The sequence below is a fragment of the Pseudomonas sp. 2FG genome (assembly GCF_005502935.1).
GTDB lineage: Bacteria > Pseudomonadota > Gammaproteobacteria > Pseudomonadales > Pseudomonadaceae > Aquipseudomonas.
This window is the reverse complement of record NZ_SCMP01000014.1, coordinates 1-57,671: the sequence shown is the minus strand read 5'-3', so window position 1 is coordinate 57,671 and position 57,671 is coordinate 1. Positions and strand designations below refer to the sequence as shown.

The 57,671-nt window shown below is 60.5% G+C and carries 44 protein-coding genes, 1 tRNA gene, 1 pseudogene and 1 riboswitch (1 of these 47 running past the window's edge); of the genes and pseudogenes, 14 read left to right on the top strand and 32 right to left on the bottom strand.

Going from position 1 to position 57,671, the window contains the following annotated elements; translation table 11 throughout:
- Together FFS13_RS14920 and FFS13_RS14915 are read right to left on the bottom strand one after the other, a co-directional pair.
- On the bottom strand, nt 1-960 hold the start of the coding sequence (locus FFS13_RS14920) for an NERD domain-containing protein/DEAD/DEAH box helicase (protein ID WP_137819873.1). The gene continues 1,536 nt to the left of window position 1, outside the view; 960 of the gene's 2,496 nt are visible here — the first part of the coding sequence; it begins with the start codon at nt 958-960; its stop codon lies off the left edge, out of view.
- A 101-nt stretch (nt 961-1,061) separates the two neighbouring features.
- A complete protein-coding gene (locus FFS13_RS14915; RefSeq protein WP_137819872.1) occupies nt 1,062-1,910 on the bottom strand; it encodes a DUF2726 domain-containing protein in 849 nt (282 codons plus the stop codon).
- Between the two features lie 424 nt (nt 1,911-2,334).
- Here FFS13_RS14915 and FFS13_RS14910 point away from each other — a divergent pair, with 424 nt between their 5' ends.
- Nucleotides 2,335-2,688 (top strand): hypothetical protein, encoded by a 354-nt coding sequence (locus tag FFS13_RS14910; protein ID WP_137819871.1) that lies wholly within the window; start codon nt 2,335-2,337, stop codon nt 2,686-2,688.
- Between the two features lie 91 nt (nt 2,689-2,779).
- On the opposite strand, the gene FFS13_RS14905 is transcribed toward FFS13_RS14910, so the two are convergent.
- Complete coding sequence (locus FFS13_RS14905; protein ID WP_137819870.1) at nt 2,780-3,244, bottom strand: hypothetical protein; 465 nt, start codon at nt 3,242-3,244, stop codon at nt 2,780-2,782.
- Nucleotides 3,245-3,534: 290 nt separating this feature from the next.
- On the bottom strand, nt 3,535-3,762 hold the full coding sequence (locus FFS13_RS14900) for a hypothetical protein (protein ID WP_137819869.1): 228 nt from the start codon (nt 3,760-3,762) through the stop codon (nt 3,535-3,537).
- 307 nt (nt 3,763-4,069) lie between these two features.
- Here FFS13_RS14900 and FFS13_RS14890 point away from each other — a divergent pair, with 307 nt between their 5' ends.
- The 4 genes from FFS13_RS14890 (at nt 4,070) to FFS13_RS14875 (ending at nt 12,885) form a co-directional block, all read left to right on the top strand.
- On the top strand, nt 4,070-6,562 hold the full coding sequence (locus tag FFS13_RS14890; protein ID WP_137819867.1) for a TerB N-terminal domain-containing protein: 2,493 nt from the start codon (nt 4,070-4,072) through the stop codon (nt 6,560-6,562).
- A complete protein-coding gene (locus tag FFS13_RS14885) occupies nt 6,559-7,854 on the top strand; it encodes an ATP-binding protein (protein ID WP_137819866.1) in 1,296 nt (431 codons plus the stop codon). Before FFS13_RS14890 ends, FFS13_RS14885 begins: the two co-directional genes overlap by 4 nt.
- A complete protein-coding gene (locus FFS13_RS14880) occupies nt 7,829-10,048 on the top strand; it encodes a DEAD/DEAH box helicase (RefSeq protein ID WP_137819865.1) in 2,220 nt (739 codons plus the stop codon). Before FFS13_RS14885 ends, FFS13_RS14880 begins: the two co-directional genes overlap by 26 nt.
- Nucleotides 10,049-10,185: 137 nt before the next feature.
- A complete protein-coding gene (locus FFS13_RS14875) occupies nt 10,186-12,885 on the top strand; it encodes an ATP-dependent RecD-like DNA helicase (protein WP_137819864.1) in 2,700 nt (899 codons plus the stop codon).
- Nucleotides 12,886-13,045: 160 nt separating this feature from the next.
- On the opposite strand, the gene FFS13_RS14870 is transcribed toward FFS13_RS14875, so the two are convergent.
- From FFS13_RS14870 to FFS13_RS14830, 9 genes are all read right to left on the bottom strand, one after another.
- The gene (locus FFS13_RS14870) at nt 13,046-13,474 is read right to left on the bottom strand and encodes a TetR family transcriptional regulator (RefSeq protein WP_137819863.1); all 429 of its coding nucleotides are present in this window, start codon (nt 13,472-13,474) and stop codon (nt 13,046-13,048) included.
- The gene (locus FFS13_RS14865) at nt 13,471-15,357 is read right to left on the bottom strand and encodes an integrase (protein WP_137819862.1); all 1,887 of its coding nucleotides are present in this window, start codon (nt 15,355-15,357) and stop codon (nt 13,471-13,473) included. The genes FFS13_RS14870 and FFS13_RS14865 overlap by 4 nt, the downstream gene beginning before the upstream one ends.
- Entirely contained in the window at nt 15,354-17,033 is a 1,680-nt protein-coding gene (locus FFS13_RS14860) for a hypothetical protein (RefSeq protein WP_137819861.1), read from the bottom strand. Before FFS13_RS14860 ends, FFS13_RS14865 begins: the two co-directional genes overlap by 4 nt.
- Nucleotides 17,033-18,181, bottom strand: a complete 1,149-nt coding sequence (locus FFS13_RS14855; protein ID WP_137819860.1) for a site-specific integrase — start codon at nt 18,179-18,181, stop codon at nt 17,033-17,035. Before FFS13_RS14855 ends, FFS13_RS14860 begins: the two co-directional genes overlap by 1 nt.
- Nucleotides 18,182-18,336: 155 nt before the next feature.
- Nucleotides 18,337-19,656 (bottom strand): DUF4350 domain-containing protein, encoded by a 1,320-nt coding sequence (locus FFS13_RS14850; protein ID WP_137819859.1) that lies wholly within the window; start codon nt 19,654-19,656, stop codon nt 18,337-18,339.
- A complete protein-coding gene (locus FFS13_RS14845; RefSeq protein ID WP_137819858.1) occupies nt 19,653-21,254 on the bottom strand; it encodes a DUF4129 domain-containing protein in 1,602 nt (533 codons plus the stop codon). The genes FFS13_RS14850 and FFS13_RS14845 overlap by 4 nt, the downstream gene beginning before the upstream one ends.
- Entirely contained in the window at nt 21,241-22,221 is a 981-nt protein-coding gene (locus FFS13_RS14840) for a stage II sporulation protein M (protein WP_137819857.1), read from the bottom strand. The genes FFS13_RS14845 and FFS13_RS14840 overlap by 14 nt, the downstream gene beginning before the upstream one ends.
- Entirely contained in the window at nt 22,218-22,949 is a 732-nt protein-coding gene (locus FFS13_RS14835; protein WP_137819856.1) for an RDD family protein, read from the bottom strand. The genes FFS13_RS14840 and FFS13_RS14835 overlap by 4 nt, the downstream gene beginning before the upstream one ends.
- Before the next feature lie 95 nt (nt 22,950-23,044).
- Nucleotides 23,045-23,812 carry a hypothetical protein gene (locus FFS13_RS14830; RefSeq protein ID WP_137819855.1) on the bottom strand — a complete coding sequence of 256 codons (768 nt, stop codon included), beginning with the start codon at nt 23,810-23,812 and terminating at the stop codon, nt 23,045-23,047.
- 199 nt (nt 23,813-24,011) lie between these two features.
- On the opposite strand from FFS13_RS14830, the gene sbcB reads away from it, so the two are divergent.
- Nucleotides 24,012-25,442 (top strand): exodeoxyribonuclease I, encoded by a 1,431-nt coding sequence (gene sbcB, locus FFS13_RS14825; RefSeq protein WP_137819854.1) that lies wholly within the window; start codon nt 24,012-24,014, stop codon nt 25,440-25,442.
- Between the two features lie 114 nt (nt 25,443-25,556).
- Here the strand turns inward: sbcB and mvaT are convergent, their stop codons facing one another.
- Entirely contained in the window at nt 25,557-25,931 is a 375-nt protein-coding gene (gene mvaT, locus FFS13_RS14820) for a histone-like nucleoid-structuring protein MvaT (RefSeq protein ID WP_137819853.1), read from the bottom strand.
- 404 nt (nt 25,932-26,335) lie between these two features.
- Between mvaT and purU the strand changes: the two genes are divergently transcribed.
- Together purU and FFS13_RS14810 are read left to right on the top strand one after the other, a co-directional pair.
- Nucleotides 26,336-27,187 (top strand): formyltetrahydrofolate deformylase, encoded by an 852-nt coding sequence (gene purU, locus FFS13_RS14815; protein ID WP_137819852.1) that lies wholly within the window; start codon nt 26,336-26,338, stop codon nt 27,185-27,187.
- Between the two features lie 93 nt (nt 27,188-27,280).
- A complete protein-coding gene (locus FFS13_RS14810) occupies nt 27,281-27,478 on the top strand; it encodes a hypothetical protein (protein WP_137819851.1) in 198 nt (65 codons plus the stop codon).
- Between the two features lie 82 nt (nt 27,479-27,560).
- Here FFS13_RS14810 and FFS13_RS20385 read toward each other — a convergent pair whose 3' ends face one another.
- Nucleotides 27,561-27,710, bottom strand: coding sequence for a leucine zipper domain-containing protein (locus tag FFS13_RS20385; RefSeq protein WP_171006497.1), 150 nt, complete (start codon nt 27,708-27,710; stop codon nt 27,561-27,563).
- A gap of 218 nt (nt 27,711-27,928) precedes the next feature.
- Here FFS13_RS20385 and FFS13_RS14800 point away from each other — a divergent pair, with 218 nt between their 5' ends.
- A complete protein-coding gene (locus FFS13_RS14800; RefSeq protein WP_137819849.1) occupies nt 27,929-29,410 on the top strand; it encodes a helicase HerA-like domain-containing protein in 1,482 nt (493 codons plus the stop codon).
- Between the two features lie 155 nt (nt 29,411-29,565).
- Here FFS13_RS14800 and FFS13_RS14795 read toward each other — a convergent pair whose 3' ends face one another.
- The 3 genes from FFS13_RS14795 to FFS13_RS14785 all read right to left on the bottom strand — a co-directional run bounded on the left by FFS13_RS14795 (nt 29,566) and on the right by FFS13_RS14785 (nt 31,720).
- On the bottom strand, nt 29,566-29,778 hold the full coding sequence (locus FFS13_RS14795; protein ID WP_137819848.1) for a hypothetical protein: 213 nt from the start codon (nt 29,776-29,778) through the stop codon (nt 29,566-29,568).
- 884 nt (nt 29,779-30,662) lie between these two features.
- Nucleotides 30,663-30,736, bottom strand: a tRNA-Gly gene (locus tag FFS13_RS14790).
- Between the two features lie 99 nt (nt 30,737-30,835).
- The gene (locus tag FFS13_RS14785) at nt 30,836-31,720 is read right to left on the bottom strand and encodes an alpha/beta fold hydrolase (protein ID WP_137819847.1); all 885 of its coding nucleotides are present in this window, start codon (nt 31,718-31,720) and stop codon (nt 30,836-30,838) included.
- Between the two features lie 631 nt (nt 31,721-32,351).
- Between FFS13_RS14785 and FFS13_RS14780 the strand changes: the two genes are divergently transcribed.
- A complete protein-coding gene (locus FFS13_RS14780; RefSeq protein WP_137819846.1) occupies nt 32,352-35,231 on the top strand; it encodes an HD domain-containing phosphohydrolase in 2,880 nt (959 codons plus the stop codon).
- A 7-nt stretch (nt 35,232-35,238) separates the two neighbouring features.
- Here the strand turns inward: FFS13_RS14780 and FFS13_RS14775 are convergent, their stop codons facing one another.
- The 11 genes from FFS13_RS14775 to FFS13_RS14720 form a co-directional block, all read right to left on the bottom strand.
- A complete protein-coding gene (locus FFS13_RS14775) occupies nt 35,239-35,931 on the bottom strand; it encodes a pseudouridine synthase (RefSeq protein WP_137819845.1) in 693 nt (230 codons plus the stop codon).
- Between the two features lie 31 nt (nt 35,932-35,962).
- Nucleotides 35,963-36,202, bottom strand: a complete 240-nt coding sequence (locus tag FFS13_RS14770; protein WP_137819844.1) for a cysteine-rich CWC family protein — start codon at nt 36,200-36,202, stop codon at nt 35,963-35,965.
- A 69-nt stretch (nt 36,203-36,271) separates the two neighbouring features.
- The gene (locus FFS13_RS14765) at nt 36,272-37,756 is read right to left on the bottom strand and encodes a sensor domain-containing diguanylate cyclase (protein ID WP_137819957.1); all 1,485 of its coding nucleotides are present in this window, start codon (nt 37,754-37,756) and stop codon (nt 36,272-36,274) included.
- A 128-nt stretch (nt 37,757-37,884) separates the two neighbouring features.
- Nucleotides 37,885-39,693 carry an allophanate hydrolase gene (gene atzF, locus FFS13_RS14760; RefSeq protein WP_137819843.1) on the bottom strand — a complete coding sequence of 603 codons (1,809 nt, stop codon included), beginning with the start codon at nt 39,691-39,693 and terminating at the stop codon, nt 37,885-37,887.
- A gap of 114 nt (nt 39,694-39,807) precedes the next feature.
- Nucleotides 39,808-43,452, bottom strand: a complete 3,645-nt coding sequence (gene uca, locus FFS13_RS14755; RefSeq protein WP_137819842.1) for an urea carboxylase — start codon at nt 43,450-43,452, stop codon at nt 39,808-39,810.
- Between the two features lie 254 nt (nt 43,453-43,706).
- Nucleotides 43,707-44,342 (bottom strand): urea amidolyase associated protein UAAP2, encoded by a 636-nt coding sequence (locus tag FFS13_RS14750; protein WP_137819841.1) that lies wholly within the window; start codon nt 44,340-44,342, stop codon nt 43,707-43,709.
- 11 nt (nt 44,343-44,353) lie between these two features.
- Nucleotides 44,354-45,082 carry an urea amidolyase associated protein UAAP1 gene (locus FFS13_RS14745; RefSeq protein ID WP_137819840.1) on the bottom strand — a complete coding sequence of 243 codons (729 nt, stop codon included), beginning with the start codon at nt 45,080-45,082 and terminating at the stop codon, nt 44,354-44,356.
- A gap of 2 nt (nt 45,083-45,084) precedes the next feature.
- Nucleotides 45,085-45,885 carry an ABC transporter ATP-binding protein gene (locus tag FFS13_RS14740; RefSeq protein WP_137819839.1) on the bottom strand — a complete coding sequence of 267 codons (801 nt, stop codon included), beginning with the start codon at nt 45,883-45,885 and terminating at the stop codon, nt 45,085-45,087.
- On the bottom strand, nt 45,882-46,697 hold the full coding sequence (locus tag FFS13_RS14735) for an ABC transporter permease (protein ID WP_137819838.1): 816 nt from the start codon (nt 46,695-46,697) through the stop codon (nt 45,882-45,884). Before FFS13_RS14735 ends, FFS13_RS14740 begins: the two co-directional genes overlap by 4 nt.
- A gap of 86 nt (nt 46,698-46,783) precedes the next feature.
- Nucleotides 46,784-47,866: a putative urea ABC transporter substrate-binding protein gene (locus FFS13_RS14730; protein WP_371922965.1), complete on the bottom strand. Its 1,083-nt coding sequence runs from the start codon at nt 47,864-47,866 to the stop codon at nt 46,784-46,786.
- 54 nt (nt 47,867-47,920) lie between these two features.
- Nucleotides 47,921-48,033: riboswitch (guanidine-I (ykkC/yxkD leader) on the bottom strand.
- A gap of 294 nt (nt 48,034-48,327) precedes the next feature.
- Entirely contained in the window at nt 48,328-48,654 is a 327-nt protein-coding gene (locus tag FFS13_RS14720; RefSeq protein WP_137819837.1) for a hypothetical protein, read from the bottom strand.
- A gap of 344 nt (nt 48,655-48,998) precedes the next feature.
- On the opposite strand from FFS13_RS14720, the gene FFS13_RS14715 reads away from it, so the two are divergent.
- Nucleotides 48,999-49,511, top strand: a complete 513-nt coding sequence (locus FFS13_RS14715; protein WP_137819836.1) for a hypothetical protein — start codon at nt 48,999-49,001, stop codon at nt 49,509-49,511.
- On the opposite strand, the gene FFS13_RS14710 is transcribed toward FFS13_RS14715, so the two are convergent.
- Nucleotides 49,508-50,419: a LysR family transcriptional regulator gene (locus FFS13_RS14710; RefSeq protein ID WP_137819835.1), complete on the bottom strand. Its 912-nt coding sequence runs from the start codon at nt 50,417-50,419 to the stop codon at nt 49,508-49,510. The genes FFS13_RS14715 and FFS13_RS14710 overlap by 4 nt on opposite strands.
- A gap of 99 nt (nt 50,420-50,518) precedes the next feature.
- On the opposite strand from FFS13_RS14710, the gene FFS13_RS14705 reads away from it, so the two are divergent.
- The 3 genes and pseudogenes from FFS13_RS14705 to lapD all read left to right on the top strand — a co-directional run bounded on the left by FFS13_RS14705 (nt 50,519) and on the right by lapD (nt 54,963).
- Nucleotides 50,519-52,306, top strand: coding sequence for an alkyl/aryl-sulfatase (locus FFS13_RS14705; protein ID WP_137819834.1), 1,788 nt, complete (start codon nt 50,519-50,521; stop codon nt 52,304-52,306).
- 400 nt (nt 52,307-52,706) lie between these two features.
- A pseudogene (locus FFS13_RS20160) lies at nt 52,707-53,002 on the top strand (hypothetical protein); the annotation flags it as partial.
- A 14-nt stretch (nt 53,003-53,016) separates the two neighbouring features.
- Entirely contained in the window at nt 53,017-54,963 is a 1,947-nt protein-coding gene (gene lapD, locus FFS13_RS14700; RefSeq protein WP_137819833.1) for a cyclic di-GMP receptor LapD, read from the top strand.
- Nucleotides 54,964-55,039: 76 nt separating this feature from the next.
- On the opposite strand, the gene FFS13_RS14695 is transcribed toward lapD, so the two are convergent.
- Together FFS13_RS14695 and FFS13_RS20270 are read right to left on the bottom strand one after the other, a co-directional pair.
- A complete protein-coding gene (locus FFS13_RS14695) occupies nt 55,040-55,378 on the bottom strand; it encodes a tryptophan synthase subunit beta (protein WP_137819832.1) in 339 nt (112 codons plus the stop codon).
- A 130-nt stretch (nt 55,379-55,508) separates the two neighbouring features.
- A partial coding sequence (locus FFS13_RS20270) for a VCBS domain-containing protein (protein ID WP_137819831.1) occupies nt 55,509-57,671 on the bottom strand: 2,163 nt, incomplete at its 5' end.

Genomic DNA, 57,671 nt, shown 5'->3' with positions numbered 1-57,671 from the left:
CTCTACACAATCAGTCTTATACCAGTCTTCGCCGATCGCTCCGCGTCTAGTAACGTCGGCGGCCTGACGACATAATCCATGCCAAGTCATCACTGTGCATGATTCATAACCATCAAGCTGGTTGCGAATATGCTCAGTAAGTCGAGCATTGAAAGAGAGCACGAGTACGTTCTTACCCTTCGATGCATATTTCCTCGCCACTTCGATTGCAATCAGGGTTTTACCAGTCCCCGGCCAGCCACTAATAAGAGAGTGCGTATTGTTCACCACGGAACGAACAACTGCGCTTTGCTCGCTGGTTAGCTGAAGCCACATCTTATTGTCGTAACGAATGCGACTCCCCCACCTAGGGTGGCCATCGATTTTGGGAGACAGGTAATCAATAAGCTCTTGGGTTTTAGAGGGGCCCAGATCTGGGTTTGAAAGCGCGCCCTTCCAATATTTCATTAGTTCTATGATTTTCTGCGCAACGTCTGGATATGCTTGAAAATCAATATACAGGGGTTGAGGTGGGTTGGCGGTGGTGTCGTACATGCCAGGCGAACAAGCAATCTCACCGAAATCAGAGTTAGGGAAGATGAATCCGTAGCCTATGTTCAGGCGTAGCGACGGTTTAGCACCGAGCCACTCAGAGAATCCATGTACGTTCTTCCTCGTCTGACTGACCGGATTTATCATGAAGCCTTCCCGGACATGAACGAATACAGCGTTCTCTACCCGATAAACCCCGCTCTTAACCTCAAGAGCAAGCACCCCATTCTCGGGGTGAATTATCAGAAAATCGATCTCTCCAGTCGGCTTCGCGCGTTTATCAAGCTTGTTCACGGCAGAACAAAGCCAGGGTAAGCTGTGAATTACTGTGTATTCGTCAGGCAGCTTGGATTTTAGGATTGAGTACAGTTGGCGCTCACCATAGCTTTCAGTGTGGTGTGGCCCATGCTCCGGAATCATCCTTGCCATCTACAGCGCTCGCTTTTTACCAAATCTTTGTGACATCTATACAGCCGCTATAACATATCGGAGATAGACCAGCCAAATTAAGCAACCGGGAACAGACCGGTTTAAAGCTGGCGCATCACTTCACGCACCAGTTTTTCAAACTCTTCGACCGACGAGGCCCTGGTATTCAAGGGCCGAATACGAATGAGCTTGGTGTTTGCTGCTTGGAAAATAGAGTCCTTTAGCCGGTCATTGGCCTGGGCCTTAGGCTCATCATGGAAGCTGCTATCCAGCTCAATGAAGTATCTAGGCTCATACCCACTGCCCACATCAAACACCACGCTGTCGATGATGGCTTGGAAGAAGTATGACCTAGCCTTTTCGGACAACTGATTTTTGATGGCCGGGTAATCCAATACACAGCTTAAGGCGACGTTAGGGTAGGGGTGATAGGTCGGAAAAACCCGACGTACCGCCTCATAGAAGTGTTCTTCCTGCTTAGACTTGAACAGGCGAATGATTTTTGCCTTGCCGACCTCCACTTCTGTCGCGCGAATTGTCATGTTCTCGCGCAGGCTGGCGGCAACCGCTTCTGGCTTTGTCTGCAAAAAAGACTGGATGATCTGCTTGGCTAGGGGGCGGTGTTGATACGACTGGGCGTAGTTGAGGAGTGCAGAGTGCTTGGTTTCCTGCATCAGCTTCAGGCGCTCATCCACAAAACGATCCACGAAGCCCTGGCTAAAGCCGTGCTGACCTAGTTCGATAATCAAGTTAGTGAACTCAAACTGCTTTGCGCGCTCAGCAGCCTGCAAAAGCTCTGCGAAGGTAAAGAATTCAGCCTCAAAGAACGTAGTGACCTGGGCCAAGAAGGGGTCTTGCGTCCTGGCCTTCTTGTTCTTGTAGATGATTTTACCAATCGCCTCCCAGTCTTTTTGGGCCAGCAGTGTGTACAGCTGCTCTCTGTCTTCCACGCCAGCGCTCCGCACTTAATCCTGATCGTGCGCCTAGGATAGGGCGAAGTGGATGCGCCGACAAACGCCGAGTTGAGGCATGGCAGCTCGTTTGGTTTCAGTGAAAAGCAAATGGGGAAAAATTTATTTTTCCTACTCGAAACGTCCGCTTCTGGCCGGAGGCGACCCTTGAGCATCTACGAAATCAGGGCCTATTCAGAGTATAAAAGGGAGAAAGCCCACGCGCACCAGGGTATCGAAAGCACTCAGATCTACACCCACGTGTGTACAACAGGACGTACCTGGCAGCCCAGGCTTCACGACGTTGATAAGGTTTGGATGCGCGCTTGGGCATTTCGAGCAATGCGAGCACTGGAGATAGTGCTGGGAGAGCAGAAAAAACTAACCCCCTGGTGCGCAGTACGAGAAAAATCTCGCCCGAGGCGTGGGGGTTATTCTTGGTGCAAAGACTAATGGTGAAGGGCTGTGCCGTCAACATTACGGCAGCGCCGGCCGTCTGTTCCAGCAGCCCAGATTCGAAATCTGGGCGGACGTATTCTCATCCCTGGTCGAAGTTTTCCAGCCGTTCATGAAGATCAATTTAACTCAATGTGCGCAAACCAAAGCCGGTGAGGATTTGCTCTACTCCATTTGTCATGGCACACAACTTCAAGCCGTGCAGCAGGAGCAAGATCCAGTGATGGCGCAGTACCAATGCCAGGACTGCTCCCATACGTTCTGGCGTGATGATGAGAACGAAGGCGTTGTGGTGACTTCAGTCGTGGTTCCCACTGAGTAGATCGCAGCAGCGCCTCCTATCGCTCAACACCGGCAGGCAAGCCCATGTACGGTTAATCACGTTTAAGTGATTAACCGTACACAACCGCTCGTCATGCGAGATGGGATTTCTCAGCAAGGGCGGCAAGAAGGCGCGCATCTTCAAGCGCATGGTGAGGTGGATCTCCACCGACATACTCGGTCTCAATATCGATACGGAGAAGCCCAGGCTGAGGCTGCACGCTTATCGGGAGACCAGCAGGGCCAATCAGCCACAGCAGCAGGGGCCAATCCCAATCAGGCGCATCGCTGATGATTTCCACCCGTCCGAGCTTCTGGAGAAAATCCAATAGGTCAATTCGTGCCTGCTCTGTCGTGCGGCCATAGGTCGCCAGGTTCAGCTGTGGCAACACGATCTCCCGCACGAAATCAGAGCAGTCGCCCTCTTCCCAAGCATCCATCAGCTCGACATAGAACTCCGGGCCATCAGGTACGACCAGGGCGAGGCTGATTAACTTGTAGGTATAGCGGTTGAGTGCCGTGAACTCGGTGTCGAGGTAGGTGCGGAGAGGCGTCATTCGAAGGTGCTCCAGCGACCTATGCACCGTGCATAGGTCGTCAATTCGTTGTTCGCAATATGGGCTCGGCCGGTTTCTATATGCCCGTTCCGCTGGCTTTAGCCGAAAGGGAGGTGGCGTGCGCCGGATTCGAGGTGACGCCTGACCACGTGCCCACTACCTTTGATCAGGAAGAATAACCCCCGCGCCTCGGGCCGGCCTGCCGGTACTGTGCGCCAGGGGGGTTAGTTTTTTCGCGGGGTATGATCTCGGAACCGCATAGTACGAAGTGAAGGGGTTCGCCGCATTTGTCATGTCGATCGACCCCGCCTCTCCTCTGGAGAGGCAACCTGTTTGTCGATGGCCGCCTCAGTCACTCCCCTGGCTATTTCCGCGAGTACGTCGACAATGCGGATCTGCTCGCGGGGATCATTCGGCGCGACTGATCTAGCGATGGCAGCTGGATTAGCCAGCATGATTTGGAGAGCATCAAGGTCATTTTCGTTTAGATCGAGACTCAAAGTAATTCGGCGCGTCATGGCTCTTCCTTGTCCAGGGGATTGTTCATTTGCCAGATGAGAATGCCGGTGGCCATTGCCTCTGCGAGCTCCTGAGTGTTCTCCGACCAACTATAAAATTCGACAGTGATCTCGACACACTCGCTAGCCTCCTGCGCGGCTTTTGCTAGAGCAGCGCGCTGCATAACTTGAATAAGGTTCAGCCGCCCTAGTGGCATCTAAGCCTCACAATGAGGCATTAAGGTTTACAGGGAAGCAGGGCCTATTCAGATGCAGTCGAATTGCCGATACTACCAAACGGCCAGCATTGGCTTTAGGGGGCGAGGCGATGGCAAGGAAGCGCAGACGCAACAGCAAGTCTGACGTATCTGGAGTGGTGATTCTTGGAGCCATAGTATTAGGGCTGCTCGCTTCCGTTCCCAAAGAGGTATGGGTTGTCCTGGTCGGGATAGCCATCGTCGGTGCAGGTGGGTGGTTGATCATCAAGGCCTGCAGCAAACTACCATTCGTACTTCCATCGCAGACCAAACGGCAGCCGCCTCGACAGGTCGATCGAGCGGGCGCCACCGATATACCATTGAATGCAGGCCTGACATTCTCGTTGGACGAGGTTTTCCCAGCAGGGGTGCCATCTTCCACGCCGGCTCAAGCATCGGCCTCGCTCCAGAAACATGTTTCTGCAAAGACTGAGAGTTCTGGGTTCTTTACCGTGACCCTAGGTGCCGTCGAGCGGCCCTCCCACCGAATTCCGAACGTGCCCGCGGATCTGACGGGGGCCAAAGTGCGCTGGCTTTCTGCTGGCGAGCCTATTGAAGTTGCCGGTGAGAAGATCCCTGGCGGCCTGATCTATGTCGGCGAAGATCGAAACCGCCGCTACGGCTCTTCGGAGCCCTCACTGATCAACCCGAAGCTGAAGATTGCGCGGGGTATCGTTGATATTGCTGAGCGTCATACTTCCTACTGGCCCAGCTACGAAAACATCTCCCCTGAAGCCCGCCGGGCATATCTGCAGTGGCTATCCAGTGGCCGAAAGGCTCCGCATGCAAACATTGGCTACGTATTCCTGTTCTTCTACGGCCTGGAGCGCAGGATATTCATTGATGCGAAGACGGATCGGGCTGCGGCCGCCGAGATCCCTGCCATCATTGCTGAGGTCGAAAGGCTGCTCTCGATCTACGATGAGAACCATTCGTTCAACACCTATGCCAGTCGCTTTGTAGACTTTCTCCGTCATAACAGAGTGCTTACCCGACGCTATCAAGAGGCACCGCCCGCAACGCTGCCTTACGGTTATGAAATGCCTATAGAGCTGCGCATTGGTTTGGGTCAGCTGGCGGCCGACAAGCAACCAATGCCGCCCGACTGGGCGTTGGCCTGGGTGTTGTCCGATCACAATATCGGGAAACGGACACCTGTAACCCGCTGTGAAGAGGCGTTCGCCCAGCTGTTCCGCATGCGCTATCAGGAACGTCATGGCGCGGGCATGGTGCTCCCCCAGAACAAGACCCGTCTGAGACTCCAATACAACACTGCTTCTGCGGGGCTGCCACCTCAGGAGCTGGATGGCCTGTCCGGCATTCCTGATGTCACCGCCACCAGCGCCGCCCGGAAGAAGCTGCAGCAGTTGGTTGACGAATGCACGTTGCAGTTAGAACCCTACAGTCGTTATCTCGGCCGCAATCCCGATACGTCTGATGCGCTAGAAGGGCTGCTGCAGCTGCCCGTGAGCCTCTGGCCGGCGACTGCTCGAAAAGCGCTCGATGAGCTGAAGCAACGAATCGGCGACGGCATGGTGGTCATGAGTTTTGGCGAACTGGCAGGGCGACTGCAGAGTGCGGGAGCCTTGTCGCGAGACAAGGTCCTGACACTCGCCCGGGCACTGGAGTCGTTGCACATCGGTATCGAGCCGGATGTGCTGGCAGGCAGCCGAACGCCCAAAGCTGAGGACAGCGTGGCGCTCTTTGCGACCCAGGCTGAAGATGGCGATCTCCGATCTTCGCCTGCATACAGCGCCGCCTCTGTCACGTTGGATCTCGCCTGTGCTGTGGCGGCTGCCGATGGCGACACGTCGCCGCAGGAAATTATGCTGCTATCCCAGCATGTCGACTCTTGGAGTCACCTGAGTGGTGCTCATCGGAAGCGTCTAAAGGCCCATCTGCGTCTGCAGCTTAACCAGCCGCCAACCCTGCAAAGCCTGAAGAAAAAATTGGAGCCCCTGGCCGAGCCGGCGAAGAGGGTTGTGGCGGCGTTTCTCGCTCACTTGGCGCAGGTCGACGGTGAGGTCAGCCCCGCAGAGGTGAAGCTGCTGGAGCGCGTCTACAAGACCCTGCAACTGGATCCGCAATCTCTATACAGCGACCTTCATGTGGCCGCCAGTGGTAGTCCCGTTGGCTCATCGCAGGCAACGCCTTCAATACCCGGAGCAACTCCGTCCAAGCCCGTTGGCGGATTTGTTCTGGACCAGGAGCGCATCGCTCAGTTACAGCGTGAAACGGAACAGGTATCTGCTCTGCTGGCTCAGGTCTTCGTTGACGAACAGCCTGCTGAGGCCGAGGAGACAGTTGTTGAAGAAACTGTCGAGGATACTTCCACTATCTGTGGACTGGACGCCGACCACTCAGCCTTCCTGCGCGTGCTCGTATCCCGTGTCGAGTGGGTGCGAGACGAGTTGGAGGCGGTTGCAAGCGATATGGAACTCATGCTCGACGGTGCATTGGAGCAGATCAACGACATGGCCTTCGAGCATTTCGATATGCCAATCACTGAAGGGGAAGACCCCTTAGAAATCAACCCTGAAATCATGGGAAAACTACCGCTATGAGCAGCATCAGAGCCAAGGACCGCGATGCGGTCATTCAGTCCCTGCGCGCCGGCGTAGTTCCTCGTGCAGGCCAACACTTGATCCAAGTGGGGCGCGTTGGTGAGCTTGAGGCGCTCATCCGTGACGTGGAGCGCCTTGCTGAAAGTGGTTCCGCGTTCCGGGTAGTGATTGGTGAGTATGGCGCGGGCAAGACGTTCTTCCTCAACCTGGTGCGTTCGATTGCGATGGAGCGCAAGCTCGTTACCATGCATGCGGACCTGAACCCGGATCGTCGCCTGCACGCCACTGGCGGCCAGGCTCGCTCTCTGTATGCCGAGCTGGCCAAGAATATGTCTACCCGGACTAAGCCTGACGGCGGCGCTTTGCAAGGAATTGTCGAGAAGTTCATTGCGCAGACCAAAACGGAGGCCAAGGCGGCCGGTAAAGACAGTGAGGCCGTGATTCGTGAGCATCTCGCCCAGTTGACGGAGATGGTCAGTGGCTACGATTTTGCGGATGTGATCGCGGCCTATTGCAAAGGCTTTGAAGAGGGCAACGAGCAGCTTAAGGCCGATGCTATCCGCTGGTTGCGTGGCGAGTTCACCACCAAGACAGACGCCCGTGCTGCACTGGGCGTGCGAACCATCGTCGACGATGCGTCGGTCTTCGATCAGCTCAAGCTGCTTGCACGATTCGTTCGGTTGGCAGGCTTCAGTGGGCTGATGGTCTGTCTCGACGAGTTGGTCAACCTGTACAAACTCTCAAACACCCAGGCTCGCAACGCTAACTATGAGCAGATCCTGCGCATCCTCAATGACTCCCTGCAGGGCTCCGCAGAGGGGCTGGGTTTTGTGCTGGGCGGCACCCCCGAGTTCCTCATGGATACTCGCCGTGGCCTCTACAGCTATCCAGCCCTGCAGTCGCGCCTGGCGGAAAATAACTTCGCCAAGTCGGGGTTGGTGGACCTTTCCGGGCCAGTCATCCGCCTCACCAGCTTGACGCCCGAGGACTTCTACGTGCTGTTACAGAAGCTGCGCCATGTTTACGCTGCAGGCGAGAGCGAGCGCTATCTGCTGCCCGACGAGGCATTGCCACTGTTTATGGCCCACTGCAACCAGCGTCTGGGTGAGGCCTACTTCCGTACCCCGCGGACGACTATCACCGCATTCATCAACCTGCTGGCGGTGCTGGAGCAGAATCCGGGCGCTGATTGGCGCACCCTCCTGGGTGCCGTAGAGATTGCACCGGACCGAGGTGGTGAGGCCGATACCCATATGGATACTGATGATGAGCTTGCCACCTTCCAGCTCTGAGTCGGTTGGGTTCGCACTCCTTGAACCGAGAATCCAGCGCTGGATATGGACCGAGGGCTGGACCTCCCTGCGGGACGCCCAGGAGCGTGCTATCCCTGCGCTCTTGGGAGCGGACCAGGATGTCATCATTGCGGCGGCTACAGCTGCAGGGAAAACCGAAGCCGCGTTCCTGCCCATCCTTACCAATCTCCTGCAGGACACGGAAAAACCAGGGGCGGTGCTTTACATCAGCCCGTTAAAGGCGCTCATCAATGACCAGTGGGATCGTTTGACGAGGCTTTGCGATGAGCTTGAACTTCCAGTTGTTGCCTGGCATGGGGATATCTCGGCGAGCCGAAAACATCGCTTTCTCAAGTCTCCGGAAGGCATTCTGCTGATCACACCGGAATCGCTCGAAGCTCTGTTCGTGAACAGGGGAACCAGCCTAGCTGGGTTGTTTGCCAACCTACGGTACCTGGTGGTGGATGAGCTCCATGCCTTTATCGGTAGTGAGCGAGGCAAGCAGTTGCAGTCACTCATGCATCGTGTGGAAACGGTAATTGATCGCCCCCTGCCCAGGGTTGGTCTTTCCGCCACGCTTGGCGACATGATGTTGGCTGCTGCTTTCTTGCGTCCCAGTGCCCCCCATCATGTGTCGGTGATTGAGTCCAAGGGTAGTGGTCAGATACTTAAGGTTCAGATCAGAGGATATGTGGAGTTCAAGCAGGCGCTCCCGATACAGCCTGAAGGTGAAGAGGTGTTTTTTCCGGACCACGCCATCGCAGACCATCTCTTTCAGGTGCTGCGCGGTAGTAATAACCTGGTCTTTCCGAACAGCAGAAGCCAAGTGGAATGGTTTGCCGACAATCTGCGGCACCGTTGCGAGCAGGATGGTGTGCCGAACGAGTTCTGGCCGCATCACGGCAGCTTGGCGAAGGACATTCGAGAGGAAACCGAGAAAGCGCTGAAGGCCGGTGACCAGCCTGCCACAGCAGTTTGCACTACGACGTTGGAGCTTGGGGTCGATATCGGCAGCATCAAGACGGTGGCGCAGATTGGACCGCCGCCATCGGTAGCCAGTTTACGCCAGCGCTTGGGCCGATCTGGGCGCCGTCCGGGAGAGGCGGCCATTCTTCGCAGTTACTGCAAGGAGCGTCGGCTGGACCATGACTCTCCACTGTCTGATCGACTCCGCCAGGGCTTGGTGCAAAGTATCGCCATGATCAGGTTGTTGATGCAGGGCTGGTTCGAGCCGCCCCGCGTTCAGGGCCTTCATTTATCGACACTGGTACAGCAGTGCCTCTCGGTGATAGCTCAGCGGGGAGGAGCAACAGCTGCAGAGCTATGGAGCACTTTGATACGAAGTGGTCCGTTCGCTGGAGTGGAGCAGGGTCGCTTCCTAAATTTGCTTCGCGCCCTCGGCGACCGCGACTTGATAACCCAAGAAGCATCAGGACTCCTACTGCCCGGCGTGGTGGGAGAACGCATGATCAACAACTACGACTTCTACAGTGCATTCGTAAGCAATGAAGAGTTCCGCCTGGTATGCGATGGCAAGCCTCTCGGAGCATTGCCGGTCTCCAGACCACTGACCGTCGACCAGCGCATTATTTTTGCTGGGCGCCGCTGGCGAGTTACGGACGTTGACACTGATGCCAAGGTCATCGCCGTGAGATCCGATCCTGGTGGCGCTCCTCCATCCTTCGACGGGCTTGGAGCACGTGTGCATGATCGGGTCCGGCAAGAGATGAAGGCCGTATTACTGGAGACAGATACCTATCCCTATCTTGATACTACGGCACAGGAGCTTTTGGCTCAGGCGCGCAGCACCTTTTCGGACCTTGGATTGGTACAGTCGAACATGGTCGAAAGCGGAGGCAAGACTTACCTGTTCACATGGCAAGGCGATTGGACGAACGATGCCTTGGCTATCTTGCTGACCTACACCGGAATAACCAGTGAAAACTGCGGGCTGGTCATTGAGGTCAAGGGGGATCGGACATCGCTTGAAAACAAGCTGCGCGAGATCGCCGGGTGGAATGGTATTGATGAGTCCTCTGTTCTGGCGGACATACAGAACATGGCTCAAGAAAAATGGGATTGGGTACTCCCGCCAGCGTTACTTATGCAGTCGTACGCCACGATGCAGCTGGACTTGGGTGGAGCAAAGGCATTGGCCATGGCTCTGATGATCCAACCAGCAGTGACGTCTTAGTATTTGGCCCCATTACGGTGGTGTCGGTCAGGATCGGACGGTCAGGCAGATGCGCCGAAAGTAGAAGTTTTGGCTGCAATGACTCAAGGCAAGCATCTTTGCTGTGAATTTTTTGATCAATAGGGACTGAAGAACCTATGGTTACAGTCACCAAGCAGATCCAAAACGCTGACGAGGCGATCTGCCGAAATATCGAATTGCTCGCTGATCAGCGGGCATTGCTCTCGCAGAACGTGCTCGCTCAGCTCCGGAATCTAGTCGAGGGCGTAGCAGTTCGTCTCCATACAGGCTCGCCCAACACTGAATTTAATTACGCCGTTGTTGAATTGGGGCTGGCCTTCGTCAGGAGCAATGGGAAGCTCAACTTCCTCGGCAGGTTCCACAAGCTGATCCAGCAAAGTGCCTCTCACTACACGCTTGATGGGGACGCCTCCGAGCGTTTGATGCTCAAGTACTACGAGTATCTCTGCCGCATCCGCAGCTTGCTTCAAGACCGCTGTGGGTTGGCCGTACTGACAAACCTTGAGGACTTTCCGGCCGATCTCGATCCGTCTCTTCGTGAGTACCACGAGAAGATCGCTGCACGGATTGATCTGGCCCGCTTATCCCCGTCGGGCAGCAGCCCTCGAGATCGATACTACATCCATAAAACTCGCCCGTTTTTCATCTTCGGTCGGATTTACTACGAGGCTACCCTCTATCGCGCCGTAAACAAGGTGAGCAAGTTCGACCGCATCATCGCCTTCACTGATATTGACATGACTGATAAGTACGCGGCCATGTTGACGCTTCGGCGGGATTCGATCGAGGTGCTCGACCAGACGATGCCGATCACGATCATCAGCGAGTGGGACGTTTCAATCCGCCCGTGTGAGCTCGACAATTTCGCGCGTCTTCTTGGTTTAGCCTCAAAAGTGCGAACCGTCTCGACGGAGTATCGCTACCTGATGCATCGGCTGACGGCTGGCTCAGGCAGTTTGCTTGACCTTATGGACATCTCCGACGGCAAATATGCGGCGGCAAGAGCAGAGGCTACGGCTGGCGGCGCGCAGGCGCTGATTTTCCCGGTACTGGATAAAGCACGCTTGATCGTCAGATCGAGCGCTCCGGGCCATAATGTCCTTCGGTATCTCATGCTTCGAATGCAGAACCAGATACTGAAGTCGCAGTACGACCGAGACGGTTGCCGCCTTCTTTCTGGGCTGAGGCTTCGGTATAGCTGCATACCCTTCGACACTATGCCGTTTTGTACCTCGTTGTCCTCCCACAATCCGCGGTACTGGGATCTAGTCGAAAGCCTTGATACGACTGGAAGAATTCATGAATTGCTCGCTCGACGCGTGAAGAACAACGTGGATCGTCACGGAAGCCTTTACACACCCGTGGCTGACCTTGAGACGTTCGGAGACGTTAGTGGGTTGATCTCCACCTACAACATGAGGCTCTACTACAAGCATACCGAGCGCCAACTCCTGCTCGACAGGGGGAGCGTCCTTGTCCGTGGGTATGAGAATGAGACTGTCTCTATCGTTGAGCTGCTGCAGAAATACTCATCGTCGAGAATCGAAGGCTTTACTCAGGCCGTTGAGCGCTGGCTTGATGAAACACCTGGTCGAGTCGACGACCCGATAAAAATGAACGCTCTCAAGCAGTTGTTCAGCCAATCGCGCGTCGCACTGATCTATGGTGCCGCCGGTACTGGAAAATCAACGATGGTTGATCATATCGCTCACTATTTCAACGATAAGGAAAAGCTGTTTCTTGCGCACACAAACCCAGCGATCGACAATCTAAAACGCAAAGTGACCGCACAGAAATCCGAATTCCGAACAATCAGCAGCCAAATTGGCAAGAGGGCCTCTGCCACTGAGTACGACCTTCTCGTTATCGACGAGTGCAGTACCGTCAGCAATGCAGATCTCATCAAGGTGCTGGAGAAAACCTCTTTCAAGCTGCTTGTATTGGTTGGCGATGTCTACCAAATCGAGTCGATTCAGTTCGGTAACTGGTTCGAAATCATTCGATCGTTTATTCCAAGCACGTCGGTGTTCGAGCTGACAACCCCCTTCAGGACTAAGAACAAATCGTTGTTAGGCTTCTGGAATAAGGTCCGCGCCATTGAAGATGACCTCGCCGAGGTCATGGCTCGCAATGGGTACTCCAGCGTGCTCGACAAGGCTCTATTCGAGCCTCAGGGGCAGGACGAGATCATCCTGTGCCTAAACTACGATGGCCTTTATGGAATCAACAACATCAACCGATTTCTGCAGGCCAGCAACCCTGGCGCTACAACCACTTGGCGCGTCTCCACCTACAAGATTGGAGACCCTGTACTCTTTCACGAGACCGAGCGGTTCCGGCCAGTGATCTACAACAATCTCAAAGGGCGCATCGTTGGCATCGAGAGTGTTCGTGGCCGGATCCAGTTCGACGTAGAGCTTGATCGACCGCTCAGCGAGTTCGACGTAGATAATGATGAGCTTGAATGGATAGAGGGCTCGACCGTGCGCTTCTCTGTCTACGACTCCAATACGAGCGACGAAGACGATGACTCCCTGAACACGACAGTACCATTTCAAGTTGCTTACGCTGTGTCGATACACAAGGCGCAGGGTCTCGAATACGACTCCGTTAAAATCGTCATTACCGATGCCAACGAAGATGACATTACACACAGCATCTTTTACACAGCAATAACCCGGGCACGCGAGCGTCTGCGGATATTTTGGACTCCCGAGACGCAGCAAAAAGTTCTAGAGCGGATCAACCACAGCGCGAACACAAAGGATGTCGCTATTCTTGCTGCCCGCCGTGGCCTTACACCGGTTCGCAGATGAGTTGCCGGCGCATCAACTAAATTAGGAACCGAAGTCTGAATCGCCCCTGCCTTGGTAGGCCCTCGATGCAGTCTACTAGTCAACTCGGATGCGATTCGTGGGCAGCATAAATGCAACTGACTGTTCAGATGAATGCAATTGCGCATCATGCGAAATCGACCTATCCATGCGGCTTCCTTGCAGCCAGATCGACCACCTTACGGTCGTTCATCTTAGCCTTGAGCACATGGTTCTCGTCCAATAGCACTTCGTTGATGGACGCGAGATTGGCGACCTGGGCACGTAACTCTTCGATCTCTTGACGGTATGCGGCGGACTTCTTGCGTTCTGCAATCAAGTCTTGGTGCTTCACATCACGCATTGCGCGACTGGAACGTCCCTGAATCTCTCGGATAGCCTCGGCAATGCTCGGGTAGTAGTTGTGGATCAGCGATGTCGATACGCCTGCCTCGCGGGCTACAGCTGCGATGCTAACCTTGGTTTCCCCAGTGTAGGCACGGCACTTCTGGATGCGGTAGAGGGCGAGCTTCAGATCCTTCTCACGATCTTCAGCCTGCTTGTAGTTGGTTGCCTTTTCCTTGGGCTTCATGCGATCAAAGTCTCCGGGGGCATGCCCAACTGGGCCAATACGTCGCGGCAGCGATTCAGATCGCGCTCAACGCGCTGACGGCCGCCCTCGCCAATATCCGGGCAATGCAGCAGCCCTTTCAGGTCATCGTAGAGTCGCTGGTAGATGGCCGCGTGGCCGCGCCCGATCACGGCATTGTTGCAGTTGCCGCAGCGGGTGCGCTCGAGGGTATTACCAACGCAACCGCCATCGTCCGCTGTACACCAGGCATGGCCGTTGCTGCGAATCGCGGTGCTCTCGGCAATGGACTTCAGCATCGAGGCGTGATCCTTGAAGATCAGCAGGTTCTGCGGCTCCCGCTGCCACTGCTTGATTGCTCGGCCATAGCCGCCTGCTAGGGGTTCGTTACCCAGCCAGTTCTCGACGACGCCGAGTTTTATATCTTCCAACTCCGCCTGAATATCGTCGTACAGCTCAAGTTCAAGGTGCTGCCCCCAACTGTCGTCCATGGCGTAGCCTAAGGTCATGTCCAGCGACCAGTGCGCGAAATGTTCCTTGAGATAACGCAGGTCGCCGAAGCGGCTATGCGCGGCGTAATTAGCAAACTTGCGGCGGAACTGGTGGCTGGCGAGATTCCAGCTCAGCCCGCAGTCCTTGAGAAATACTTTGAGACAGGAGCTCCAACTGTCATTCGAGAGGGTGCGCACCTGGTTGCCCCCTTTCGCATCTGCGCCGAGATAGAGCGCCTGGCGGTGCTTCTGTGCCTCGGCGATTTCCGGGTCATACGGGTTGATCCGGCGCCGCTGTACGATCTCGGCGGCGATCATGGCTTGATAAGGAGCACTCCAGCGCTCCATCAGGCGCAGTGCCCGTACTGCGGCTTCCGGGATCATCCAGTCATGTATCCCCGCATCAGTTTTGTCCGATCGTGAGCGTATCCAGTGGTAGACGGTTCCTTCATCGTCCTGGGTGCGGTGGAGCGCGCCCGACTGTAAGTTAGCTAGCTCGTGGTTACGACAACCGGAGGTGCTGGCCAAGACGATATAACAGGCTGTACGCAGGTCGATCAGCGCTTTGTTGAATACCCTCAGTCCGCCCTCCCAGTTACGGGCGTTCAGTAGGCGGTTTTTGGCAGAAACAGCACCCTCTCGACTCTTCCACCTATGCTCTGCCGCGAGGGCCTCCAGCTCATCGCGCAGGTCAAGCAGTTGATGGCCGCGTTCAACCTGCTGGGAGGCCCGCTCAAACATGATGCAAAACACGTCATCAGGGATCAGCGGCGTCTTGCCGCCCTGACCACTGCCGAGAAGCCCCGCCATCGCTTTAGCGGAAGTCTCGGGCCAAGGATGATGCACCATCCGGTCGTAGCTGTACTGGCTGAGTTCATGTAGACCTTCGACGGCTTTAAAACGGTGATAAAGCGCATCCTGTGATAAAGGTTTGCCCTTCGACTGGCTGGTCTGCCGATGCGCCTTGCAGACGCTCACATAGGTAGCGCATGCCATGAGTGACACCGCGCTGAGGTGATCAATCTTGAGATCCTCAAGGTGACGCAGGAACGGTCTTGCATCAGAGAAGCATTGGCGCAACGTGCCACCTTTAGGCGGGCCTGCACCGCGCCGCCCGCGCCGTAGGTAGCGGTAAAACATCGCTTTCATTACCGCTCGGAACGCCGGCGGTACTGTGTTGAAGTCCAACTGCTTATGGCTGGCCCGCCTGTTGCTGGTGCAGCCGTCGAGCTGCCAGGTATCGTCGCCGTAGCGGCTGAGAATGACCCACTGCCCGTCGACCTGAGTCGCGCTGATAATCAGAGCGTCGCGTTCTGACTCGGGGAGTCCAAGTGCGTCGCCCGGCTGGGCCGCTACCGGCTTCCAAGATAGGCCCGCCAGAGTGTTGTCGCTCATGCAAAAACCTCCAGGCTTTGAATCAGATCAACTGACCAGTACGGGTGTGGCAGGGCACGGGAGCGTTCACGAGCTGCCTGGACAGATGCGGCTTTGAAGGTGCCGCGACGCAACCCCTCGGCAACGATGTAGTTATCGATCAAGCGTGGGATGTGGGCGTAATCCCTTGCCCAGCGTCGCTTGTCCATGCGCGAGCGCTCGGCCAGCACGCGGAAGTAGAAGCTGAATAGTTTGTATAGATCCTCGGCGGTAACTGCGTAGTGCTTACAGCGCAGGCAGTTCATGAAGTTCATGCAGGTCGCGCCCTCGCGCTTCGGAGCGTATTGACCGTTCACTGGGTCGGCGCAGCGGCCCATGGGGGTTTCTCTGTAGGTCGCCCCGATGGTCCGGGTCAGCAATTCTTGCACCAGTACCTCGCCCATAAACTGCCAATTGCGACGAGCATCCTCCCCGGGAGCCAAATAATTTTGGTCGGCCACTCGCATGGTGTTACCGAGAGCTGCGGCGGTGGTTGCCAGATTGCCGTCGGTCAACTCGAAAATACGGTTGGCGAAGGTCTTACGCAGACGCGAGACGTTAATCCGCAATGGTTCCCCGTTGCTATCCGTCAGGCCATACTCAGCTATAAGACAGCTTGTCGCCCAGCTTAGCGTTGCTTTAGTTAGCGGGGTGACTTTTCCGGCATCCTTGCCGGTGCGACTTCGAAACAGCCACACTCGACCTTTGAGGTCTTCCGGGGCATCAGCATCCAGATGTTCGGTCAGAACCATCACGCGGCGAATTAGGCATTCCACGCTTGTTCTCACGCTCGGCGTGGACTCTAGAAGGCGCTCGGTGTCAGGTTTGGCGCGTAGTGCCACCTTGCTTGTGTTGTAGCCGCGTCGCTTCCACAGCACTAAGAAAACGTTGTTGTCTTTGGGGTGCGAACGCAGGCAGTTGCGGCCCATTTCTATAAGGGGCGTGGCATTGCGTCCGGTGTGCAACGCCACGACCAGTAAGGCGAAGACCAACAGGTCGGCAGTTACAGTCACGTCATCGGTCCAGATCGGCTTTAATGCCAGCCTGAGCGCCACTGCAAACGCCTCCCGCTCACGCTTGGACAGTGCTGTTTCGCCCTTTACCTTACGTTTGCTGTTGGGGAAGGGGTTATTGGGAAAGGTCGCCGCATCGCCGGACGTCAACAGGGGAGTCAGTTCACGTCGACCTAAGGCGAGCAGCACGGGCTTGGTCTTGGTGTAGAAGCTCTTCTGACCAGTGGTAGTCACACACAATCCGGTTAGATAGCCGAGATATCCGTCGATCAAATCCCGATTTATATCAGCTAACGTCAGCTCTCGATCAAAAGCTACTGCGCGAAGTACGCAGTAGTCGAGGAAATTGCGCAGCCCCGTCGTACAGTAGCTAACTACGGTGGTTACCGTAAGGCCGCCCTCTTGACCAGCGAGGAAACGTTCGATCTGGCGCTGGCAGGCATAGGTGATGGGGTCGATGCCAGCCTTGTACCAGCGGGCGAAGTCGAAGCTCCGGGCATTTGAGGTGTTCCGCTCAAATTCGACCGTGGTTTTTATCGGGGGGATGGCTTCGGGCAGAATAGTTATATTGCCTGTCGCGTCGTGGCTGTGCTCGACGTGCGGGATGCTGAGGTCGGTCTTGGTAAATACCTTGCGCTTGCCCATCAGGCCACCCCCGCCAGTGCGTTCAACTCGTCGTCGTAGGCCAGCACCGCCTCGTCGGCCATTTCGTTGACCAGATGCAGGTACACCATGGTCGTCTGAATCGAACTGTGGCCGAGTTGCCGCTGAACGAACACTAGAGGCTCTATTCCGCTCGCAGGGTTGCGCTGAAGGCTGACCAAGGTATGGGTGGCATAGGTATGCCGGAGCATATGTGTATGGACTTTGATACCCGCCCGCTTACCGGCCTCACTGATGATCCGGTTGAGACTCTTGCCGTCCTCGCCGTAGGGCTCCCCGAACTGGTTGAGAAGCATTGCCTGTTGTGAGGTTTTGCTCAGCGAGGCACGTTCGCCACGCACTTTCGTCACATAGCGATAGAGTTCAGCCATGAACTGGCGACTGACAAGAATCTCTCGAGGCTTGCTGCCCTTAGTCACCATTCCGCTACCGTCGTAGGGGGCGAGCCGAATGCGGAGGTTGCGCTCGGTTCGCATCGCCTTATTCGGGTCGATGACATAGGCCAGAGGGAAGGTGGCGAGTTCCTCGCGCCGCAGACCGGTATGTAGTGCCAAACGCATCATCATCCGATGATGGGGATTATCCGTTGCCGCAAGCAGCGCCTTGACCTCGGCCATGCTCAAGAACTTGGGCAGGACCTTGTGGCTACTCGGCATCACATCGTTTGCCATAGCCTTGCCGCCACTGGCATCGACATGTGCAAGGAAGCCTGTTTCGCGTCTCACGGTGCGTTCTTCATAGGCGAAGGGCAGGCGCTTCACCCACCCCTTCTTCAGCGCAAATTCGTAGAACTTGCAGATGTAATGCAGGCGCTGGCGAGTGGTGTTCGGTGCCAGTTTGCACGCCACTAGGCAGTAGTCCCGATAGCCCGCCACAAGGCTCTTGGCCTCGCCACGATCAACGTCGCGCCAGTCCAGTTCATGGGCCTGGATGAAGCTGAAGAAGTCGTACAGAGCGCGTCCTGTGCTGGGCCAGGATCGCTTAGAGCCAATTTTCCCGCGGAGCAGGTAGTGACGAAAAAACCAATTGGCCGGGATGCAACTCTCCATTGAATCCCAAAGCAGAATGGGGAACCTCGGATAGGGTTGCCCAGCGATTACCAAGTCCTCAGTAGCCCACACAAGCTCCATCTACCGTCCCCTGCACTGAACAGACATCCATCCCATTGTCTGCTCTGGCAGAGTTAGGGCCATTAGATCGACCCTCACGCACCATCTCAGGACTACGAGCTCGTCAGGGGCTAATTCTTAATAGAATGGATATCTAACTCTTGCAAGGTGCCAGATCATAGGGCATTCCTAAGGGTTTGCAGGTGGGCGACCTGGCGGGTGAAGTCGGCGGAGGAAAGGCGCTGCGGGGGCAGCGGGCGCATGGCTTGGCTGATGGCGCTGGTCGGCAGACGGGTCAGGCGCCCGAGAGTCTGCCACTGCGTCGCGACATCGAGGCGTTCGAAACCGGGGTGATGGCGGCGTGCCTGCCGCAGGATGTCGCGTTGCAGCGCGTGCAGCAGGCTGTGCTGGCCGCTGCAACGGCGGAGGAAATCGGCACTGCCGCGCAGGTGCTCTTGCAACTGCCGGCGTGCGCGGCTGGCCGGGGCTTGCAGCGGCCCTTGGCGTAGGCCGACCGCCCAGAGCGCCAGGGCGATGAGCAGTGCCAGCGCCACCAGCGCTTCGGGGAAGTTGCGCAGTAGCAGGCTGGCCAGGTCGTCGCGTTCGGCGCGGTAGAGCAAGGTGACGGCGCTGTCTTGGGTCAGATACCAGAGCAGCCAGGCGTTGTCGTAGTTGCCAATGTCGCGGTTCTGCCAGATCCAGTTGTCCGACAGTACGGTGATCAACCCGTCGCCGTGGTTGAGCTGCAGCATGTGGGTGGAGTCGCTGCTGTTGGCCCAGGCCTGGGCCTGGTTCTTGGCATCGTAGAGGTGGAAGTCGGTATCGAAGCCGATGTACGCCGGGGCGTTCTCGTTCTCCAGGTACAGCTTGGTCAGCTCCGGGTAGCGGTCTTTATCGGTGCTCTGTTCGTCTGTCGGGTTCGAGGCTTCTGCGTCAGCCTGCTGTCCAGTGCTGGCGGTGTCGGCCTCGCTAGCTGCTTCACTCGCGCTGTCTTGTTCGGTCGGTGCTTGGGCGCTGTCTGCGTCAGACTCGCCGTCTTCTGCATCTTCTGCATCTTCTGCATCTTCGTCGTCGAGGTCTTCGGTCAGGTACTGCTGGATCTGCAGGCGATCGAGCAACAGGTCGCCACTCTTACCCGCGTCCTTGTCCCACACGCGTTCGGCGACGAACAGCAGGTGACCGCCTTTGGCGGCCCACTCCAATACGCGTTCGACTTGCCGCGGAGTCATATGCTTACGCGCGCCGAGCAGCAACAGTGTTTGCCCCTGGCTCGGCAAGGCGGGCAGAACCTCCAGGCCGTCGGCCCGTTGCACGCTTAGGCCGCGGCTGCGGAGAAAGTGCTCGGCGGCCAGATAGGGATTGGCGGCGACTTCAGGCGCGGGGCCGTGTTCGAGGGTGGTTTGGTAGGGCGACAGGCGACTGAGCAGATAGATGCCCAGCAGACCCAGGGCGAGAAACAGGCCGGCGCCAAGGAAGAAGGAGGTGCGCCGGTTCATGCCTGGGCATCCTGCTGAAACAGCCGACGCCAACCTTCACAGAGACCGCGCTTGAGGTTTTCCGGCGGCAGTCGGTGGCCATAGGCGAGGTTCTGCCAGTGGCGCATCAGCACCTGGGTGAAGCGGCTCAGGTCGGCCTGCTCCAGGCTCTGCACCAGTTGCTGAACTTCGCCTTCGGTGTGCGAGCCCTTTAGCGGCAGACGGAAGTCGTGCAGCAGGCGGCTGAGTAGCGCGCGATAGAGCAAACCGAGCGCGGCGCGCGGCTGTTCGGCCCAGAGTCGTTCGACCTCGCCGGCGACATCCTCGGGCAGGCTTTCCGGCGCGATTTCCAGGCCAAACAGCATGGCCGGCATGGCCCGCTGGCGCCGCTGCGGCAGGGTAAAACGGCCGGAGAAGGCGCTCAGCCAGTCGCGGTAGCGCCACCCCAGCAGTACCAACAGGCTGATGAGCGCGCCCCAGAGCAACACCTCGAAGAACAGCGCGACCTTGTCCATGCTGCTCCAGAACCCGAGCAGGTCGAGGACATGCTTGAGCAGCTTGGCCAGGCCTTCGCCGTTAGCCTCGCTCGGCTGTTGCGCTTGGCTTTCTTCAGCAAAGCGCCAGCGCGTCACGGTTTCGCGATTCTCGAAGGGTGGCTGGTCGAGCAGCGCGCCGATGCTGGCCTGCGCGGCTGTGCTGGTCAGTGGCTGGTGTTGCAGGCGTTCGGCTTCCGGTCCCAACGGGTCTTCGCCGGGCAGCGGGCAACTACTGAGCGTGGACGGTGTAGTACTGGCCGGCGCGGCCCAGGCGGGGCTGGGCGAGTGCAGTAACAGCAGGCCGGCGCCGAGCAGCAGGGCGTAGGCCACACCCGTGAGGCGCTGGCGCAGGCGCCGGAAGGCCAGTTCGATATCCCAGGCTTCCAGGGCGGTGCGGCGATTCAGGTAGAGGGTGAAACCGCAGGCGACGTAGACCGGTTCCCAGATAACCAGGAGCAGCGCATAGAGCAGGTTGGACAGGTGCTCCAGCCATAGCCACTGGCCGGAGGCGGCGTCGATCAGGCTCTGCCAGCTCCAGTCCAGTTCGATCTGCTGCGGCAACAGCAGGTAGAACAATGTGATCAGGCCCAGCCACAGGGCGCTCTCCAGGTGCATGCCGACCAGGGTCAGCCAGGTTGCCGCACCGGCATCACGCTGGCCGAGGACGATCAGCCGCTGGTTGCGGGCTTGGCCAGAGAGGCCTTCGAGCTGGAGCACCGGCAAATCGAAGCTGCGGGTCAGGCTCAGGCGGCGCCAGGTCAGGCTGGCCAGCAGTTGCGGCCTGAGCAGGCGCGGCCAGGCTTTGAGGGCTTGCTTGAGCGTCGGCGTAGCGCCAAACAAGGCATGCGAGAGGATGTGCAGCGGCAGGCGTTCGTAGGCTGGTTTCAGCAGCCAGAACAAGAACAGGGCCCAGCTCGGGTAGTTCCATAGCAGCAGGCTGAGCAGCGCGAAGATCGGCAGGGTGACCAGCGCCCAACTGGCCATCAGCAGGCCGGCATGCCGGCGTGCCAGGAGCACGCCCAAGTCCAGGGCTTCCCAGGCGCTGCGTGGGCGGATCACCACGCTGGCGTCAGTCAGGCGCATGGGCAGTCCGTCCAACGCCGACAAAATAGACCAGTACCAGCAGCCACAGGCCGGCACCGACCAGGTATTTGATCTGCGGCGTGGTGTAGGTCATGGATGACCAGTACGCTTCGATAAAGGCGGCGATCAGCAGGAACAGTATCACCCCGGCGACCAGCTGAACGCTGCGCCCGGCGGCCACTCGTAAAGCCTCGGTACGGGTCAACCGGCCCGGCGCCAGCAACGCCCAGCCGAGTTTGAGGCCGGCGGCACCGGACAGGGCGATGCCGGTCAGCTCGAAGGCGCCATGGCCGATGACGAAGGACCAGAAGGTCTGGTTGTAGCCGATCTCGGTCAGGTGACCGGCCACGGCACCGATCATCAGGCCGTTGAACAGCAGGAAGAACAGGCTGCCGAGGCCAAACAGCAGGCCGCTGGCGAAGGTCTGAAAGGCGATGCCGATGTTGTTCAGGATGTAGAAGCCGAACATCATCCAGTCGTCGCCGGAGTCGCGCTCGCCGAAGCGGCCAATGCGGGTGGAGTCGGGGTCGTACATGGCTTCCATCGAGGCCACCTGATCGGGGGCGATCACGCTGTAAACCAGCTCGGGGAACAGATAAACCAGCAATCCCATGCCGATCAGGCTGCCGAAGAACAACAGGCTGGCGACCAGCACGCTACGCCATTCGGCACGCACTAGACGGGGAAAACCGCCGAGAACGAAGCCAATCAACTGCGCCCCGAGGTGGCTGCGATGCCGGTAAAACTGCTGATGGCCGCGCATGGCCAGCAGTTGCAATTGATCGATCAGGTGGCTGCTGTAGCCCCGCTCCTGGGCCAGAGCCAACTGTTGGCAAAGGTGTCGGTAGTCGGCGGCGAACGCCTGGCAGGCCTTGCTCTCGGCCTTGCCGCGCTCCAGCGCATCGAGCAACTGGCCGAAGCGTTGCCAATCGGCCTGATGACGGCTTTCGAACAGGCTCTGTTTCATGCCGGCCCCACCAAACCCTGGGCGATGCGGTTGATCTGCGTTTCAGCCTGCTCCGCCGGTACGGCCAGGGGCTCGGCGAGAATCGCCGCCAACTCGGCACGGCGGGCGCTGGAGAGTTCCGCCTGGCGCTCGGCAAAGCCCAGCAGCGCACGCTGTTCGTTGAGGCTCAGCGGGAAGGGCGGGCGCAAGGGCTCGACGGTCAGGAGTGGCGGGCGCTTGAGCGGCATATCGCGATAGATCACCAGGGTCCCGGCGGCCAAGTCGCCCAGGCGCTTGAAGGCCGGGTGATTGAGGCAGCTGAGTAGGCCCAGGGTGTAGCCGAACGGCAGGATATCGACGAAGCGCAGCAGATTGCGGGTCAGCGAAGCGGCCCAGCCGACCGGTGTGCCGTCATCGTGAACGACGCGTAGGCCCAGCAACTGTTTGCCCGGTGAGCGCCCCTGGTTGAGCACCTCGAACAGCACCATGTACCACCAGGTGACGACAAACAGCAGGATGGTTCCGAGCCCCATGCCGAGTTGGCCCAGCACGGCGAGGGTGACGAACATCAGCAACAGCACCAGGCCGCGGATCGCCAGGTCAATGGCGAAGGCCAGAGCACGCGGCACCAGGCCGGCGGGACGCAGGATGAGGTCGATACCTTCCGGGGTTTCCACCTGAAAACGGGTGTCCAGCGTTACGCCGGTAGGCGTGCCAGGGTGGAAGTTGGCGGCGGGCGTGAGAGGCATCGGCGAACTGCGTCGAGGAAAACCCGATGCTAGCGAGCAGCAGGCGGGGAAGCAACCAACCGGGCCGTATTAACGGCCCGGAGCCTATGCGTGGCTTATTTGGCGGCTGGCAGCACGCCGAAGATGCTGCGGTAGAGCACGCCCATGCTGATCACGAACAGCGGGAGGCTCCAGATCAGGCCGATACCTAGCGGGATCATGCTCAGCACGGTGATCAGGCCGAGCAGCAGGAACAGGCCGAAAACCTTGAACCAGTGCTGGCTGATGGCTTTGCGCGAGGCTTCCAGCGCCTGCCAGGGCGACAGGCCGCGCTCCACCACTAGCGGAATGGCGAGCATATAGGCCACGCTTAGGTAAAGGCCTGGAATGACCAGAAGCAGCATGCCGACATACACCAGCACCATCATGATGAGGGCGGTGACGATCAGGGGCAGCGTTAGACCGAAGTGGCTGAACATCTCGTTGAAGGTCACCGGCTGATCGGCGGCCCGGCGAATGCCGGTCATCATGATACCGGCCAGGAAGGGGTAGGTGAGGGCCGAGCCGATGATGCCAATCAGCAGTTGACCGACCACTAGGGCGGCGACGCCGCCTTCTTCAGCGCCGAGGCCGACGAAGCCGAAGACCAGCCCGAGGACTGTGGTGATCGCCAAGATGGCCACGTAATAGATGATAAAGCCGCCGAGGATGATGCCCTTGGTGCCTTTGGTGCGCTGCCAGGCTTCGCTGATCAGGTCGCCGATGTTGAAGTCGTAACCACGGCTTAGGGCTTCGGCGATGGTCGGCACCTGGCTGCTTACGGTTGGCTCTTGCAGGTTGCTGGTGGGAACTGCATAGGGATTTGGGGCGAGGGAGTCGCTCATGGTGATCCGTCCTTGTGATGGGGGTGAACTTCCAGTCTTGACCATGCTAGCGGTACTGGCGAGTTAGCGGCAAGGCGCGTGACTAAAGGCTGTCTGCCGCTGTGCGGGGTATCAAACTTTGCGCTGCTGAAAGCCTGCCCGGCAGCCAGCTCGACGGCGGATGCTAGACTGCCGCAGCCCTTCGTTTTAGGAATCGACTGTGACCTCGAGCATCTTCTGGTACGACTATGAAACTACGGGTATCGACCCGCGCAGTGATCGCCCGTTGCAGGTTGCCGGAATTCGCACGGATGAGTCGCTGAACGAAATCGGCGAGCCGCTCAACCTCTATTGCCGGCCGAGCGACGACATCCTGCCGCACCCGGCGGCTTGCCTGATCACTGGGATCACCCCCAGTCGGCTCGCCGAGCAGGGCTTGGGCGAGGCCGAGTTCATGACGCGGGTGCATGCCGAACTGTCTGCTCCGGGAACCTGCGGGGCGGGCTATAACAGCCTGCGCTTCGATGATGAAGTGACGCGCTACAGCCTCTATCGCAACTTCTTCGAGCCGTACGCGCGTGAGTGGCAGGGCGGCAATAGCCGTTGGGACCTGCTCGACGTGGTGCGTACCGCCTATGCGTTGCGGCCGGAGGGTATCGAGTGGCCGCAAGAGGATGGCCGGGTCACGCTCAAACTGGAGCGTTTGACCGCCGCGAACGGGATTGACCACGGTCAGGCCCACGATGCGTTGTCCGATGTGCGCGCCACCATCGGGCTGGCGCGCCTGATCCGCGCCCAGCAACCGAAACTCTATGCTTACCTCTATCGACTGCGCAGCAAACAGCGTGTGCTCGAGCAGATCCGCCTGCTGCAACCGCTGGTGCATATTTCCGGACGCTTTGCCGCTGCCCGGCATTACCTGGCGGTGGTGCTGCCGCTGGCCTGGCATCCGCGCAATCGCAATGCCCTGATTGTCTGCGATCTACAGGCTGATCCGGCGCCGTTGCTGGAACAGGATGCCGACAGCCTGCGGCGGCTGCTGTACACCCGGCGCGAGCAGTTGGCGGAAGGTGAGTTGCCGGTGCCGCTGAAGTTGCTGCACGTCAATCGCTGCCCGGTTCTGGCGCCGTTGAGTGTGCTGCGCGAAGCTGATCGGCAGCGTTTACAGGTGGATATGGGGGAGTGTGAGGCCCGCGCTGCAGTGCTGCGTGAGGCACAGGCAGTTTGGCAGGATAAGTTGGTAGCACTCTATAACGCGGATGAGTTTGCGCCGAGCCAGGATCCCGAGCAGCAGTTATATGACGGTTTTCTGGGTGATCGCGACCGCCGTCTGTGCGAGCAAGTGCGCTGCGCCGAGCCGCAACGGTTAGCCCGAGACGACTGGCCATTCGATGATGGGCGTCTGCCGGAGTTGTTGTTTCGCTACCGGGCGCGCAACTTTCCAGAAACTTTGTCGGAGCCTGAGCAAAAACGCTGGCGAGAATTCTGTCAGCGGCGTTTGAGTGCGCCGGAATGGGGTGCACCTAATACCTTGATGAGTTTCGAGGTGGCGCTAACGCAAGCACTGGATAACTCATCGGCTACACAGCAATTGGTGTTGGGCGAGTGGCGTGAGTATGTGCTGCAATTGCGGCAGCGCTATGGCTTATAACTGGCGCTTTTGTGCTGCTCGTCAGTGCTGGATAAGTAATCGCCAGACAATAAAAAACGCCAGCGCTGCTGGCGTTTTTTATTGTGCGCAGGAGTCAGGCGCGCAGCGCGGTGCTTAGCCGAGCAGAGTGGCCCAGCCTTCTACTTCGGCGGCGCCCCACTTGGCTTTCCACTCTTTCAGCGTCTTGTGGTTGCCACCTTTGGTTTCGATCACTTCGCCAGTGTTCGGGTTCTTGTACTGCTTGATCTTGCGCGCGCGCTTGCTGCCGGTAACTTTGGTCGCGCGCGGTGCTTTGCTCGCTTTAGCGTCCGGGTCGAGCATGGCAATGATGTCACGCAGGGACTTCTGGTATTCACCCATCAGCGTGCGGAGTTTGCCTTCGAATTCGAGTTCTTTTTTCAGCTTGTCGTCTTGCGACAGGTTTTTTAGGCGCTCTTGGAGTTCCTTGATGGCTTCTTCTGTAGCGCGGTACTCATTGATCAGTGACATGTGCTTTACCTTGAGTCGAGAGGGGCGGTGGCTAAGTATTATTAATAATAGTCAGGCACTTTCTGCAAGTAAACATGTTTGAAAAGGTTTGCACAAAATATTCCGGCGCTGTTCTAGCCGCTAGCTGTATTCAGTCAGAAAAATTGGCTTAGAGCCATTTTCTGAATTAAACACGGCCTTCATCAAGTGGACGTATAGGCTGAACAAAACCTTATCGCGGGCATGGAAAATTGCTCGGTCGCGGGCGTTTGGTGTTTATCGGGCGAGCTTTCGGGCAGACCTTGAATGGATTGATTGCGCTGTCTGCAGCCTTGTCCGCCTTTGCCCGAGCTGCGCGGGTTACTGAAGTTTTCCTGGGCTGTGGCTAGAATGGCCGCCTTTGTGAAGTTTCTGGAGTTTCCCGCATGCGCACTTTTCGGCTGGTAATCGCCTGCCCGGACGGCGTCGGTATCGTCGCCAAGGTCAGTAACTTTCTGGCCACCTACAACGGCTGGATCACTGAAGCGAGCCACCATTCGGACAATCAAAGTGGCTGGTTCTTTATGCGTCACGAGATCCGTGCGGACTCCCTGCCCTTTGATCTCGAGGGGTTTCGGCAGGCCTTTGCGCCAATTGCCCGCGAGTTCTCTATGGAATGGCGGATCACTGACTCGGCACAAAAGAAGCGCGTCGTGTTGATGGCTAGCCGTGAGTCGCATTGCCTGGCCGATTTGCTGCACCGCTGGCATAGCGATGAGTTGGAATGTGAAATTCCCTGCGTGATCTCCAACCATAACGATTTGCGCAGTATGGTCGAGTGGCACGGCATTCCTTATCACCATGTGCCGGTCGACCCTCAGAACAAAGAGCCGGCGTTCGCCGAAGTGTCGCGCCTGGTGCAGGAGCTGCAAGCCGATGCCGTAGTGCTGGCCCGCTATATGCAGATTCTTCCGCCAGCGTTATGCCGCGAGTTCGCCCACCGGGTAATCAATATTCATCACAGTTTCTTGCCGTCGTTCATTGGCGCCAAGCCTTACCACCAAGCCTCGCTGCGCGGGGTGAAGTTGATCGGGGCGACTTCTCACTACGTCACCGAGGAACTCGATGCCGGCCCGATCATCGAGCAGGACGTGGTGCGTGTGAGCCACCGCGACAGCATCGAGGAAATGGTTCGGCTGGGTAAGGATGTCGAGAAGATGGTGCTGGCCCGTGGCCTGCGTTATCACCTGGAAGACCGCGTGCTGGTGCATGACAACAAGACCGTGGTGTTCGACTGAATGGCCGGCGATAGATAGCTTGACCGCGATCCACCGCCGACTGAATCGCACCAGGTAACGACCCTGCAGGCTGTCGGCCGAGGAAGCTAAAGCATGACCGGTCCACTCGAACGCGCCACCTCAAGCCCACCACCGACGCTGGGGGAGGGCTGTGTCAGGCGTTACGACCCCGAGGCGTTGAATGATGAGCATGGCACCGAGTTTCCCGACGCTGCCGAGCTTTGGGTTGAGTTGATGCAGCCGCCGGCAACTGTGCCTGAGCAAGCGGTAAGCAAGCCGAGGCAGAAATAGCCGTCTGCGGCTCTAAGCCTTAATGCAGGCATAAAAAAGGCGCCCGACTCGTCCAGAGCCGGGCGCCTTTTTTGTGTGGGCGTTAGATGCGCAAGCGGGCCAAACATTTGTAGGCGGTGCGGGTGGAAATGGCGAAGTTCCGAGCGGCGGCGTGTATCCCGACCTGGGCTATGCGCTCGCTCGGAGCCCTTCGATCTCGCGCGGTCAATCGTGCATGCCTGTGGCTGTTCATCCGGTTACCTGCTATTTGGACTGGAGTCTCGGCAACCCCAGCGTCACCGGGAGGCGGCGAGCAGAAGGCGAGGGGAATCTTGTGGCTGAATTTCAAGCTTTTTGTCATGGCTTTCTTGCGCCCAGGAAGGTCAGGCTCCAGTCTTAATCCGCTGCTTGCCGCAGCGGGGTCTCCTGTGTCGGCAACGACCCATAAAGCTTTAACTCAGGGAGGGCAAGATGCCCGTAGCTAACCAATTCGTTCTCGGAGCTGACCCTTCCGGTCGGCCTGTCGCCCAGGCGCTGCGTCTGGCCAACCGCCATGGCCTGGTCGCGGGTGCCACCGGCACCGGTAAAACGGTGACCTTGCAGCGCCTGGCTGAGACCTTCAGTGATGCCGGGGTGGCGGTGTTCGCCGCGGACATCAAAGGCGATCTCTGTGGTCTCGGCGCCGTCAGCAATCCGCAGGGCAAGGTGGCCGAGCGTATCGCCGGGATGCCTTGGCTCAATCACCGCCCGCAGGCTTATCCGCTGACTCTCTGGGATATCCACGGGCGCAGTGGCCATCCGCTGCGCACCACGTTGAGCGAGATGGGTCCGCTGCTGCTGAGCAATCTGCTGGAGCTCACCGACAGTCAGCAGGCGGCACTGTATGCCACGTTCTTGGTGGCGGACCGCGAAGGTTTGTTGCTGTTCGATCTGAAGGACCTGAAGGCCCTGCTCAACCACCTGAAAGATCACCCCGAGTTGCTCGGTGAGGATGCTGCGCTGTTCACCGGCGGCTCGAGTCAGGCGCTGTTGCGCCGCCTGGCGACCCTCGAGCAGCAGGGCGCCGAAGCCTTGTTCGGTGAGCCGGCCTTGCAGTTGGAAGATATTCTCCAGCCCGATGCCGATGGCCGAGGGCGTATTCATTTGCTGGATGCCAGCCGGTTAGTGCATGAGGCCCCGAAGGTTTACGCGACCTTCTTGTTGTGGCTGCTGGCCGAACTGTTCGAGCAACTGCCGGAGCGCGGTGATGCGGATAAGCCGGTGTTGGCGCTGTTCTTCGATGAAGCGCACCTGCTCTTTGCTGACACGCCGAAGGCGTTGCAGGAGCGCTTGGAGCAGGTGGTCCGGCTGATCCGCTCGAAAGGCGTCGGTGTCTATTTCGTGACTCAATCGCCGAGTGATTTGCCAGACGATGTGCTGGCGCAACTCGGTTTGCGTATTCAGCATGGTTTGCGCGCCTTCACGGCCAAAGAGCAGAAGTCCTTGCGTGCGGTGGCCGATGGCTTTCGGGCCAATCCGGCATTCGACACGCTGACGGTACTCACCGAGTTAGGCATTGGCGAAGCGCTGGTCAGCACCATGGAAGAGAAAGGCACGCCGGCGATGGTGCAGCGGGTGGCCATCGCACCGCCGCAGTCACGCATCGGCCCGCTTAGTGAGGCCGAGCGCGCTGCCTTGATCAGGCAGTCGCCACAAGCCGGGCGCTACGATAAGCCGATTGATCGCGAGTCCGCTTACGAGCTGCTGATGGCGCGCGCGGCATCTGCTGCTGAGCCGACCACTCAAGGCCAAGGCAGCGCGTCGGAAGGGGGGCTGGGTGGCATGGCCGGCGATCTGCTTGGCAGTCTGGCCGGGCAAATGATGAAGACGGTCGTGCGCCAGGCCGCAAACCAACTGGGTCGACAGCTGGTGCGTGGCTTGATGGGCTCACTGTTGGGCGGCAAGCGTCGTTAAGACCGTTCGGCCAGGATCTTTGTCGAGAAAGATTCTGGTCGAACAGCAGGCCGCTCTGACCTAGTCGGCATACCCGCGAAGACGGGTACGCCGGTGCGCCGTGGCAGCTGGGTTGCCACCTTCGCGGGTGCAGGTTTTCCGAAGAGCCCTAACCGTTAGTCGTTTGACTCGTCGATTCTGGCTTGTTGGTCTTTTTCGATTTTCTGCAGCTCTTTCTCAAAGGCTTGGTCGAGAAGGCTGGCTTTTTTGCGCCAGGGCTTGCGCTCAGGGTCCGGCTGGGCGGCGTAGGTAATGACTTCCCCGCCGTAAACTTCCTTGTAACGCTGCGCCTGGCGCTCGAGTTCGGCGCGCAGTTCGTCTTTCGTCACGTGGTTTTCCGTTGGTCTTAAAGTGTACTGGCAGCGTGGGAGGCATGAGGCTTAACTGCTTTAGCTACCAAGAGCAGGGCTGTTGTCGTGCCCTGTTTATCGTTATTTGAGCAGGCGAAGGGCAGTGCATCCATAACCTTCGTTGCGCAATACAAGCAGCCATCTAAGTGTAACCGTAGTTGCTGATTGTATTTGTGTCTATATGTAGCTGCTCGCGCTGGATTATAGCGAAGAGAACGAAGAAATCTATCTCGTAGACGCTGACCTATATCTGGATCATTGCATTTTTGAAGTCGGCGAAAAATAAACTCGACAGAGCCTTGTGCAGCGTCCAACAGCGCACCCACCTGACGTCACGCGCCTTTGCACAGGTTTTTCGGTGCTGAGGCTGAGAGTCTCGACGCCTTCGTATCGTTAGTGAATGCATATTTAGCGAGCTATCGGCGAGTCTACGGCCACTACTCTGTAGGTGATGATTATGAATGGCAGCAAGTCGTTCGCGATCTGATCCTGAGAGCTATCGCCACGGGGGCATCTATGGCGTGTTGTACGACATTCAGGACTGATCATTTGTATTGTGTGGTCGACTTTCGTGGGGTGGTATTCCTATCGGCTCTCCAAAGCCCGCATTTTAGCTGTGATGCAAAAAGTGCTGACTCAGCATCTTCGATACGGGGTGAATGCGCTTTTGCCTGGTGAGGGAGGTCTTACTTAAGAAGAGGCGGCGTACTGAAAATCGCTGGCGCGGCTGGGAGCGAGTGAATTAATTAAGGCAGTATTTCGTTTTTGACCTGGAAGATGTCCTTGAAGACGGATGCTTTTCCAGGCTTGAGGTAGCACTCTCTGCTCTCTAAGTAGCGTTTCAGAGCAGTTCAGGCGAGAGGTGGAGCGGGCGAAGGGAATCGAACCCTCGTCATGAGCTTGGGAAGCTCAGGTAATGCCATTATACGACGCCCGCTTTTGCGGGGGCCTTTGTACCAGAAGTCGCGCGGGAAATGAAGCCCGCACCGAGCACAACTTTCTGCGACTCGGTGCAGTTACGTCTGTTTGAACTCCCTCAAACCGCAATCGCCGTGGTTTCGGCAAGCCGTAGCCGGCGTTGTTGCTGCCCGTTTGGCGAGGCCTGCAGGAAACCCAGCAGTGCCTGTTGCGACTGTAGCCATGCACCTTTGTGTTCCATGTCGAGAAAGTGCCCGGCGTTGCTGATGGTGGTGAATTGGCAATCGTTTAGGTGCTGGGCGAACAACCGCACATCTGCTGGGGTGGTGTACTCGTCGTGCTCGCCGTTGACGAACAGCAGTGGAATCTCGATGGCGGCGAGGCAGGGCATGTGGCAGTGGTTGTCCAGTTGCAGCACCTGATGGACGTGGGTGTGCATCTGCCGATATTCATGCTCGTCGAGGTTGCTGATATGACGATGGTTGTAACGCTTGAACAAGGACGGCAGGTGCTTGCCGATGGTGCTGTTGACCAACTGGCCCATGTTCTCGCGATCCACGGCGTGCAGATAGCGCAGGCCTTGCTCCAGGTAGTCCAGCATCGGCGCGTTGAGCAGTGGCGAGAAGGAGCTGATCACCGCCTTCTCGATCCGTGCCGGGCACTGCGCCAGGGCGAGCAGGGAGGCGACTCCGCCCCAGGAAAAGGACAGCAGGTAATCGACGTGAAAATGTTCGATCAACTCCAGCAGAATTTCGGCTTCATCCTCCTTGCTGATCGGTTGCTTGTGGCTGTTGTGCGGCTTCGACTGGCCGGCATACGGCTGATCGTAGAGCACCACATTGAACTGCGGTTGCAGGTATTTAATGGTCTGCGCGAATGAGGCTGTGGTCGCCAGCGAGCCATTGACCAGGATGATGGTCTTTCGAGCAGCTGGGCAAGCGTAGAACTCGGTGTGAACGTTGTATTGGCTGTGAACCTTAACGACAGCGGTTTCTGGCCTCATGTCGTTTTCCTCCTGGCGCAGGTAAGACAAGGCAAGCGGCTGGACCGTTTACCGGGCTATGTATGGCAGTCAGATAAGCGCCTGGACATGACAAACGAATGTCAGGCTGGAGGATCTTGTAAGTTATTTATTTTCAAGCGGTTAGGACCGAACAGGACGGCAATTCCCAGCGCTTTTGAGGGCGGGGAGTAGCGTCTTTGAACCAGGCAGGAATCCAATATGCGCAGAGCGCAAGCAACCGCAGGAACGCTTAGATGGTCCATGTGACTCTTTGGTCACAGCTTGACCTTTCGGTTTCATTTAAGCAGTAAGCCTAGGGGCTGGCAAGCGTGATAAAGCCTTTTCTCATGACCATTCGTGGATAAAGCCGGCGTTTTCTCCCGTGCCTATTAAACTTGCCAAGGATTGCAAGGAGGTCACGGCGTGCCGTGCGCATTTGCGGATGAAGGTTTCTAGCAGGCGGGTGCGACATGATGCTGGATTTTCCTCTGGCGACTGTTAACCCATTCAGATACGGCTTAGTGCTGATGCTCGGCCGCGGCCTGCTGTGTGCGCAGGCGCCGCCAGCGCTAGCCGAGGAATCGCTCAATAGCGGTTATCGCTGCGAACTGAGCAAACCAGGACGGCAGCCATGAGCACCGCTAAGCGTGGCTTTTCTCTACAGTTGCTGATCGCTGGCGCGATTATGCTCAGCATGCTGGTGCTCGGCGGGGCCCTGGCCTTGCAGGGTTACCGGGGCATTGAGCGGTCGCTGGTGGCGGCGGCCGGTGATACCGCCAATCAGCTCGGCAGCACCATCAACGAGCGCGCGCAGCGGCTGATCGGCCCGGTGCAAAGTTCGATCCGGCTGCTGGCCTACGACCCCATCTCCCAGGCCGCTAGCTTGCCGGCGCGGCTCGAGCGCCTGCCGCTGCTGGTGGAGAGCCTGAACACTAACAAGATGCTCAGCGCGGTCTACGCCGGTTATCCCAATGGCGAGTTTCTGCTGGTGCGCGTCTTGCGCGAGCGCGGAGTACGCGAACGTCTAAAGGCGCCCGAGGGCGCGGTATTCCTGGTGCAGAGCATCAGCCTGGGTGACGCTGGCCAGATGATCGGCGAGTGGCGTTTCTACAGCCGCGAGCTGACGCTGCTGCAGACGCACATCAAGCCGGACTACCGCTACGATCCGCGCACCCGACCCTGGTTCAGCCAGGCCATTGGCAGCGCGAGCACCGTGCTGACCAAGCCCTATGTGTTCTTCACCACCCGCGAGATCGGTCTGACCCTGGCGCAGCGCAGCCTGGACGGCGCGGCGGTGTTGGGCATGGATGCTTCGGTCAACGATTTGGGCGGTGAAGTACAGGACCTGCGGATGACTCCCGGCACCGAGATGGCCGTGGTGGACGCTGAGGGCAGCGTGATCGCTTATCCCGATGTACAGCGCCTGCTGGTCCCTGAGGGGGAAGGTTTCCGCCTGTCGCGACTCGTCGAGCTCGATGTCCCCAGCCTGACGCAACTCTTCGGTTTGCCGCCCCATGGCCAGAAGCCGCAGCTGTACCGGGCTGGAGGCCAGGGCTGGTACGGCATCCGCATGCCGTTGTCGTCTTTTGCCGAGCAGGACATCCAGGTGTTGATCGCGGTGCCCAGTGATGAGCTGCTGGCTGGCGCGCATCGGGTGTTGCTCGACCAGGCGCTCTGGGCCGCGGTCCTGATCGCGTTGCTGCTGCTGGTCGGCTGGCTGTTGGGCCAGCGCATCGGTCGACCGCTGCGGGCGCTGGCCGATCAGCTCGGCGCCTTGGCGGGGTTCGATTTCAGTCAGCCGGTCGGGGTCGAGTCGCGGGTCGCCGAGGTGCAGGAACTCAGCCATGTGTTGGGACGGATGTCGCGCACTATTCACAACTTCCAGGCGATCACCCTGACCCTGAGCCGGGAAACTCAGTTGGAGAGCATGCTCGACGGCGTGCTCAGCCGCCTGGTGGAAGCCACCAGTGTCAGCGGCGGCGCGGTCTATCTGCACGATGAGGAGTCCGGCGCGTTGCAACTGGCCGCGCATTACCAGGGCGAGCAATACCCCGAGGCACTGCACGTGGCGCTGCGCACCCCGGATGAACTGGCCGCCGCAGTGGCGCAGGCGCTGCACAACCAGCAGCATTACCTGTCGATTGCGCTGAATAACCGCAGCCAGCAGTTGCTCGGGGTTCTGGTGTTGCAGCTGGCGGCCGAGCATAAGACCCACGGCGAGGTGCAGCAGCCGTTTCGTCGCTTCGTCGAGGAGCTGTCCGGTGCCGCCGCGGTGGCCATCGAAACCCGTCAGTTGTTCGAGGCTCAGCAGCGCCTGCTGAACGCCATTATCAAACTCTTGGCCGATGCCATCGACGCCAAAAGCCCTTACACCGGTGGCCACTGCGAGCGGGTGCCGCAGCTGGCCAGCATGCTGCTGAACCAGGCGATCGCCGCCGATACGGGCCGCTACGCCGACTTCCAGATGAGCGAGGCCGAGCTCTACGAGTTCCAGATCGCCGCCTGGCTGCATGACTGCGGCAAGATCACCAGCCCGGAATATGTGGTGGACAAAGCCACCAAGCTGGAGACCCTGTACAACCGCATCCACGAGGTGCGCACGCGCTTCGAGGTGCTCTGGCGCGATGCCGAGCTGGACTACTGGAAGGCCCTCGGCAGCGGCGCCGACCCGGCCATCGAGCAGACCTTGCTGGCGGACCGCCAACAGGCCTTGCAGGACGACTTCGCCTTTGTCGCCAATGCCAACCTCGGGGGTGAGTCCATGCAGGACGAGGACGTCGCGCGCCTGCAGGCGATCGCTCGGCGCAGCTGGCTCAGGCACTTCGACAATCGCCTTGGCTTGTCTTACGAGGAGGCCGAGCGACTGGCGTTGCTGCCGGTACAGCCGCTGCCGGTGGTCGAACAGCTGTTGGCCGACCGCCCCGATCACCTACAGGTCTGGGGTGCGCGCAAGCCGCCGGTGGACGCCCAGGATCCGCGCAATATCTGGGGCTTCGACATGCACCTGCCGACCTACGCCAACAACTACGGCGAGTTGTACAACCTCAGCATTCGGCGCGGCACCCTCAGCGAGGAGGAGCGGTTCAAGATCAACGAGCACATAGTGCAGACCATCATCATGCTCAGTACCTTGCCGCTGCCGCGCCAGCTCAAGCGCGTGCCGAGCATCGCCGGTAACCACCACGAAAAGATGGACGGCACCGGCTACCCGCGGCGGCTGACCAAGGACGACATGAGCATTGCCGAGCGGGTGATGGCGATTGCCGATATTTTCGAGGCGCTGACCGCCGCCGATCGCCCCTATAAGGCCGCGAAAACCCTCTCCGAGTCGGTGAGGATTCTCAGCGTCATGGCCCGTGAGAACCATATCGATGCGGAGTTGTTCCGGCTCTTTCTCAGCTCGGGCGTGTATCGCCAGTATGGCGAAAAATTCCTTCGCCCGGAGCAGCTCGACGCGGTGGATATCCAGTCCTATCTGGATGCGCTAGACGCCTCGTTAGCGGGTCGTTAACCGCTTCTCAAAGCAGGGCAATCTCCGCGTCTGAGAGTGCGCGGTATGCGCCTGGGGGCAGGCTCGGATCGAGTTGCAGCGGCCCCATGCTTTCGCGGTGCAGGCGCAGCACCTTGTTCTGGAAATGACCGAACATGCGCTTGACCTGATGGTAGCGGCCTTCAAACAGCGTCAGGCGGGCGGCGCGGGTAGCGAGGATCTGCAGTTCGGCGGGCAGGGTGGTGAGGTCCTCGTACTGGAAATACAGACCGCGGGCGAATACCTCGGCGTACTCGGGTGTGATCGGCTGTTCGGTCTCGACGTAATAGACCTTCGGCAGTTTGCTCTTGGGCAGGGTGATGCGCCGCGACCATTGCCCATCGTTGGTGATCAGCAGCAGGCCGGTGGTGTTCAGGTCGAGGCGCCCGCCCAGGTGCAGTTCGTGTTTGTCTGGCTCATCCAGCAGGTCAAGCACGGTGGGATGTTCGTCATGGGCCGTGGCGCTGACGTAGCCGGCAGGTTTGTGCAGCATGAAATAACGCGCGGCCTTGCCGGCCTGCAGCAAGCGCTCGTCCAGCTCGATGCGCTGGAACTCGCGGACGTCCAGGCGGCCGTCGCTGACCTGGGCACCGTCCACTTTTACCCGCCCGGCGGCGAGCAGCAAACGGGCGTCGAGGCGGCTGAAATCCGGCAGGTTGCTGAGGAATCGGTCGAGGCGCATGGGGGCGGCGAGTCGTGACAGGAGGCGCATGCTACGCGATTGGTAGCGTCGAGACAGCTTCCTTCGAGCGTTCGGCGGTTGTGCCCTGGGCGCAGTTGGGGCAGAGGCAGACGAGGTCGCGCACGGCCGCCGGCAGGTTGTCGAGCACGGCGCGGTCGATCGGCGTGGAGAAGCACCAGCAGGGCAATTGGGCGGTGCGCGGGTCGGCCTGGGTGCACTGGTTGGACAGGCCGCAGAGCGGGCAACGCGTGGGGTCTAGGGTGGCGCTCATGCTGTGGCTGGCGAATGAAGGGGGCGCTCAGGGTGCGGTGTGGCAGCGCCGAGTGCAAGAGCCGCCCGGTCAGCCCGTTGCCCCGGCCGGCTCCACACAGACGCGATTGCGCCCCGACTGCTTGGCGCGGTAGAGGCCGCGGTCGGCGCGGGCGATCAGGCTGTGCAGCGAGTCGCCCGGGTGCAGTTCGGTGAGGCCGATGCTGGTGTTGACTTGCAGATTGACCCCGGCGAAGGGATAGCGGCCCTGTTCGCCCTGGCTGCGGATCTTCTCGGCCAATTGCTGAGCGGTAGCGCTGCCGGTGTCCTTGAGCAGGACGATGAATTCCTCGCCGCCCCAGCGGCAGATGATGTCGGACTGGCGCAGACAGCCTTGCAGGTTGAGGGCGAAGCCGTGCAGTACTTCGTCGCCGCCCAGGTGACCGTAGGTGTCGTTGAGCGCCTTGAAGTTGTCCAGGTCAATCATCAGCATGGCCAGTGGCTTGCGCTCGCGCTGGGCCTCTTGCAGCGCTTGGTTGGCGAGTAGGTCGAAGCCGCGGCGGTTGGGCAGCCCGGTCAGGCTGTCGGTGGTGGCCAGCGCCTCGATACGCGCCTGGTAGCGGCGCAGCACCAGGTTGACCAGGGTCAGCACCAGAGCGGTAACGACGAAACAGATCAGCAAGTTGAGATAGAGGGTCTGGCGGATACCGGCGAGGGCGCCGCCTTCGTGCTTGTCGACGAACAAATACCAGTCCAGTTCGGGGATGAAGCGCACGTTGAGGAAATGGCTGCGGCCGTGCTCCTGGTAGTTGAAGTTGCCGCTCTGCGGCTGCGGCAGCTTGGCCTGCAGTTCTTCCAGCCCCTGCACCTCGCTCAGCGATTGGCCGACCCGGGCGCCCAGCGGGCCGCCCGTGGCGCCGGTGAGGACGATCTTGCCGTGGGTGTCGACGAAATACACGCTGCGGTCGTAGCGCTGTTGGTAGTCGTCGATCAGCTTGACCACCGCGTCCACGGTGAGGCCGACGCCGGTGGCGCCGATGAAGCGGCCGGCGTAGTCGAACACCTTGTAGTTGATGAAGAAGGTCAGGCTGTCCTGGTTGGCCATGTCGACATCGACATTGATCTCGTAGGGTTCCTGCATGTCGCGTACGCGGAAGTACCAGACATCGCGCGGCTCGCTTTCGCGCACGCTTTTGAGGACGCCTTTGGCCTGGTAGTAGAGATGGCTCTTGTCCGAGACGAAGAAGCTGGTGAAGGCGCCGTAGTGCTCCTGCACCTCGCGCAGGTAGCGGGTCATCTGGGCGACATCCTGCTCGCCGTCGATCACCCAGTCGCGCACGAAGGTGTCGCGACTCATCATCGAGGAGATCAGGATTGGCCGCACCAGATCCTTCTGGATCTCCGAGTAGACGTTATCGGAGGTCAGCGGCAGCTCGGTCTCGACTATGCTGCTACGGATCGAGTTGAGTGAGGCGTAGTAGCTGACCAGGGAGGTGGCGAGGAAGCCGCTGCCAAGCAACAGCAACAGGACGAGCACCAGGTAACGCTGAGCATGCTTGGTCGGGCGTGACGACATGGGAACGGGGTAACTCTGACGTGATAGCAACATGCTAGCCTGCCGGAGCGCTGGCGTCACCGAGCCCGTGCAGCTGTTTCAGGCCAGGCCTGAAACAGCTTGGGGGATGGAAGGGGGGGTAGTGAACCTCAGCCCCTGGATTGCAGGTAGGCACGCCAGCCGCCGAACCGGCTGATATCGGTGGCGCCGACCAAGCCGTAGGGCTCGCAGATGAAACCGCTTTCCCAGCGGCCATCCTCCAGTTGCACCTTGCCCAGGCCGAGCGGGGCGGGGATGCCGGTGAGGAAGGAGCCCAGCTCGCTGCTCGGCAACTCCCAGACTTCCACCTCGATGGCCCCGCCACCTTCGACAACGCGTAGCATGCCCGGGCGCAGCGGCGGCCCGCCGGCCAGCGCATGCAGTTGGTAGTCCGGCGAGCTGCGGGTGACCTCGACGAGGCGGCCGCCGCGCTGCGTGAGTTGCCAGTTCAACGGCAGACCGTCCAGGTGCGCGCCGCAGACCACGATGCGAGCCCGATCGCTGCGCGCTGCGCCGGTTGGTGCACTCAGTTTCAGCTTGCACCCGCCCGGCAGCGGCAAGTCGCGCTGGCGCTGCAGGGCGTCGGCCAGGCTGAGCAGGTATTGATCGGTGCAGGCGCGGCCGAACAAGGTCACGCCCCAGGGCAGGCCGTTGCGCATGAAGCCGCTCGGCACCGCGACGGAGGCGTAGTCCAGCAGGTTCATGAAGTTGGTGTAGTAACCCAGCTCGGAGTTACGCAGCACCGGTTCGGCGTGCAGTTCGTCCAGCGTCACCGGCCGACCGATGGTCGGTGTCAGCACGCAGTCGAGACCTTGCAGGGTTTTGTCGCACATGGCTTTCAGCGCTTGCAGGCGGTACTGGGTGCGGAAGGTCTGCACGCCGGTGACGGCCGGTGCCTTGGCCAACACGGCGCGAATCACCGGCAACACGGCCTCGGGGCTTTGTTCAAGCAGTTCGCCGGCGACGCTGTAACGTTCGGCAACCCAGGGGCCCTCATAGAGCAGCCGGGCGGCTTCGAGGAAGGGTGAGAGGTCGATTTCCACCGCTTCGCCGCCGCAGTCCTTGAGGGTTTGCTGGGCCTGCTCGAAGAGCGCGGGGCCTTCTGTGCAGCCGAAGAATTGCAGGTCCTCGGCACGCGGGACGCCGAAGCGGAAGGGGCGAGGGCTGCCGAAGGCGCTGGCGTCGTTCCACAACGGGTTGGCGCGGCTGTATTCGTCACGCGGGTCGAGTTTGGCGGTCAGCGCCAGCAGCTGGCTGGCTTCGCGGGCGGTGGCGGTGAAGTAAGTCACGCAGTCCAGTGTGCGGCAGGCTGGCACTACGCCGGCGGTAGAGAGCAGGCCCTTGGTCGCCTTGAGACCGACCAGATTGTTCAGCGCCGCCGGCACGCGGCCGGAGCCGGCGGTGTCGGTACCCAGGGCAAAGCTGGCTACGCCCAGCGCCACGGCCAGCGCAGAGCCGGCGCTGGAGCCACCGGAGGGATATGCCGGCAGCACGCTGTTCGGACACTCACCATAGGGCGAGCGCGTGCCATTCAGGCCGGTGGCGAATTGATCGAGGTTGGTCTTGCCCAGCGGCACGGCGCCCAGGGCGATCAAGTGTTCGACCACGCTCGCCGAGCGCTCGGGGATGTAGGCGAAGGCCAGGCAGGCGGCGGTGGTTGGAATGCCGGCCAGGTCGATATTGTCCTTGATGGCGAAGGGGATGCCGAACAGCGGCAGGCTCTCCGGCGCTTTGCCGTCCAGCGCCGCCAGGTAAGGCTCCAGCTCGTCACGGCTCAGCAGGTGGATAAACAGGTGGTAATCCGGGTTCAGTGCGGCGGCTTTGTCACGCAGGGTCAGGATCAGTTGGCGCGGGGTGGTGCTGGCATTTTTGTAGGCGGCACGCAGGGCTTCGAGGCGCAGGTCGAATTCGTGTTTCATGTTCGGCTCCTTGTAGGGTGCGCTGTGCGCACCGCAAGCGTTCTGGTGCGCGCGGCGCACCCTACAGTGGAAGGTTCAGTTTTATGGTGCGCACGGCGCACCCTACGGTCCGAATCAGGCTTCTGCGAGCACGACGACGCGTTGCCCGGCGCGCACCGGCGAACCCGGCTGCACGCGGACTTCTGTTACCACGCCGTCACGCGGTGCGAGCAGCGGGATCTCCATCTTCATCGACTCGAGAATCACCAGCACGTCACCGGCTTTCACCGTACTGCCGGCCTCGACTTGCACCTGCCAGAGATTGCCGGCGATATGGCTTTCAACCGAGTGGTGGCCGAGGGCGAGCGGGGCGTCCTCGCTGAGCTGCGGGGCCACTTCCTCACTGTCGAAATGTGCCTGGCCGCTGGCGATCCAGCGTTCCCGTTCGGCATTGAAGGCAGCCTGCTGCTGGCTGCGGAAGGCGCCGATGCTCTCGGCTTCCTCGGCCAGGAAGGCTTGGTAGTCGGCCAGCTTCAGCTCGCTTTGCTCGACCTTCAGGTCATAGCGACCCAGTGGGAAATCGCGGCGGATTTGCAGCAACTCCTCGGCGCCCACCGGGTAGAAACGGATCTGATCGAAGAAGCGCAGCAGCCAAGGTTTGCCATCGAAGGCTGCGACTTCGCGGTAGCGGTTCCACATCTGCAGGGTGCGGCCGACGAACTGGTAACCGCCAGGGCCTTCCATGCCGTACACGCACATATAGGCGCCGCCGATGCCCACCGAGTTCTCCGCCGTCCAGGTGCGCGCCGGGTTGTATTTGGTGGTGACCAGGCGATGCCGTGGGTCCAGCGGCGTGGCGACCGGCGCACCGAGGTAGACATCGCCGAGGCCCATCACCAGATAGCTGGCCTCGAAGACGGTGCGGTAGACCTCTTCAAGGTTCGGCAGGTCGTTGATGCGGCGGATGAACTCCAGGTTGCTCGGGCACCAGGGCGCGTCTTTGCGCACTGTGGTCATGTATTTCTCGATCGCCAGCTGGCAGGCCGGATCGTCCCAGGACAGCGGCAGGTGGACGATGCGCGACGGCACTTGCAGGTCTTGAGCGCCGCAGACCGCATCCCATTCGCCGGCGATGATGCCCAGCAGGTCGGCCAGCGACAGGGTTTCCGGCTGGTAGTGCACTTGCAGGGAACGGATGCCGGGGGTGAGGTCGATCACGCCAGTCAGGGCTTTGCTTTCCAGCGCCTGCATCAGCGCATGGCCACGGAAACGCAGCACCAGATCCAGCTCCGGCGCACCGATTTCCACCAGCAGGTGCGTGTCGCCGGATAGGCGCGCGACCAGGCGGGTGTCGGCCGAGCCGATGTCGAGCACGATGGGGGAGGTCAGCTCAGCGGCTGCTATTGTAGGAGCGAGCTTGCTCGCGAATTCGCCATTGTGATTTTCGCGAGCAAGCTCGCTCCTACGGAGGTTCGCGCACTCTTCCCTATGAGCTTTCGCCAACTCCCGCGCGGTGGCGATATCCACCGGCAGAAACTGCACCTTATCCCCGGCCTTGAGTTGCCCAAGCTGCCAGAGATCCGCCTCGATGATCGTCACCGGGCAGACGAAGCCGCCCAGGCTCGGGCCGTCCGGGCCGAGAATCACCGGCATATCGCCAGTGAAGTCGACGGCGCCGATGGCGTAGGGATTGTCGTGAATATTGGAGGGGTGCAGGCCAGCCTCGCCGCCGCTCTCGCGCACCCACTCGGGTTTCGGGCCGATCAGGCGTACGCCGGTGCGGCTGGAGTTGAAGTGCACTTCCCATTGGGTGGCGAAGAAGGTCTCGATGTAGGCCGGGGTGAAGTACTCCGGTGCGCCATGGGGGCCGTAGATCACGCGGATGCTACGCACGGCGGGCAAATCGCTGTGCAGGGCAGGCGGCAGGCTGGCACCGGCTGTGGCATCGCTCAGTGTGTCGGTGTGCAGCACATCACCGGCGCGCAGGGCGCGGCCGCCGTGGCCGCCGAACTGACCGAGGGTGAAGGTGCTTTTGCTGCCCAGGTATTCCGGCACCTGGAGGCCGCCGCGCAGGCACAGGTAAGAGCGGGCGCCAGGGCCTGCGAGGGTGCCGAGGCTCAGGGTGCTGCCGGCCGGAATGAATAGCGTGGTGTTTAGCGGCTGCGCGTGGCCGTCCAGCGTCAGTGGAATCTCGGCACCGGTCACCACCACCACCGCGTCGGTATTGAAGCGCAGGGTGGGGCCGCTCATGGTGATTTCCAGCGCGGCGGCACCTTCGGCGTTACCCAGCAGGCGATTGCCCAGGCGCAGGGCGCGGTCGTCCATCGGCCCGGAGGGCGGCACGCCGACGGCCCAATAACCGAGGCGGCCGGGGAAGTCTTGCACGGTGGTCTGGGTGCCGGCGCCGAGCACTTCAACGGTGTCGGCCCGGTAGACCAGCTCTTCCAGGCAGCGCGTCCAGGGATTGCCGCTGGCGAAGGGGGCGTCCTGGAGGATTTGCCGCAGATAATCGCGGTTGGTCTCCACGCCATACAGCAGGCTGTCGCCGAGCGCGCGGTGCAGCCCGGCGCTGGCTTCATCGCGGGTTGGCGCCCAGGCGATGAGCTTGGCGATCATCGGGTCGAAGTAGGGCGGGATTTCGCAGCCGGCTTCAACCCAGGTGTCGATGCGCAGGGTTTTACCATCGGCCGCGGGGAAGTTCACCGCAGTCAGCAGGCCTGGGCTCGGCTGGAAGTCGCGGCCCGGATCTTCGGCATACAGGCGCGCCTGAATCGCGTGGCCATGGGGCTTCAAGCCTTGCGCCAGCTCGCTCAATGGCGGCAGGTCGCCAGCGGCGAGTTGGATCATCCAGCCGACCAGGTCGACACCCCAGACCTGTTCGGTAACGCCGTGCTCGACCTGCAGACGGGTGTTCACTTCGAGGAAGTAGAACTGGCTCGCCACGCTGTCGTAGACGAATTCGACGGTGCCGGCGCTGCGGTAGTTGACGGCCTTGGCCAGCTTGATCGCCGCAGCGCAAAGCTCCTCGGCCATGCCGGCTGGCAGGTTGGTGGCCGGCGCCTCTTCCAGCACTTTCTGGTTGCGCCGCTGTACCGAGCAGTCGCGTACGCCGAGGGCCAGGACTTCGCCTTGACCGTCGCCGAACACCTGCACTTCCAGATGGCGGGCGCGCTGGATGTACTTCTCGATAAACACGCCGGAGTCGCTGAAGTTGTTCTGCCCCAGGCGCTTCACCGCTTCGAAGGCCTCGCTCAGCTCCTCGGCGGAGCGGCACACGCGCATGCCGATGCCGCCACCGCCGGCGGTGCTTTTCAGCATCACCGGGTAGCCGACCTGTTCGCCGGCCTTGAGCGCGGCGTCGAGGTTTTCCAGCAGCTCGGTGCCTTCCAGCATCGCTACACCCTGTTGTTTGGCCAGGGCGCGGGCGGTGTGCTTGAGGCCGAATACCCGCAGTTGTTCAGGTGTCGGGCCGACAAAGGCGATACCGGCGGCTTCGCAGGCTTCGGCGAACGCGGCGTTCTCCGAGAGGAAGCCGTAACCAGGGTGGATGGCCTGGGCGCCGGACTGCTTCGCCACGGCAAGAATTTTCTCTACCGCAAGGTAGGTGCCGGCGGCCGCGTCTTCGCCGAGGCTGAAGGCTTCGTCGGCCTGCTGGATATGCAGGCTGGCGGCGTCGGCTTGCGAGTAGACGGCCACGGCATTGACCTCAAGCGCGCGCAGGGTACGGAGGATGCGGCAGGCAATGGCGCCGCGGTTGGCGATCAGTAGTTTGCTAAACATGAGGGGCTGCTCATGTGAGGCGGGCCGTCCCGCTGCTATTCGGTCAGCACCACGGTCGTCCGTGGTTGGGATGTTTTACCCCCTCTCCCACTTGTGGGAGAGGGTTGGGGAGAGGGCGGTTTACTCCGTAGTACGGGTTTCCCTCACCTCCCGCCCTCTCCCAGAGGGAGAGGGGGCCGAGCGGAGCGAGCTGCAACATTGCCCTGAGCGGCTCTGGCATAGCCGGAACAGCCAGCGCCGCAGGCGTTGGGCGATCAGTCCCATAACAGCACCTGCGCCGGTGTCGGGTTGTAGCCGTTGCAGGGATTGTTCAATTGCGGGCAGTTGGAGATCAGCACCAGCACATCCATATGCGCCACCAGTTCGACGTACTTGCCGGCGGCGGAGATGCCGTCCTCGAAGGTCAGGCCGCCTTCTGGCGTGACCGGCACGTTCATGAAGAAGTTGATGTTGGCGCTGATGTCGGCCTTGTTCAGGCGGCCGTCGTGCAGGCTAGCGCGCAGAAAGTTGTCGCGGCAGCTGTGCATGTAGCGTTTGTCCAGGGCATACCTGACCGTGTTGCTCTCCTGCGCGCAGGCGCCGCCGAGGGTGTCGTGGCTGCCGCAGGTGTCGGCGCTGATGGTCAGCATCGGGTTGCCGAGGTTGGAATACAGCACGCTGCCGGTGCTGAGGTAGACGCGGTTCTGCCTGCGCAGGGTGCGTTGCACGTCATAACGCTCGCGCGGGTTGTCGGCGCTGTAGAACAGCGTGTCGACCGCCTGGTTACCTTCCAGGTCGAGCAGGCGCAGGGTCTGGCCAGCCTTGACCTCGGTCATGAAGGGTTCGCCGGCCGGGATGGTGGCGCGGTACACGGCGGCTTCCGGATGCTTTTCACTGTGGATAAGAGTCATGTCGGCAGCCCTCAGATGTACTGACGTTCGGTGTTGTGGAAGCCGCGACCGTTTTCCGGGCGCGAGGTGCGGCAGAGCACGCTGATGCCGTCGTCGGCGACTTTGCTCCAGTTCAGTTGCACCGGTTTAGGGGCGTACTGCGGGTTCGGGTCCATCGGGTGTTGCAGCGCGGTGAGCACCACCAGGGTGTCCATCGGCGCATACAGCTCGAGGTAGTCGCCGGCCTTGGTGTGGTTGGCTTCGAAGTGGAAGCAGCCGTCGGCATCGACCGTGACCTTGCTGAACAGGTTGAGGCACATCAGCAGGTCTTGCAGGTTCAGGTTCCACTTGCCCATTTCCACCAACAGGTTGTCCACGCCGTTGCGGAAGTAGCCGTTGCGCAGCTCCTGATAACGACCGGGGCCGTACTTTTCCTCTACCTCCGCGGCGTTCAATACGCCGCCGAAGCTGTCGTGCCAGCCGCAGGTGTCGGCGGTGATGGCGGCCAGTACGCGGCCCATGTCCGAGTACAGGCAATGGCCGGCGCTGAGCTTGGCGGTGTGCTGGCACTTGAGACTGTCCGGCAGGTTCAGCCGTTCGCTTTTCTCCACCGCGTTGAGCAACATCAGGCTGACGTTGGCGCCGCCTTCGAGGTCGGTGAGGCGCAGCAGTTGGCCGCGCTTGAGGACGAACGAGGTATGCCCGCCGCCCGGAAGGGTTTCTTCGTAAAGGCTGGATCGCAGCGTGAGGGCAGCACTCATCATCAAGCTCCTTGATAGACAGGTTGCAGGTTGCCGGTGGCAGTCGCCGGCAAGGCTTCGACGGCGGCGCGCACGGCGCGGCGGTCGGTATTCAGGGGGATGTCGTAGGTGATGCGCGCGCCGTAGGCGTTCGGCGCCTGGGGGTCGTGGCGAACCTTGTCGAACACCAGGATGCGTGTGCCGAGGCTGAAGCCTTCGGCCAGGTCATGGGTGACCATGAACACGGTCAGCTGGGTTTCCTTCCACAGCTCCAGCAGCAGCCCGTGCATGTCCTTGCGGATGCCCGGGTCGAGGGCGCCGAAGGGTTCATCGAGGAGCAACACGCGCGGCTGCATGATCAGCGCCTGGGCAATTGCCAGGCGTTGTTGCATGCCGCCGGAGAGCTGGCTCGGGTACTTGTCCAGGGCGTGGCCGAGGCCGACTTTGTGCAACAGCGCGGCCGCCTGTTCGCGGACCTCGCCCTTGGCGCTGCCGAACAGCCGGCCGAGCAGCGGCGAACGCGGCAACTCCAGGCCGAGGGCGACGTTGTCCAGCACCGACAGGTGAGGGAACACCGAGTAGCGCTGAAACACCACGCCACGGCTGGCGTCCGGTTCGCCGACCAGCTTCTGGCCGTTCAGCAGAATCTCCCCGCGGCTCGGCGTTTCCTGGCCCAGCAGCAGACGCAGGAAGGTCGACTTGCCACAGCCGGAGGCGCCGACCAGGGTGCAGAACTCGCCTGCGGCGATGCTCAGATTGAGGCGTTCCAGCACTACCTGATCGTCGTACTGCTGCCACACATTGTTGACCTGAATAAAGCTCATGCCTTGGCTCCTTCGTACCAGGGGAAGGCCAGGCGGGTGAGCTGCTTCAGGCCCAGGTCCATCATCCAGGCGAGCAGGGTGATCCAGGCCACGTACGGCAGGATCACGTCCATCGCCAGGTAGCGCCGAACCAGGAAGACCCGGTAACCGAGGCCATCGGTGGAGGCAATGGCCTCGGCCGCGATCAGAAACAGCCAGGCCGAGCCGAGTACCAGGCGCAGGGAAATCAGCAGGCGTGGCATCAGTTGCGGCAGGACCACCCGCAGGATCAGCGTCCAGGTCGAGGCGCCGAGGGTCTGCGCCTTGATCAGCAACTCCTGTGGAATCTCGCGGGCACGCTGCTCCAGGTCGCGAGCCAGCACTGGGGTGATGCCGATGACGATCAGCACCACCTTGGACAATTCGCCGAGGCCAAAGACGATAAACAGGATCGGCAGGATCGCCAGTGGCGGCACCATCGATAGCACGCTCAGCAACGGCGACAGCGGTGCACTGAACAGCGGCAGGGTGCCGGCGGCGATACCCAGGCACAGACCGAGCAGCGCCGAGACGCCGAGGCCGATGGCCAGGCGTTGCAGGCTGGAGCGGGTGTCCTGCCACATCAGGTAGTCGCCGCTGCGTTTGTCCTCGCTAAAGGCCAGGCGCTTGACCGCATCCGTCATCTGCACCGCGCTGGGCAGTAGTTTGTCGTTGGGGTTTTCCGTCAGCCGTGCGGCAGAGCCCATGAAGTAGGCGAACAGCAGCAGGGCGAACGGCAGCAGTATTAGCAGCAGTCTTCCTGCCCGGTCCGGGTGGCGATTGATCAGGCGCATGGTGATCTCTTTCTTTGGGTTCCCGCCTGCGCGGGAATGACGGATCTTCGTCATCCTCGCGAAGGCGAGGACTCAATAAACAAGCCTTACAACTTGCCTTCGGCAGCCAGTTGCACGTAGCTCGGATCGAAGCGCAGCTTGACGTTGCCCTTGTCACCGGTGACGACGTTCCTGGAGAAGCTCATGCCGACTGCGCCCGCGTTTTTCGCGCCTTCGCCGAGCAGGCCGTGGTTGAAGGAAAACGTCGCGACCTTGTCCATGGTCGCCGGCAGTTTCGGGCTGGTGGCGAAGGCCAGAGCATCCTGGGCGTTGTAGAACAGCTTGGTGGTCGCCAGTTGGGCTTTGAAACCTGCCAGGTCGGTGCCCGAAGCCTTGGCCATGTGCTCAAGTGCCGCGGTGGCGGCCGGACTGTTGCTGCTCATCAACTGCATGATTTCGAACCAGGCTCCGGTCAGCGCTTTGCCCAGGGCGGGGTTGTCTTTCAGGGTCTGGCTGTTGACCACCATCATGTCCATGATCTCGCCCGGAATCTGGCTGGAGTTGAACACTTCGCTCACGCCCGGCTTGGCATTGATCTCGGCCAGCATCGGGTTCCAGGTGGCGACGGCGTTCACTTCGGCGGTATTGAAGGCGGCGGCGATGTCGGCGTCGGAGGTGTTCACCACTTGCAGGTCTTTCTCGCTCAGCTCGGCCCTTTCCAGACCACGCGCCAGCAAGTAGTGGGAAACCGACAGCTCGACCAGATTGACCGGCTGCCCCTTGAGGTCGGCCAGAGTCTTGCCTTCGCCCTTGATCACGATGCCGTCGTTGCCGTTAGAGAAGTCGCTGACGATCAACGCCGTGGAATCCACGCCACCCGCAGCCGGGATGGTCAGCGCATCCATATTGGTCATGGTGCAGCCGTCGAACTGGCCGGCGGTGTATTGGTTGATCGATTCGACGTAGTCGTTGAGCTGCACCACGTCGATGGAGATGGCGTACTTCTTCGCCCATTTATCGACGATGCCTTCGGCGGCGGCATATTCCCAGGGCATCCAGCCGGCGTAGAGGGTCCAGCAGACGCTGAATTCATCTTTTGGCTTAGCCTGGGACGTGAGGCTGATGGCGGCAGCGAGGCCAGCGGCGGCTATTGATAACAAACGGCGGGCGAACAGACGGGGCTTACGCATGAGGAACCTCCAGTTCGAGAAAAAGGCGGGCAGGCGCAACGCGGCATGGCGTTCGTCTCCCGGGCTTTTGTCCCGCCGTGTAACCTCAACTGGAGGTCGATAACTCTCGGACCAGCCACTCGCCTGCATTCACATGTCGGCGAGCCGGAACCCTAGTCATCCATTGCAAATTGTAGTGCCGCGAACCCAAGGGTTCAGGTGGCTCCTGCACACCCACTCCTAAGCGAGAGCCGTGCCAAGTCGTGAGAGGCCCGCCAGGTCAGGGCTGTCGGCGGATGCTGGGTTTTTTCGCGGTGGCTTATGCCCGAAAATGAAGCGTTTGGATTCATTTTGGTGCGGTTTACCCCGCGGTATCTCACGGTTCACGTGCAATTGATCCCCTCCGCTAGCCTCGGGCGGCCTCACGCATAGTCGCGACAACGCTTGCGCTCGCCCTCGTCGTCGTGGCTACGCGATTTGTTTTAGTAGCGATAATCGCCACGCCACTGCCGATCCATGCCACGCCGCAGATCATGACGAAAGTCGTGATGACGATCATCGCGCCGGTCATAACGCCAATCATAGCGATGGCCGTGGCGCCCATAGTGACGAAAGTCTTGATGGTAATCCGGAGGGCGATAGCGGTAGGGGTTGTAGTAGAGGCGGAGCTCATAGCGAAGTCGGTGTTCGGGATAGACCCCACCGCTGTAGTGACGCGGGTAGCCATGGTAACGGCTGTCATGGGCGAAGGTTCCGCCAGAGCTCAGACTCAAACCCAGCACGGCAATAAGCAAAGACCGATAGAACATGGCGGCCTCCTGGGACCGCGAAAGCGCGAAAGTAAGAAGACCAGCGGGGTACCGGCCTTCGCGGTGTTCTCACTAGGTTGGACCACTGCCCCATGGCGAAAGTGCTGACTTAGCAGCGACCTTTCTTCGCCTGCCCCGGCGGGCAATGCGGCAGACCGCGCAGCGTCGGGCCTTGCGCCAAGCCTGCGGTGTGGCTTGCCGGAGCTTGAAACAACTGGCAACGGAATATGGCCGAACCACGCTCAGCACTCTGCTTGGGCCGACGCTGTCAAACCCAGTGGGAGCGATTGTAGGTACCGGTATTCGCTGGTGCCGCCCCTTAGCGGTCGAAGGAGGCCGCCAACATGTTCTGCCGATCTATGTTGCTGGCGGTTCTAAGTCTGTTTCTGAGTGGTTGCGCGGTTTATGACTATGACTATGACGATGATCGCAGTTATCCCCGTTATTCCGACGGTGGCCACAACTATGGTGGTGGCTACAACGTGCAGCGTCATGACGGTTACCGCAGCCCGCGTTATTACGATTACGACACTCGACGCTATGACACTCGGCGTTATGACGGGCGCCGCTACGACCATCACCAATATCAGCAACAGCGGTATGTCGCGCCGCCGCGTTATCAGCCACCAGCACCGCGTTACTACAGTCCAACCAGGCACCCAAGCAGGCGCGGCTGGGAGCAGGGGGATCGTGGCGGCTATCAGGCGCCGCAGATGCAGGGCCAGAGGCATGATTATCGGCCTACCCATCGGGTCGACTCGCCGCGGCGTGAACGTGAACGTGAGCGCGACCACGACCAGGATCGAAACCGCGATCACCACCGAGACCGCGATCATGACCGTCGGCAGTTGAATTAGCCGACGAGTGCGGGAAACGCCGCATCCTCTTTCCTGAGTTGTTCGAGCATGGCCTGCGCCGCTGGCGACAGGCTGTGTCCGGCGCGGCAGACCAGGCCGTAAGCGGAACGCGGGGGCAGCTCGCCGGGCGCCATTGGCAGTACGTCCAGGCGACCGGCCTCGACGTCTTCGGCGATCACGTCCCAGGGCGCCATGCTCAACACGTCGCTTTCCGCGACCAGGGCCTTGAGCACCATAAAGTTGTCGCATTGAATCCCCAGCAGTTGCTCGCGGCCGCTGAGCTGACGCAGTGCGCTGGCGACTTGCTCGGGCAATTGGGTGCCGGCCAGCGGGTAATCGGCCAGCGTGCGAATGCTCACCTTGGGCTGTTTCAGCAGTGGATGGCCTGGGCGGCAGAACAGCACACCGGGATGTGTCCGCAAGAGCTCGATAGTTAATTGCGGGTCGTCGTGCAGCTCGCGGGTATCGGCCACGAACAACTCGATGGTTTCATTCAGCAGCCGCTCTCGCAGGCTGCGCCAATCCTCGATGATCAATTGCACGCGAACCTTGGGATACCGCCGGGCAAGTTGCCCGAGTGCGCGCGGCACCAGGCGCGCGGCGGGGTAGGGACCGGCACCCAGGCGCAGCTCGCCCGCTTCCAGATTACCCAACTGGCTGACGGCATTGTGCAGGGAGCGATTAGCCGCCAGCAGGCGCCGGGCATGCTCCAGGACCAGTTGGCCGTAGGCCGTCAGTACGGCGTTACGCGGCCCGCGATCGAGCAGGCGGCAACCGAGGCTGGCCTCCAGTGCCTGAATGCTGCGCGACAGCGCCGGCTGGCTGAGGTTGACCGATTCGGCGGCGCGGGCGAAATGGCCGTGCTCGGCAAGGGCGACGAAGTGACGAAGCTGGCGCAGGTCATTCATGCATAACTCGCATTAAGAGTTAGATAATTTCTCATTGGAATTATCAGTCTGCCTTTGCCAGTCTGCTGGCGTCTATAACAACAGCCGACGAAACCGCCCATGAGCTCCCTAACTCGTTTCAGCAGCCTGTTGCTGGCTGCGGCTTTACCTTTGACTGCCCTGGCCGATCTGCCAGAAGAGCGCATCGAACCCTCGATCAATGCCGAGCTGGCCGAGCACACCAAGGTGTTCAACAAGCAGATCTACCAAGTCGCCGACAACGTCTACTCGGCGGTGGGCTGGAGTATCGCCAACAGCGTGATGATCGTGGCACCGGAAGGCCTGATCATCGTCGACACCGGCGAGTCGGTGGAGGAGTCGCGCAAGGTCTTCGCCGAGTTCCGCAAAATCAGCGACAAGCCGATCAAGGCCATCGTCTACACCCACTTCCACCCGGACCATATCAACGGCGTCAAAGCCTTCGTCAGCGAAGAACAGGTGAAAAGCGGCGAGGTGCAGATCTACGCCCACGACACCCTGCTGGAAAACGTGGTAACTCAGGGCGCGCTGGTCGGACCGATCCTGGCCATGCGCTCGGCCTACAGCTTCGGCGCGGCGCTGAATGCCGCCGACCGCAAGGACATGAACGGTGGCATCGGCCCGATAGCCGTCGGCGGCCCCAGCACCTTCATCGCCCCGACCATCACCTTCAAGGACCAGCTGGACACCAGCATTGCCGGCCTCAAGGTACAGTTCCGCTGGGCGCCGAGCGAGGCGCCGGATGAAATCGTCATGTACCTGCCGGACAACCGCGTGCTGATCAGTGCGGAAGTTGACCAGGGCCCCACCCTGCCAAATATCCACACCCTGCGGGGCACCAAGTTCCGCGATCCGGTGCTGTGGGTCAACAGCCTCGATCTGCTGCGCAGTTTCAAGGCCGAGCATATGGTGCCGCTGCACGGCCGGCCGGTAACCGGCCAGGACAAGGTCGAGGAAGTGCTGCGCATGACCCGCGACGGCATCGCCTATATCCATGACCAGACCGTGCGCTGGATGAACAAGGGCCTGACCCCGGACGAGCTGGCCGAGAAGGTCAAACTGCCGCCGCACCTGGCCGGTTATACGCCTTACCTGCGCGAATACTACGGTACGGTCAAACACAGTGTGCGGCAGATCTACCAGGGCTACCTCGGCTGGTTCCAGGGTGACCCGGTGGCTCTCGACCCGATCCCGCCGAAAGACAAAGCCGAGCGTCTGCTCGGCATGCTGGGCGGCCGCGACAAGCTGCTGCTGGCGGCCGGCGAGGCTTATCTGAAGGGCGACTACCAATGGGCGGCCGAGTTGGCCAGCTATGCGATCCACGTCGACCCGGAGGACAAGCTGGCACGCGATATCAAGGCGCGCAGTTTCCGCAAGCTCGGCTATGCACAGATGAACATCAACTGGCGCAACTGGTACCTGACGAGCGCCATGGAGCTGGAGGGCAGCCTGGGCGAAGAGCAGTCGCTGGCGCTGGCCCAGAGCCTGCGTGGCACCTTCCTCTCGCCGGATATGCTGAAGAACCTGCCGGTGAAAATCTTCCTGCAGAACTGGATCACCCGCGTCGATCCGGACAAGGCCAACGAGGTGAACCTGACCCTGGGCTTCAGCTTCCCGGATATCCAGGAAGAGTGGGCCCTGGAAGTTCGCCGTGGGGTGGTGCAACTGCACCAGGGCATTGCGCCCGGCACCAGGCTCAAGCTGACCCTCGACAAGACCTACCTGGACACCGTGATCAGCGGTGAGAACAGCCTGCTCAAGGGCGCGGTGTTGGGGGATGTGCAGGTCGATGGCAGCCTGCTGGAGATCAAGACCTTCCTCGGCTGCTTCGACTTCGCCGATGCGCCCATCGCGCTGACCCTGCGCTGAGCCAAGAAATCTCGGGAAAAACCTATGCCGTCAGGCCAGGGGCTGTGGGGCTGTCCAGGCCCCTGCCGCCTCAGTCGCGGTGCGGTTGATCGCACCGTGCCATTGTCTTTTTTCGGTGCAACACGCACCATCCGCAGGCGTTCAATTTGCCCCCATGGACTACCCGCAGTGGCGGTACGTTTCGCAGTACCCCGCAGTACCCCGCAGTTGCCGCAGGCTCTGGTTGACGATTGCCAGCTCGAGTCTGCTGGCGTGCGTGTTGCGGAGCGGCTTGCAGGCCGGCTGGGTTTTCCCTGAGCAGTCGGCGGGCGGAAGGGCTCTAGGGGCCGCCGGTAGAGGGGCGCGAGCGTATCGATGCTGGGCAGCGCCTGCTGTCAGTCATGCGCAGGTCAGCGCGCCAGAAAAACGGCCGATTACTTATGTCAAAGCCTTGCGCTTGAACCAGGCGCATAGGGTGCAGCGCTATTACTCCAGCCCCGAGGCCCTGCCGCCGGTGCTGGACAATCTGACCATCGATATCCTGCCGACGAACAAGCGCAACGACCTACTGCCGGTCTAGGCCTTCAGCGGTGAAGGCCTATGGCTGCCGGGAATGGGTGGCAACAAGCGGGTCGGCGACGCAAGCGCTGATCGGGCGGGCAAGACCCGTTGAAGAAGATGCGCACGGAAGGCTTTCCCGCTGAGCCGGTCGACTAAGGGTAGGAGCTGAGATGTCCCTGTTTAAGCAGTTATTGATCGCGATTTGCCTGTTTCTCGTGATCGCCTTTAGCGGCAGTTTTATGGTCAGCCTGGAAAGCTCGCGGGCGCAGTACGTCAACCAGTTGCGCTCCCACGCGCAGGATGCGGCCACGGCGTTGGGCCTGTCGCTGACTCCGCAGATCGACGATCCGGCGATGGTCGAGCTGATGGTCAGCTCGATTTTCGACAGCGGCTATTTCGCCAGCATCCGCGTGATAGATCTGGCCACGGGCAAGGTGATGGTCGAGCTCAGCGGGATTGCTGACGAAACCCAGGTGCCGAGCTGGTTCGTGAGTTTGATCGGTCTGCAGCCGGCTGGCGGCGATGCCATCGTTAGCCGTGGTTGGCAGCAGGCGGCGCGGGTTGAGGTGGTCAGTCACCCGATGTTCGCCCTCGCCAAACTCTGGCAAAGCGCTTTGGGTAGCCTCGGCTGGCTGCTGCTCTGTGGGCTGCTCAGCGCCGCTCTGGGTGCGCTGTTGCTGCGCCGGCAGTTGAAACCACTGGACTACATGGTCGAACAGTCCCACGCCATTGCCCGCCGTGAGTTCCTCAGCCTGCTCGAGCTGCCACGCACGCCGGAATTGCGCCGGCTGGTACAGGCGATGAATCAGATGGTGGAGAAGCTCAAGGCGCTGTTTCAGGAGCAGGCCGAGCGCAGCGAAAAACTGCGCGCCGAGGCTTATCAGGACAGCCTGACCGGGCTGGCCAATCGACGCTACTTCGAGATGCAGCTACAGGCGCGGGTGAGTAGCGAGGAGCAGGCCAGCAGTGGCTATCTGTTATTGCTGCGGGTCAATGATCTGGCTGGGCTGAACCAGCGCTTGGGTGGGCAGCGTGCCGATCGCCTGCTGCAGGCGGTAGCCGAGCAATTGCTGCGCCAGTGCGCCAAGTATCCCGAAATCGGCAACCTGATCAGTCGCAACCGGGGTGGTGAGTTCGCCATACTGGCGCCGGGCCTGGTGCGCGAAGAGGCCGAACAGCTGGCGCAGAGCCTGGAACTTGGGCTGTCCAGCCTGCTGGCTACCGGGGCGACGGATGTCCTGCCGGTCGCACATATCGGCCTGGCCTCGTTCAGCTCCGGCGACTCACCGCAAGCCTTGCTGAGTTTGGTGGACGAGGCCCTAACCCAGGCCGAAAGCCAACCCGATAAAACCTGGATAGGCCTGGAGCAAAGTGCGGCGCCGAGCATTGGCGATGAACGCCATGCCTGGCACCACTTGCTCGATCAGGCTCTGCAGCAGGGGCGCTTTCGTCTGTTCTTCCAGCCGGTGGTGGACAGTCGCGAACCTCGTCGGGTGCTGCATTACAAGGTGCTGTCACGGCTGCCGGACGAACAGGGCGAAACCATCCCGGCCGGGCGCTTTCTGCCTTGGCTGGAGCGCTTCGGCTGGTTGGCACGCCTCGATCTGTTGATGCTCGAGCAGGTCATCGAACAGCTGGCTGGGCATGACCAGACGCTGGCGCTCAACCTGTCCGGCGCGACCTTGAATGATGCGCAGGCGCTGAATCGAGTGCTGGATACGCTGCGCCAGCATGCCCATTTGGGCCCGCGGCTGATCCTCGAAGTGGCCGAAGCCCAGTTGCCTGAGCAGGCGCTGCTGGAGCAATTGATCCGCCGTCTGCGCGAGCTTGGTTTCGGACTGAGCCTGCAACACTTCGGTGGGCGCTTCAGCATGATCGGCAATCTGGCGCGACTGGGGCTGGCCTACCTGAAGATCGATGGCAGCTACATCCGCGCGATCGACCAGGAGAGCGAAAAACGCCTGTTTATCGAGGCGATCCAGCGCGCGGCCCACAGCATCGACCTGCCGCTGGTTGCCGAGCGGGTGGAAACCGAAGGCGAGCTGCAGGTACTGCGGGACATGGGGATTCAGGGCGTTCAGGGCCGGCTGCTCGGCGAGCCTGCGCCCTGGCGTTAAGCCGTGGGCTGCCAGGCAAGTGCTCAAAGCCCGCTGTGCTGGCAGTGGTTTTAGCCGCCGCCGGGCAAGGTCCGGCTTAGATCACGCCGGCTTCATCGTCGTTGATCAACCGGTTCAGGCCGCCCAGGGTTTCGCGGGCCTGGCTCCGGTCGAGCAGCTTGGCTTGGGCGGGGGCAGGTAGGTCGGTAATACGGATGACGCCCTTGGTCATCAGCGCCTGGATGAGGTCGTCGAGTACCCGGATCATGTCCAGGTCGCTCTGCTTGAGCTGCAGCAGGCTGGTCTCGACCGCCTGATTGGCATACCAGGCCTGCACCTCCTGGTCGTCCGCGGGCAAGGTTTCCCCCATCTCGGCAAAGGGGGCTGCTTCCACGCGGAGCAGACGGTCTCGCGCATCGCGTTGTACATAGAACATAGCGAACCCCTCCAGGGCCTCACCGGTTGCTAGCCGCTGCGCAGTTGTTGGCACAGGCTGGGCGACAGGTCCATATCTTTGCCTGTCCCGGCAACCCTTTGCAGGGTTACCGGGACTCTAGGGCAGTCTCTTAGTGGTCGACCTTGACGGTCGGATCGGCACCGGCGATCAGCGAGCTGACGATCTGCGAGGAGGTCGAGCCGTAGCTGGACAGGTCGAGCGCCGCGCCGCTGCCGTTTTCCAGCTTGATGCTCGCATCGACACCGCCGGCAAAGTTGCCAGTCGTGCTCACCTCCAGGGTCGAGGTACTGATGTCGACCCGCAGGTAGTTGAAGATGTTGCTGTCATTCTCGCCTTGCAGCAGATCGCTGATATCGATGCGGTCGCCCTGGCTGACATTGAGGTCCTTGAGGGTGTCGTTGCCCGTATGGCCGGCCTGCCAGATGAAGCTGTCGGCACCGCTGCCGCCGGTCAACTGATCGTTGCCCAGGCCGCCGATCAGCAGATCGTTACCCACTCCACCGCTGAGGGTGTCGATGCCGGCACCACCGATCAGCACATCATTGCCAGCGCCACCGTCCAAGGTGTCATTGCCGGCCGTGCCCGCCAGCCAGTCATCGCTGGCCGTACCGGCAGCATGGTCGACCTTGACATTGTCTGAATCGCTCGCAGTGCTTCCACCCACCGACTCGGTTGCCGTAATGCTGGCCGTGATGCCGTTCATCTGAACATCCGTCAGCGCAGTCGCCGAGGCCATGGTGATCTGGTGTCCCGCGATGACCGTTGCTGCGCCAGCGGTAACGGTCAACAGCGTGCCGGTCGTGGCATCGGTCAAGGTGACGCCGGCCGGGATACCCGTCAGGCTGATGGACGAGAGCGATTCGCTGCCATCGGTATCATTGAGATACGCCTCGGTGTTCAGGGTATAGCGATACTCTCCGCTATTGACCGTCAGGTTGTCGAATCTGACTGCCGCATCGTTATCGAAAGAATAGAACCCGACATTGTTGAGTGCCGGCGCCGTCGTCGCCCCTCCCGCGACCGAGCCATAGACGTAATTCAGGTTGGTCGTTACGCCGCTGCTCAGATCATTGGCGGCCACGGCGATGCCGGTATTGCTGACCGCGACGCTCAGATTGAACCAGTCGTCGCCGGCAAAGACGGCCGTTGCCAGGTCGATGGGAACGCCTCCCACGATCTGGACCAGGGACAATTGCTGGTACTGACCCGGATAGGCGTTGAAGTTGGCGCCTCCCGGAGCATAGTCCGCACTTGGATTCTCCCAGCGGGCGAGGAAATAGTTGTTCGCATCGACATACCCGAACACGAAGCCAACACCGTTGGCCTGCGCGGAGCTCGCGTCGGCATATATCTGGACGGTGACGGCGTAGTTCGTCAATGCCTTCTCAGCCGCCGTCAGACCAGCGCCGGTGTACTGCAGCATCCCCTGCGCATCGTCCGAGCCACTGGCGCCACCCTGGTTGTAGGTCGCCGAGGCGCTGCCATCGAACCCGCTACCAGCTCGCACGGTCCACTTGGTGCCGAAGTTTGCGACTTCGGTGGCATTTGTACCGGTCTGACCAGCCCAGGCAACGTTGTTGAATAGCTGCGCCTCGGTTTGCGTCTTCCCATTGCCTCCGGGTACTTCCGCGAAGGTATTTCCGCGGAGGGCCGTGTGCGTCCAGCCGGTGCGATTGCCATCGTTGAAGTCGTCACTTAAGAGGCTGGTAGTCGACGCAACCATGCCATTGGCGGCGACATGAGCGTAGACCGTCGGCGCATCGGCAACAGGTGTAATGCTGATTGCCACCGTATCGGCATCGGTTGCCGTACCGTCGCTCGTGCTGACGGAGAGTTGCGCAGAACCGCTGTAGTCGCCAGTCGGCTTGAAGGACAGACCATCTAGTGCGCCATTGATGGCCGCAGCCGTACCGCTGATCGTCACTGTACCGGTATCGTTACCGCTGATAGTGGCGCCGGCAAAGGCCAGGGCTGTGAGCCAGCCGTTGGTGACGCTGAGCGTGGTGGTCAGGGTGCCGCCGTCCACGTCTGCAACCGTAAGGGCGTTGCCATTGGCCACGCTGAACACGCGGGCCACATCTTCCGTGGTGCTTTGCGCACCCGGCACGCTGTTGACCGGCGCGTCTTCGGCGCCGTTGATGGTCACGGTGATGGTCTGGGTGCTGCCGTCGGTGGCGGTGTAGGTGATCGAGTCGGTGGTGCTCTGACCGGCATCGAGGAACTGCACCGCGGCGTTGTTGAGGCTGTAGGTCCAAGTGCCGGCGGTCAGCAC

Bases quoted from the DNA above. Each gene is read 5' to 3' on its own strand.
- FFS13_RS14905 (WP_137819870.1), bottom strand. From the start codon at position 3,244: ATGACGCCTCTCCGCACCTACCTCGACACCGAGTTCACGGCACTCAAC.
- FFS13_RS14900 (WP_137819869.1), bottom strand. From the start codon at position 3,762: ATGACGCGCCGAATTACTTTGAGTCTCGATCTAAACGAAAATGACCTT.
- FFS13_RS14890 (WP_137819867.1), top strand. From the start codon at position 4,070: ATGGCAAGGAAGCGCAGACGCAACAGCAAGTCTGACGTATCTGGAGTG.
- FFS13_RS14885 (WP_137819866.1), top strand. From the start codon at position 6,559: ATGAGCAGCATCAGAGCCAAGGACCGCGATGCGGTCATTCAGTCCCTG.
- FFS13_RS14880 (WP_137819865.1), top strand. From the start codon at position 7,829: ATGAGCTTGCCACCTTCCAGCTCTGAGTCGGTTGGGTTCGCACTCCTT.
- FFS13_RS14875 (WP_137819864.1), top strand. From the start codon at position 10,186: ATGGTTACAGTCACCAAGCAGATCCAAAACGCTGACGAGGCGATCTGC.
- FFS13_RS14870 (WP_137819863.1), bottom strand. From the start codon at position 13,474: ATGAAGCCCAAGGAAAAGGCAACCAACTACAAGCAGGCTGAAGATCGT.
- FFS13_RS14865 (WP_137819862.1), bottom strand. From the start codon at position 15,357: ATGAGCGACAACACTCTGGCGGGCCTATCTTGGAAGCCGGTAGCGGCC.
- FFS13_RS14860 (WP_137819861.1), bottom strand. From the start codon at position 17,033: ATGGGCAAGCGCAAGGTATTTACCAAGACCGACCTCAGCATCCCGCAC.
- FFS13_RS14855 (WP_137819860.1), bottom strand. From the start codon at position 18,181: ATGGAGCTTGTGTGGGCTACTGAGGACTTGGTAATCGCTGGGCAACCC.
- FFS13_RS14850 (WP_137819859.1), bottom strand. From the start codon at position 19,656: ATGAACCGGCGCACCTCCTTCTTCCTTGGCGCCGGCCTGTTTCTCGCC.
- FFS13_RS14845 (WP_137819858.1), bottom strand. From the start codon at position 21,254: ATGCGCCTGACTGACGCCAGCGTGGTGATCCGCCCACGCAGCGCCTGG.
- FFS13_RS14840 (WP_137819857.1), bottom strand. From the start codon at position 22,221: ATGAAACAGAGCCTGTTCGAAAGCCGTCATCAGGCCGATTGGCAACGC.
- FFS13_RS14835 (WP_137819856.1), bottom strand. From the start codon at position 22,949: ATGCCTCTCACGCCCGCCGCCAACTTCCACCCTGGCACGCCTACCGGC.
- FFS13_RS14830 (WP_137819855.1), bottom strand. From the start codon at position 23,812: ATGAGCGACTCCCTCGCCCCAAATCCCTATGCAGTTCCCACCAGCAAC.
- mvaT (WP_137819853.1), bottom strand. From the start codon at position 25,931: ATGTCACTGATCAATGAGTACCGCGCTACAGAAGAAGCCATCAAGGAA.
- purU (WP_137819852.1), top strand. From the start codon at position 26,336: ATGCGCACTTTTCGGCTGGTAATCGCCTGCCCGGACGGCGTCGGTATC.
- FFS13_RS14810 (WP_137819851.1), top strand. From the start codon at position 27,281: ATGACCGGTCCACTCGAACGCGCCACCTCAAGCCCACCACCGACGCTG.
- FFS13_RS20385 (WP_171006497.1), bottom strand. From the start codon at position 27,710: ATGAACAGCCACAGGCATGCACGATTGACCGCGCGAGATCGAAGGGCT.
- FFS13_RS14800 (WP_137819849.1), top strand. From the start codon at position 27,929: ATGCCCGTAGCTAACCAATTCGTTCTCGGAGCTGACCCTTCCGGTCGG.
- FFS13_RS14785 (WP_137819847.1), bottom strand. From the start codon at position 31,720: ATGAGGCCAGAAACCGCTGTCGTTAAGGTTCACAGCCAATACAACGTT.
- FFS13_RS14780 (WP_137819846.1), top strand. From the start codon at position 32,352: ATGAGCACCGCTAAGCGTGGCTTTTCTCTACAGTTGCTGATCGCTGGC.
- FFS13_RS14775 (WP_137819845.1), bottom strand. From the start codon at position 35,931: ATGCGCCTCGACCGATTCCTCAGCAACCTGCCGGATTTCAGCCGCCTC.
- FFS13_RS14770 (WP_137819844.1), bottom strand. From the start codon at position 36,202: ATGAGCGCCACCCTAGACCCCACGCGTTGCCCGCTCTGCGGCCTGTCC.
- FFS13_RS14765 (WP_137819957.1), bottom strand. From the start codon at position 37,756: ATGTCGTCACGCCCGACCAAGCATGCTCAGCGTTACCTGGTGCTCGTC.
- atzF (WP_137819843.1), bottom strand. From the start codon at position 39,693: ATGAAACACGAATTCGACCTGCGCCTCGAAGCCCTGCGTGCCGCCTAC.
- uca (WP_137819842.1), bottom strand. From the start codon at position 43,452: ATGTTTAGCAAACTACTGATCGCCAACCGCGGCGCCATTGCCTGCCGC.
- FFS13_RS14750 (WP_137819841.1), bottom strand. From the start codon at position 44,342: ATGACTCTTATCCACAGTGAAAAGCATCCGGAAGCCGCCGTGTACCGC.
- FFS13_RS14745 (WP_137819840.1), bottom strand. From the start codon at position 45,082: ATGAGTGCTGCCCTCACGCTGCGATCCAGCCTTTACGAAGAAACCCTT.
- FFS13_RS14740 (WP_137819839.1), bottom strand. From the start codon at position 45,885: ATGAGCTTTATTCAGGTCAACAATGTGTGGCAGCAGTACGACGATCAG.
- FFS13_RS14735 (WP_137819838.1), bottom strand. From the start codon at position 46,697: ATGCGCCTGATCAATCGCCACCCGGACCGGGCAGGAAGACTGCTGCTA.
- FFS13_RS14730 (WP_371922965.1), bottom strand. From the start codon at position 47,866: ATGCGTAAGCCCCGTCTGTTCGCCCGCCGTTTGTTATCAATAGCCGCC.
- FFS13_RS14720 (WP_137819837.1), bottom strand. From the start codon at position 48,654: ATGTTCTATCGGTCTTTGCTTATTGCCGTGCTGGGTTTGAGTCTGAGC.
- FFS13_RS14715 (WP_137819836.1), top strand. From the start codon at position 48,999: ATGTTCTGCCGATCTATGTTGCTGGCGGTTCTAAGTCTGTTTCTGAGT.
- FFS13_RS14710 (WP_137819835.1), bottom strand. From the start codon at position 50,419: ATGAATGACCTGCGCCAGCTTCGTCACTTCGTCGCCCTTGCCGAGCAC.
- FFS13_RS14705 (WP_137819834.1), top strand. From the start codon at position 50,519: ATGAGCTCCCTAACTCGTTTCAGCAGCCTGTTGCTGGCTGCGGCTTTA.
- lapD (WP_137819833.1), top strand. From the start codon at position 53,017: ATGTCCCTGTTTAAGCAGTTATTGATCGCGATTTGCCTGTTTCTCGTG.
- FFS13_RS14695 (WP_137819832.1), bottom strand. From the start codon at position 55,378: ATGTTCTATGTACAACGCGATGCGCGAGACCGTCTGCTCCGCGTGGAA.